Source organism: Saccharopolyspora erythraea NRRL 2338, from assembly GCF_000062885.1.
GTDB lineage: Bacteria > Actinomycetota > Actinomycetes > Mycobacteriales > Pseudonocardiaceae > Saccharopolyspora_D > Saccharopolyspora_D erythraea.
In genome coordinates this window covers 5,207,863-5,263,755 of the sequence record NC_009142.1, presented here as the reverse complement: position 1 = coordinate 5,263,755, position 55,893 = coordinate 5,207,863, and the positions used below count along the sequence as shown (strand labels likewise).

The 55,893-nt window shown below is 70.8% G+C and carries 50 protein-coding genes and 4 pseudogenes (2 of these 54 cut by a window edge); 25 read left to right on the top strand and 29 right to left on the bottom strand.

Annotated features, from left to right (window positions below; all coding sequences use genetic code 11):
* Together SACE_RS22835 and SACE_RS22830 are read right to left on the bottom strand one after the other, a co-directional pair.
* On the bottom strand, positions 1 to 717 hold the 5' portion of the coding sequence (locus SACE_RS22835; protein ID WP_009948408.1) for an alpha/beta fold hydrolase. 60 nt of this gene lie to the left of the window's left edge; the window shows 717 of its 777 coding nt (coding positions 1-717); it begins with the start codon at positions 715 to 717; its stop codon lies off the left edge, out of view.
* Between the two features lie 88 nt (positions 718 to 805).
* Positions 806 to 1,648 carry a helix-turn-helix transcriptional regulator gene (locus SACE_RS22830; RefSeq protein ID WP_011874427.1) on the bottom strand — a complete coding sequence of 281 codons (843 nt, stop codon included), beginning with the start codon at positions 1,646 to 1,648 and terminating at the stop codon, positions 806 to 808.
* A gap of 130 nt (positions 1,649 to 1,778) precedes the next feature.
* Between SACE_RS22830 and SACE_RS22825 the strand changes: the two genes are divergently transcribed.
* Positions 1,779 to 2,534, top strand: coding sequence for an SDR family NAD(P)-dependent oxidoreductase (locus SACE_RS22825; protein ID WP_009948410.1), 756 nt, complete (start codon positions 1,779 to 1,781; stop codon positions 2,532 to 2,534).
* Positions 2,535 to 2,550: 16 nt separating this feature from the next.
* On the opposite strand, the gene SACE_RS22820 is transcribed toward SACE_RS22825, so the two are convergent.
* Complete coding sequence (locus SACE_RS22820; RefSeq protein WP_011874426.1) at positions 2,551 to 3,021, bottom strand: Lrp/AsnC family transcriptional regulator; 471 nt, start codon at positions 3,019 to 3,021, stop codon at positions 2,551 to 2,553.
* Positions 3,022 to 3,114: 93 nt separating this feature from the next.
* On the opposite strand from SACE_RS22820, the gene SACE_RS22815 reads away from it, so the two are divergent.
* Positions 3,115 to 4,038 (top strand): PhzF family phenazine biosynthesis protein, encoded by a 924-nt coding sequence (locus SACE_RS22815; RefSeq protein ID WP_011874425.1) that lies wholly within the window; start codon positions 3,115 to 3,117, stop codon positions 4,036 to 4,038.
* Between the two features lie 30 nt (positions 4,039 to 4,068).
* Here SACE_RS22815 and SACE_RS22810 read toward each other — a convergent pair whose 3' ends face one another.
* The 3 genes from SACE_RS22810 to SACE_RS22800 are packed head-to-tail and all read right to left on the bottom strand — an operon-like array spanning position 4,069 to position 7,953.
* Entirely contained in the window at positions 4,069 to 5,322 is a 1,254-nt protein-coding gene (locus tag SACE_RS22810) for an NAD(P)/FAD-dependent oxidoreductase (protein WP_009948413.1), read from the bottom strand.
* A gap of 37 nt (positions 5,323 to 5,359) precedes the next feature.
* Positions 5,360 to 6,688, bottom strand: a complete 1,329-nt coding sequence (locus SACE_RS22805; protein WP_009948414.1) for an MFS transporter — start codon at positions 6,686 to 6,688, stop codon at positions 5,360 to 5,362.
* A complete protein-coding gene (locus tag SACE_RS22800; protein ID WP_009948415.1) occupies positions 6,685 to 7,953 on the bottom strand; it encodes a M24 family metallopeptidase in 1,269 nt (422 codons plus the stop codon). Before SACE_RS22800 ends, SACE_RS22805 begins: the two co-directional genes overlap by 4 nt.
* A 135-nt stretch (positions 7,954 to 8,088) precedes the next feature.
* Here SACE_RS22800 and SACE_RS22795 point away from each other — a divergent pair, with 135 nt between their 5' ends.
* Together SACE_RS22795 and SACE_RS22790 are read left to right on the top strand one after the other, a co-directional pair.
* A complete protein-coding gene (locus tag SACE_RS22795; RefSeq protein ID WP_009948416.1) occupies positions 8,089 to 9,051 on the top strand; it encodes a LysR family transcriptional regulator in 963 nt (320 codons plus the stop codon).
* A gap of 228 nt (positions 9,052 to 9,279) precedes the next feature.
* Positions 9,280 to 10,065, top strand: coding sequence for an SAM-dependent methyltransferase (locus SACE_RS22790; protein ID WP_157355954.1), 786 nt, complete (start codon positions 9,280 to 9,282; stop codon positions 10,063 to 10,065).
* Between the two features lie 248 nt (positions 10,066 to 10,313).
* Here SACE_RS22790 and SACE_RS22785 read toward each other — a convergent pair whose 3' ends face one another.
* Positions 10,314 to 10,712, bottom strand: a complete 399-nt coding sequence (locus tag SACE_RS22785; RefSeq protein ID WP_009948418.1) for a (R)-mandelonitrile lyase — start codon at positions 10,710 to 10,712, stop codon at positions 10,314 to 10,316.
* A gap of 89 nt (positions 10,713 to 10,801) precedes the next feature.
* The gene (locus tag SACE_RS22780) at positions 10,802 to 11,839 is read right to left on the bottom strand and encodes a zinc-dependent alcohol dehydrogenase family protein (RefSeq protein WP_011874422.1); all 1,038 of its coding nucleotides are present in this window, start codon (positions 11,837 to 11,839) and stop codon (positions 10,802 to 10,804) included.
* A 230-nt stretch (positions 11,840 to 12,069) separates the two neighbouring features.
* Between SACE_RS22780 and SACE_RS22775 the strand changes: the two genes are divergently transcribed.
* The gene (locus tag SACE_RS22775) at positions 12,070 to 12,951 is read left to right on the top strand and encodes an aldo/keto reductase (protein ID WP_009948420.1); all 882 of its coding nucleotides are present in this window, start codon (positions 12,070 to 12,072) and stop codon (positions 12,949 to 12,951) included.
* Between the two features lie 183 nt (positions 12,952 to 13,134).
* Positions 13,135 to 14,022, top strand: coding sequence for an MmyB family transcriptional regulator (locus SACE_RS22770; protein ID WP_009948421.1), 888 nt, complete (start codon positions 13,135 to 13,137; stop codon positions 14,020 to 14,022).
* Positions 14,023 to 14,059: 37 nt separating this feature from the next.
* On the opposite strand, the gene SACE_RS22765 is transcribed toward SACE_RS22770, so the two are convergent.
* Positions 14,060 to 14,779 (bottom strand): helix-turn-helix transcriptional regulator, encoded by a 720-nt coding sequence (locus SACE_RS22765; protein WP_009948422.1) that lies wholly within the window; start codon positions 14,777 to 14,779, stop codon positions 14,060 to 14,062.
* Positions 14,780 to 15,320: 541 nt separating this feature from the next.
* Here SACE_RS22765 and folE point away from each other — a divergent pair.
* The 3 genes and pseudogenes from folE to SACE_RS40240 form a co-directional block, all read left to right on the top strand.
* Positions 15,321 to 15,917: a GTP cyclohydrolase I FolE gene (gene folE, locus SACE_RS22760; protein ID WP_009948423.1), complete on the top strand. Its 597-nt coding sequence runs from the start codon at positions 15,321 to 15,323 to the stop codon at positions 15,915 to 15,917.
* Between the two features lie 386 nt (positions 15,918 to 16,303).
* Positions 16,304 to 17,896: a S8 family peptidase gene (locus SACE_RS22755; RefSeq protein WP_029621844.1), complete on the top strand. Its 1,593-nt coding sequence runs from the start codon at positions 16,304 to 16,306 to the stop codon at positions 17,894 to 17,896.
* A gap of 259 nt (positions 17,897 to 18,155) precedes the next feature.
* A pseudogene (locus SACE_RS40240) lies at positions 18,156 to 18,665 on the top strand (acyl-CoA dehydrogenase family protein); the annotation flags it as partial.
* A gap of 198 nt (positions 18,666 to 18,863) precedes the next feature.
* Here SACE_RS40240 and SACE_RS40235 read toward each other — a convergent pair.
* The 3 genes and pseudogenes from SACE_RS40235 to SACE_RS36715 form a co-directional block, all read right to left on the bottom strand.
* Positions 18,864 to 19,382, bottom strand: a pseudogene (locus SACE_RS40235) (CoA transferase); the annotation flags it as partial.
* 68 nt (positions 19,383 to 19,450) lie between these two features.
* Positions 19,451 to 20,155, bottom strand: a pseudogene (locus SACE_RS38575) (LysR family transcriptional regulator); the annotation flags it as partial.
* Between the two features lie 355 nt (positions 20,156 to 20,510).
* Positions 20,511 to 20,702, bottom strand: a complete 192-nt coding sequence (locus SACE_RS36715) for a hypothetical protein (protein ID WP_011874420.1) — start codon at positions 20,700 to 20,702, stop codon at positions 20,511 to 20,513.
* A 514-nt stretch (positions 20,703 to 21,216) separates the two neighbouring features.
* On the opposite strand from SACE_RS36715, the gene SACE_RS22735 reads away from it, so the two are divergent.
* Positions 21,217 to 21,564, top strand: coding sequence for an FAD-dependent oxidoreductase (locus SACE_RS22735; protein WP_231849732.1), 348 nt, complete (start codon positions 21,217 to 21,219; stop codon positions 21,562 to 21,564).
* Here the strand turns inward: SACE_RS22735 and SACE_RS22730 are convergent.
* The 4 genes from SACE_RS22730 to bioB all read right to left on the bottom strand — a co-directional run bounded on the left by SACE_RS22730 (position 21,561) and on the right by bioB (position 25,984).
* Positions 21,561 to 22,358: a hypothetical protein gene (locus SACE_RS22730; protein WP_009948429.1), complete on the bottom strand. Its 798-nt coding sequence runs from the start codon at positions 22,356 to 22,358 to the stop codon at positions 21,561 to 21,563. The genes SACE_RS22735 and SACE_RS22730 overlap by 4 nt on opposite strands.
* A 114-nt stretch (positions 22,359 to 22,472) precedes the next feature.
* On the bottom strand, positions 22,473 to 23,657 hold the full coding sequence (locus SACE_RS22725; RefSeq protein WP_009948431.1) for an 8-amino-7-oxononanoate synthase: 1,185 nt from the start codon (positions 23,655 to 23,657) through the stop codon (positions 22,473 to 22,475).
* Positions 23,654 to 24,913: an adenosylmethionine--8-amino-7-oxononanoate transaminase gene (locus SACE_RS22720; RefSeq protein ID WP_009948432.1), complete on the bottom strand. Its 1,260-nt coding sequence runs from the start codon at positions 24,911 to 24,913 to the stop codon at positions 23,654 to 23,656. The genes SACE_RS22725 and SACE_RS22720 overlap by 4 nt, the downstream gene beginning before the upstream one ends.
* Positions 24,914 to 24,916: 3 nt before the next feature.
* Positions 24,917 to 25,984, bottom strand: a complete 1,068-nt coding sequence (gene bioB / locus SACE_RS22715; protein ID WP_009948433.1) for a biotin synthase BioB — start codon at positions 25,982 to 25,984, stop codon at positions 24,917 to 24,919.
* A gap of 104 nt (positions 25,985 to 26,088) precedes the next feature.
* Here bioB and SACE_RS22710 point away from each other — a divergent pair, with 104 nt between their 5' ends.
* Both SACE_RS22710 and SACE_RS22705 read left to right on the top strand, forming a co-directional pair.
* Positions 26,089 to 26,643, top strand: coding sequence for a TetR/AcrR family transcriptional regulator C-terminal domain-containing protein (locus SACE_RS22710; protein ID WP_009948434.1), 555 nt, complete (start codon positions 26,089 to 26,091; stop codon positions 26,641 to 26,643).
* Between the two features lie 148 nt (positions 26,644 to 26,791).
* Positions 26,792 to 27,694 (top strand): NADP-dependent oxidoreductase, encoded by a 903-nt coding sequence (locus SACE_RS22705; RefSeq protein ID WP_009948435.1) that lies wholly within the window; start codon positions 26,792 to 26,794, stop codon positions 27,692 to 27,694.
* 27 nt (positions 27,695 to 27,721) lie between these two features.
* On the opposite strand, the pseudogene SACE_RS38405 reads toward SACE_RS22705, so the two are convergent.
* Positions 27,722 to 28,587, bottom strand: a pseudogene (locus tag SACE_RS38405) (LysR substrate-binding domain-containing protein).
* 89 nt (positions 28,588 to 28,676) lie between these two features.
* Here SACE_RS38405 and SACE_RS22690 point away from each other — a divergent pair.
* From SACE_RS22690 to SACE_RS22675, 4 genes are all read left to right on the top strand, one after another.
* Positions 28,677 to 29,249, top strand: coding sequence for an MFS transporter (locus SACE_RS22690; RefSeq protein ID WP_143538187.1), 573 nt, complete (start codon positions 28,677 to 28,679; stop codon positions 29,247 to 29,249).
* Between the two features lie 164 nt (positions 29,250 to 29,413).
* Positions 29,414 to 30,229, top strand: a complete 816-nt coding sequence (locus SACE_RS22685; RefSeq protein WP_231849731.1) for an IclR family transcriptional regulator — start codon at positions 29,414 to 29,416, stop codon at positions 30,227 to 30,229.
* Between the two features lie 92 nt (positions 30,230 to 30,321).
* Positions 30,322 to 31,215 (top strand): IS982 family transposase, encoded by an 894-nt coding sequence (locus SACE_RS22680; protein WP_011874418.1) that lies wholly within the window; start codon positions 30,322 to 30,324, stop codon positions 31,213 to 31,215.
* A gap of 58 nt (positions 31,216 to 31,273) precedes the next feature.
* Entirely contained in the window at positions 31,274 to 32,368 is a 1,095-nt protein-coding gene (locus SACE_RS22675) for an IS630 family transposase (protein WP_011873748.1), read from the top strand.
* On the opposite strand, the gene SACE_RS22670 is transcribed toward SACE_RS22675, so the two are convergent.
* The 3 genes from SACE_RS22670 to SACE_RS22660 form a co-directional block, all read right to left on the bottom strand.
* Complete coding sequence (locus SACE_RS22670; protein WP_009943431.1) at positions 32,365 to 33,078, bottom strand: TioE family transcriptional regulator; 714 nt, start codon at positions 33,076 to 33,078, stop codon at positions 32,365 to 32,367. The two genes, SACE_RS22675 and SACE_RS22670, sit on opposite strands and share 4 nt — an antisense overlap.
* A gap of 170 nt (positions 33,079 to 33,248) precedes the next feature.
* Entirely contained in the window at positions 33,249 to 34,649 is a 1,401-nt protein-coding gene (locus tag SACE_RS22665) for an aspartate aminotransferase family protein (protein ID WP_009943432.1), read from the bottom strand.
* 22 nt (positions 34,650 to 34,671) lie between these two features.
* Complete coding sequence (locus SACE_RS22660; protein WP_009943433.1) at positions 34,672 to 36,189, bottom strand: CoA-acylating methylmalonate-semialdehyde dehydrogenase; 1,518 nt, start codon at positions 36,187 to 36,189, stop codon at positions 34,672 to 34,674.
* 92 nt (positions 36,190 to 36,281) lie between these two features.
* On the opposite strand from SACE_RS22660, the gene SACE_RS22655 reads away from it, so the two are divergent.
* The gene (locus tag SACE_RS22655; protein ID WP_009943434.1) at positions 36,282 to 37,883 is read left to right on the top strand and encodes a PucR family transcriptional regulator; all 1,602 of its coding nucleotides are present in this window, start codon (positions 36,282 to 36,284) and stop codon (positions 37,881 to 37,883) included.
* A 90-nt stretch (positions 37,884 to 37,973) separates the two neighbouring features.
* On the top strand, positions 37,974 to 38,612 hold the full coding sequence (locus SACE_RS22650) for a hypothetical protein (RefSeq protein WP_011874417.1): 639 nt from the start codon (positions 37,974 to 37,976) through the stop codon (positions 38,610 to 38,612).
* Between the two features lie 69 nt (positions 38,613 to 38,681).
* Here SACE_RS22650 and SACE_RS22645 read toward each other — a convergent pair whose 3' ends face one another.
* From SACE_RS22645 to SACE_RS22630, 4 genes are all read right to left on the bottom strand, one after another.
* The gene (locus SACE_RS22645) at positions 38,682 to 39,281 is read right to left on the bottom strand and encodes a short chain dehydrogenase (protein ID WP_009943438.1); all 600 of its coding nucleotides are present in this window, start codon (positions 39,279 to 39,281) and stop codon (positions 38,682 to 38,684) included.
* Positions 39,282 to 39,475: 194 nt separating this feature from the next.
* Positions 39,476 to 41,689 carry a catalase/peroxidase HPI gene (gene katG / locus SACE_RS22640; RefSeq protein ID WP_009943439.1) on the bottom strand — a complete coding sequence of 738 codons (2,214 nt, stop codon included), beginning with the start codon at positions 41,687 to 41,689 and terminating at the stop codon, positions 39,476 to 39,478.
* A complete protein-coding gene (locus SACE_RS22635) occupies positions 41,682 to 42,119 on the bottom strand; it encodes a Fur family transcriptional regulator (RefSeq protein ID WP_009943440.1) in 438 nt (145 codons plus the stop codon). The genes katG and SACE_RS22635 overlap by 8 nt, the downstream gene beginning before the upstream one ends.
* 166 nt (positions 42,120 to 42,285) lie before the next feature.
* Positions 42,286 to 42,711, bottom strand: a complete 426-nt coding sequence (locus SACE_RS22630; RefSeq protein ID WP_009943441.1) for a nuclear transport factor 2 family protein — start codon at positions 42,709 to 42,711, stop codon at positions 42,286 to 42,288.
* A gap of 82 nt (positions 42,712 to 42,793) precedes the next feature.
* Between SACE_RS22630 and SACE_RS22625 the strand changes: the two genes are divergently transcribed.
* From SACE_RS22625 to SACE_RS22615, 3 genes are all read left to right on the top strand, one after another.
* On the top strand, positions 42,794 to 43,363 hold the full coding sequence (locus SACE_RS22625; protein WP_009943442.1) for a PadR family transcriptional regulator: 570 nt from the start codon (positions 42,794 to 42,796) through the stop codon (positions 43,361 to 43,363).
* Positions 43,364 to 43,794: 431 nt separating this feature from the next.
* Positions 43,795 to 44,097: a hypothetical protein gene (locus tag SACE_RS22620; RefSeq protein WP_009943443.1), complete on the top strand. Its 303-nt coding sequence runs from the start codon at positions 43,795 to 43,797 to the stop codon at positions 44,095 to 44,097.
* Positions 44,098 to 44,561: 464 nt separating this feature from the next.
* Positions 44,562 to 45,575, top strand: coding sequence for a LacI family DNA-binding transcriptional regulator (locus tag SACE_RS22615; protein ID WP_011874414.1), 1,014 nt, complete (start codon positions 44,562 to 44,564; stop codon positions 45,573 to 45,575).
* Between the two features lie 79 nt (positions 45,576 to 45,654).
* On the opposite strand, the gene SACE_RS22610 is transcribed toward SACE_RS22615, so the two are convergent.
* The 3 genes from SACE_RS22610 to SACE_RS22600 all read right to left on the bottom strand — a co-directional run bounded on the left by SACE_RS22610 (position 45,655) and on the right by SACE_RS22600 (position 48,201).
* A complete protein-coding gene (locus SACE_RS22610) occupies positions 45,655 to 46,500 on the bottom strand; it encodes an aldo/keto reductase (protein ID WP_009943446.1) in 846 nt (281 codons plus the stop codon).
* A 115-nt stretch (positions 46,501 to 46,615) separates the two neighbouring features.
* Positions 46,616 to 47,023, bottom strand: coding sequence for a tautomerase family protein (locus SACE_RS22605; RefSeq protein ID WP_009943447.1), 408 nt, complete (start codon positions 47,021 to 47,023; stop codon positions 46,616 to 46,618).
* A gap of 128 nt (positions 47,024 to 47,151) precedes the next feature.
* Positions 47,152 to 48,201, bottom strand: coding sequence for a LacI family DNA-binding transcriptional regulator (locus SACE_RS22600; protein WP_009943448.1), 1,050 nt, complete (start codon positions 48,199 to 48,201; stop codon positions 47,152 to 47,154).
* Between the two features lie 146 nt (positions 48,202 to 48,347).
* Here SACE_RS22600 and SACE_RS22595 point away from each other — a divergent pair, with 146 nt between their 5' ends.
* Genes SACE_RS22595 through SACE_RS22580 form a run of 4 tightly spaced genes read left to right on the top strand, consistent with a single transcriptional unit; the run spans position 48,348 to position 52,690 of the window.
* Positions 48,348 to 49,301, top strand: coding sequence for a TIM barrel protein (locus tag SACE_RS22595; protein ID WP_009943449.1), 954 nt, complete (start codon positions 48,348 to 48,350; stop codon positions 49,299 to 49,301).
* A gap of 48 nt (positions 49,302 to 49,349) precedes the next feature.
* On the top strand, positions 49,350 to 50,774 hold the full coding sequence (locus SACE_RS22590) for a sugar porter family MFS transporter (protein WP_009943450.1): 1,425 nt from the start codon (positions 49,350 to 49,352) through the stop codon (positions 50,772 to 50,774).
* A 36-nt stretch (positions 50,775 to 50,810) separates the two neighbouring features.
* Positions 50,811 to 51,827: a Gfo/Idh/MocA family oxidoreductase gene (locus SACE_RS22585; RefSeq protein ID WP_009943452.1), complete on the top strand. Its 1,017-nt coding sequence runs from the start codon at positions 50,811 to 50,813 to the stop codon at positions 51,825 to 51,827.
* A complete protein-coding gene (locus tag SACE_RS22580; RefSeq protein ID WP_009943453.1) occupies positions 51,824 to 52,690 on the top strand; it encodes a sugar phosphate isomerase/epimerase family protein in 867 nt (288 codons plus the stop codon). The genes SACE_RS22585 and SACE_RS22580 overlap by 4 nt, the downstream gene beginning before the upstream one ends.
* A gap of 129 nt (positions 52,691 to 52,819) precedes the next feature.
* Here SACE_RS22580 and SACE_RS22575 read toward each other — a convergent pair whose 3' ends face one another.
* Together SACE_RS22575 and SACE_RS22570 are read right to left on the bottom strand one after the other, a co-directional pair.
* Entirely contained in the window at positions 52,820 to 53,584 is a 765-nt protein-coding gene (locus SACE_RS22575) for a hypothetical protein (RefSeq protein ID WP_009943454.1), read from the bottom strand.
* A 409-nt stretch (positions 53,585 to 53,993) separates the two neighbouring features.
* Positions 53,994 to 55,893, bottom strand: partial view of an ATP-binding protein gene (locus SACE_RS22570; protein ID WP_044547963.1) — the 3' portion only. It continues 215 nt past the right edge of the window; the window shows 1,900 of its 2,115 coding nt (coding positions 216-2,115); its start codon lies beyond the right edge, outside the window — the gene reads right to left on this strand; it ends in the stop codon at positions 53,994 to 53,996.

Sequence of the window (55,893 nt, the reverse complement as noted above, 5' to 3'; positions counted from 1 at the left end):
GTCCGCTGACATGGCTCCGAGGTGGTCCTCACCGGGGATCACCTCGACCGACCAGCCCAGGGCTTCGAGCTCGGCCTGGTGGCGGGTGACGATGGCGCCGAGGTCGGCGATCGGCTCGGTTCCCGCGGTGATGCGGTCCTCACCGCCGACGAAGCACAGCCTCGGGCAGCTGATGCGCTGTTGCGCGGCGCGGTCGTCGAAACCGGCCAAGTGCTCGTAGTAGGTGACGAACCGGGTCAGCTGGGCTCGTTGCTCCTCGGGGATCTGCTGGCCGAACGCGTCCAGCTCCACGTCGGCCAGTGCGCGGCTGTAGTGCAGCATCTCCCGGTACGGGCCGCCCAGGGGCGGGAAGCCGGTCATCGCCAGTGCCGTCAGGCGGTCGGTGCGCAGTGCCAGCTGGAGGCCGGCCACGCCGCCCCACGAGTAGCCCCACCAGGCGAAGTCGCCGGCTCCGGCGGCGTCGGCGATGCGGAGCATGTCGTCGCTGACGCCGTCCGGGGTGAGCGCGCTGGTGGTCGCGGGGCCCGGGTAGCTCATCACGACCACGCGGTAGCGGTCGCGCAGCCCGCCGATCATCGTCTCGGTGAAACGCAGGACGTGGTCGCGCAGCGGGTGCTGGGGCGGACGGGGATCGGCGTTGAAGAGCAGCACGGCAGGCCCCTCGCCATGGGCCTCGTAATAGATCTCGCTGCCGTCGTGCGCGGCCACCGTCGGCACGACACCACCCCGTCAACACATGAGCCTGCTCCGACGCGGGGACGCTACCGGCTCCGATGTTCGCTCGCCGTCAAGCCGAGGGGAGCAGTCAGGAACGTTCGGGTTGGTGTTGGTGTGTGGTGGCGTGCAGGGTGCTCAGCAGCGCGAGGGCGTCGGCACTGGGGCTCGCCGGTTCCGCGTGGTAGATGACCAGTTGCTGCCCTGGGGCGCTGCGCACGTCGAAAGCCTGGTAGGTCAGCGTCAAGGGCCCGACATCGGGGTGGACCAGGTGCTTGGGTTCGTGGGTCTTGCCGCGTACCTCGTGGGAGTTCCACAGGGCGCGGAACTCCTCGCTGCCGTCGCTGAGCTCGGCCACCAGGCGCAGCAGACCGGGGTCGTTCGGGTCGACGCCGAAGCCCCTGCGGAGGTTGGCCGCGGTGGCCTGCGCGGTCCAGTGCCAGCGCGCGTGGAAGTGGCGGCCCGAGGGATCGAGGAAGGTCATGCGGGCGAGGTTGTCCGCGCGGTGGAACGGTGCGAACAGCGCGTCGGCCAAGGCGTTGGTGGCCAGCACGTCCAGGATCCGGTTGAGCACGAACGCCGGGGTGCTGGAGTAGCCGTCCATCAGCTGCCGCAGCTCCGGGCTCGCGGTCTGCGGTACCGGTGCGGGCGCGGTCGCCGGTGCGGTGCCCGCCAGCCGGTACAGGTGCTCGCGCGCGTCGGGGCCGAGGTCCAGTGCGCGGCTCAGCGCGTCGAGGACCTGCGGAGAGGGACTGGATTCGCGGCCCTGTTCCAGGCGGGTGTAGTAGTCGGCGTTCACGCCGGCGAGCACGGCGACCTCCTCGCGGCGCAGTCCGGCCACCTTGCGCCGGCCTGAATGGAGCACGGCCGCGTCCTCAGGTGACCGTTGCGCGCGCCGTGCCCGCAGGAACTCGCCCAACCCTCCACCGCTCATGCGGCCACCGTAGGCCGGTTCCCGTGCGGCTGGGTGGGTGCGGCGCACCCAGCCACCGCACGTCCTGCCGCTCACCGCACCGACTTCCGAGACTCGGTGGCACAAGACCGCGGCAGAGGAGGAACGAAGCATGGCTGCGAGGCTCGGAGGTAAGGTCGCGCTGATCACCGGCGCGACCGGCGGCATCGGAGAGGCCACCGCGGAGCTGTTCGCCCGCGAGGGAGCCCGCCTGGTCCTCACCGACATCGCCGACGACCGCCTGCGGGCGCTGGCGGATCGGCTCCGGGGGCACGGTGCGCAGGTGCTGACGACACCGCAGGACGTCTCCTCGGCCGAGCACTGGGACGAGGTCGCAGACCTGGTCCGCGGACGTTTCGGCCGGCTGGACGTCCTGGTCAACCTCGCCGGGATCGTGGACTGGCCGGGCATCGAGGACACCGCGCGGGACGCCTGGGAGCGGGTGATCGCGGTGAACCAGACCGGCACCTGGCTCGGGATGAAGGCCGCCATGCCGCTGTTGCGCGCGTCCGGCGGCGGATCGGTCATCAACACTTCGTCGGTCCTCGGTCTCGTCGGCAGCGGGGCGGCCGCCGCCTACCAGGCATCCAAGGGAGCCGTGCGGCTGCTGACCAAAACCGCCGCGGTCGAGTACGCCACGCAGGGAGTCCGGGTCAACTCGGTGCATCCCGGCGTCATCCGGACCCCGATGATCCAGGACTTGCTCGACGAGCAGGGCGACCAGCAGCCCGACGTCGTGCGCACCCCGATGCGCCGCGCGGGACGTGCCGACGAGGTCGCGCCCACGATGCTGTTCCTGGCCTCCGACGAGTCGTCGTTCGTCACCGGAGCCGAGTTCGTCGTCGACGGCGGACTGACCGCCCACTGAGCCCGGCAGCGCAAGCTCAGCCGCCCGGCCCGTCCACGGGAACGGGCCGGTCGGCGACGATGTCGTAGACGAGGTCGGTGGTGACCGAGCCGGTGCGGGCGAGGTCGCTGGTGATGGTGTCGAGGTCGGCCATGTCCGCGGCCAGCACCTCCATGACGTAGCAGGATTCGCCGGTGACCCGCACGCATCGGACGATCTGCGGGTTCTTGGCGAGGTGCGCCTCGACCTTGTCGTAGAGGGCACCGTGCACCTTCATCCGGACCAGTGCGCGCAGCGTGAACCCGAGCGCCGAGGGGTCGACGCGGGCGGTGAAGCCCGTGATGATCCCGTGCTCTTCCAGCCGGCGCAGGCGCACCCGGGTCGCCGAGAGTCCGAGCCGCGCCTGCCGGGCCAGGTCGGTCATCGAGATGCGGCCGTCGCGTTGGAGAGCCTCCAGCAGCACCCGGTCGACCTCGTCGAGCTCCGGTGTCACGTGGCGTGTGGTCATGGGCTGATTCTGCCGCAGATTCTGCGGTGATCCGCTCGGAATCGCGTCATCGTGCGCTGTGATCCGGCGGTGGGGCGTACCTAGTCTCGTGGCATGTCCTCATGGTTGGCAGAGCTCCGCGATCCCGTTCCGTTCGCCCTGGTCGACGTGTTCGGGTCGAGCCCGTTGTCCGGCAACCCGCTGGCGGTGGTCGACGCCTGCGAGCTGGGCGGCGAGGGGCCGCCCCCGCGCTGGATGCGGCAGGTGGCCCGCGAGATGAACCAGGCCGAGACGACGTTCGTGCTGCCTGCCGGGAGCGGGGGAGCGCACCGGCGGCTGCGCTCGTTCACCGCGGGTGGTGTGGAGGTGTTCGGCGCGGGCCACAACGCGCTGGGCGCGTGGTGGTGGCTGCTGGCCACCGGCCGGGTGCCGCGTCCCGACGACGGGGTGATCGTGCAGGAGATCGGGGACCGGCTGCTGGAGGTCCGGGTAGGGGATTCGGGCCGGCTCACGATGGCGCAGACCGCCGCCGCTTTCGGTGCCGAGGCCGAGCCGTCGGCCGTGGCAGCCGCGGTCGGCCTCGCGCCGGAGGACCTTGACCCCGCGGTTCCGCCCCGCGTGGTGGGGACCGGCGCCGACCACCTCATGGTCGGTGTCGCGAGCGACGCGGCGTTGGACGCGGCCGCCGTCGACAAGAAGGCCCTTGTCGACCTCGCCCGGCCTGTCGGAGCACAAGGGGTGTACCTCGCCGTGGTCGGTGACCGGCGGCCGGTGGCCACCACATCCGCCCGGTTCTTCAACCCCGGCTCGGGTCTGGACGAAGATCCCGCCACGGGGAGTGCGGCCGGGCCGTTGGCCGCCTACCTGGCGCACCTCGGGATTCTCGACCCCACGGGGGAACTGCTGGTGCACCAGGGCGAGTCGATGCAACGGCCCAGCACCATCGCCGCGTTCGCGGGTGCCGGCGGCGAGGTCACCGTCAGCGGCTCGGCGGTGCTCAGCGCGCAAGGGCGCCTGTGCGGGCCGAGCCGGGACTGAGCCACTGACCCGTGTCGCGTGTGGAAGCGTTCACCGGCGGGGGTCCAGTTGCCGCAGCCACGCGGGACCCGGTCGTCCCGTGATGGAGTCCGCGAGGAGCTGCCCGGTCAGCGGGCCGAGGACCATGCCCCACATGCCGTGCCCGCCGGCGACGTGCACGCGGGGCGATGCGGTGGGGCCGACGAGGGGGAGGCCGTCGGCGGTGCACGGCCGTGCACCGACCCACTCCTCGCGGCGGGCCTGCCAGTCGACTCCGGTGAACATGGGACGCGCGGAGTCGATGATCGTCCGGATCCGGCGTGGATCGAGCGGAGCGTCGGCGTGGCGGAACTCCATCATCCCGGTCACCCGGAACCGGTCGCCCAGCGGTGTGCAGGCCACCCGTTGCGCGGGCAGGTAGACCGGGTGGGTGGGCATGGTGTCGGGTCGGACGCTGAAGCTGTAGCCCCGTGCGGCCTGGACGATGAGGCGCACGCCGAACCGCCGGGCGAGCCCGGTGAGCCAGGCTCCGCCGGCGAGGACGACGGCGTCGGCGCGCCGGTCCGCACCGGTTGTGGAAACCAGCCGGACCCCGGACGCACCCAGGTCCGCGATGTCGGTTACGTCGAAGCCTTCGACTATTTCCCCGCCCCGCGCGCGGACGGCCCGGGCGAGGGCCTGCATGTAGTCGGGCGGGTTGATGAAGCGCTGGTCGTGCACGCGCACACCGGTGACCACGCGGCTGCTCAGCATCGGTTCCAGGGCACGGAGTTCGTCGCCGTCGACGAGGTCGTAACGGGCCTCGCCGCCGTGGTCGCGGACCGTGTCGAGCTCGCGGGTCAGGTGGTCGCGGCCGTGGACGTCGGCGCAGGCGGCCAGCAGCGGCTTGCCCTGCTGGGTGGGCGCGGTGACGCCGCCGGCGGCGAGTTCGTCGTAGGCCTGCAGACTGACCCGGTTGAGCTGGGTGAACACCGCCATGGCCCGGCGCCACCGCGACGGTGTGCAGTGCGCGGCGAACTGGGCGAGGAAGAGCCACAACCGGCGGTCGGCGGTCGGCGTCACGGCCAGTGGTGTGCGAGGCCGCAGCGCCGCGGACAGGCCGTAGCGCAGGGTTCCGGGTTCGGGCAGGGGCACGGTGAACGCCGGGTTGAGCATGCCCGCGTTGCCCCACGAGGCACCGGCGGCGACTCCGGTGCGATCGACGACCGTGACGCCGACGCCCCGCTGCTGGAGGAACCAGGCAGCGGCCAGCCCGGCCATGCCTGCTCCGACGATCGCGACGTGTTCGGGACGGGTGGGTGGCACGCGGGCTCCTCCTTCGCTCACGACAGGTTCTGCGCGGTCAGGCCCGACTGGGTGTTGCCGCAGGTGACGGGTTCAGCGGCTTTCGCGCGGTTTCCGGGCTCGCCAGGATCGGCACCAGCGCCACCAGCGAGACGAGGGCGAGGTAGAACGCGGGCATGTACAGGTTTCCGGTGGCGTTGACCAGGATGGTCATGAGCAGCGGTGCCGTCCCGCCGAACACCGCGAACGACAGGTTGTAGCCGACGGCGACGCCGGTGCCGCGGACCCGTGCGGGGAACAGCGCGGGCAGGGTCGCGGTCGTGGTGCCGAGCACGGGGATGTGGCACAGCGTCAGCATCAGCAGTCCGGCCAGGGTGTGGCCCCACGTGGCGTGACCGATCAGCCAGAACGCGGGCAGGGCGAGCACGGGGTAGCCGATGGCCGCGGCGGCGAGCATGGTCCGGCGGCCGAGCCGGTCCGACAGCGCTCCGGCGACGGGGATGCACGCGGTCAGCACGGCACCGACGACGAAGGTCTGCGCCTGCGCGGCCGCCGCGGACATGCCCAGGTTCTGCTCGAGGTAGGTGGGCATGTAGGTGAGCAGGACGTAGGTGCCGATGCTGGAGTAGATGACGATGCCGCCGCAGATGAGCACGCGGGTGCGGTGCCGGGTGAACGCCTCCCGCACCGGGGCCTGGGATTCCGCCGCCTGCTCGGCGAGTGCGTTGAAGGCGGGGGTGTCGGTGAGCCGCAACCGCAGGTACAGGCCGATGGTGCCCAGCGGGAGTGCGACGAGGAACGGGATGCGCCAGCCCCAGGAGTGCAGGTCCGCCTCGGGCAGGGCGTAGGTGAGGTAGGTGGTGATGCCAGAGGCGAGCAGGAAGCCGCCGATCGCCCCGAACTCCAGCCAGCTCGCCCACAGACCGCGGCGGGCGTCGGGTGCGTACTCGACGACGAAGGTGGCGGCACCGCCGTACTCGCCGCCGACCGCGAACCCCTGCACGAGCCGGGCCAGGATCAGCGCGATCGGCGCGAACGCGCCGATGGTGCCGTACCCGGGCAGCAGGCCGATCGCGAAGGTCGCGAGGGCCATGGTGAGGATGGTGATCGACAGGGTGCGCTTCCTGCCGATGCGGTCGTTGAGCGGACCGAGCAGGAACGCCCCGAGCGGGCGGATCAGGAACGCCACCGCGAAGGTCGCGAACGAAGCCAGCAGCGCCAGCGTCGGATCGCCCGGTGGGAAGAACACCGCGCCGAGGACGGCTGCCAGGTAGCCGTAGGTCGCGTAGTCGTACCACTCGGTGGCGTTGCCGATCATCGCGGCTGTGACGGCACGCCGGCGCAGCGCCGGGTCCACCGCGGCGGCGGGGTCGACGGGTGTGTTCATGACGTGTGCTCCCCGAGTTCGACGATGTCGGCGGGGCCGTGCGTCAGAACCCGCGCCCCGTCGCGTTCGACCACGAAGGTCTGGCTCAACCCCACGCACCGCCGCCCGAACGAGCGGAACGAACCGGGTATGTGGAACACCATTCCTTCTTGCAGCGGCTCGTGGTTGTCGCCGGTGATGTGGAAGGGCACCCCGTCCATCCAGTGCGGCTTGTGCGCCAGTCCCACGGGATAGCCGAACAGGTGGTGGAACACCACGTCTTCGGGCAGCGGCCCGAGCGACTCGCTCGCGTGCGCGGCGACCTGGGAGCACGGCACGCCCGGCTTGGCGTGGGCGAGCACCGCCGCGACCGCGTTCCGCGACAGTTCGGCCAGCACCCGGTCCACGGCATCCGGCCGGCCCCGCAGCACGGTGCGCATCACGGGTGCGTGGTAGCGGTGGTGCGTTCCGGCGAACTCCAGGAAGGTCGGCCCGGTGCTCAACGGCTGCCCGCGCCAGCTCGAGTGCGGGATGCCCGCCCGGGCGCCGGTGACCACGACCGGGCCCCACGCGGAGACCGAGTTGGCGTTCTCGATCAGGGCCGCCGCGATCGCGGCGGCGACCGAGGAATCCGTCGCACCGGACTCGCAAGCCGCCACGACGGCGGCGCGCTCGCCCGTGCGGGTCGCCACGGCGGCCTGCTCCACGCAGCGGATCTCGGCGGGCGAAAGCACAAGCCGCTCCCGCTCGACGAGGTGGTCGGCATCGACGACGGTCACCTCGCACCCGGCCAGCGCCTCCACCGCACGCGGAGGCGTGGAGGTGTGCGCCGTCTCGATGCCCACCCTTTCGGTGCGGGGCAGGCCTCCCACCGCGTCGTCGAGGAACATGCGCAATCCCTGCAACGCGTCGGAGTACGCGCAGTAGCGGAGGTGGTCGACCCGGGCGCTGGCCAGGGCTCGCCCGACTTCCAGGTCGGGCACGTAGAGCGTCGTGGCTGTGTCGGTCACCACCAACGGCTGCGGTGCTGTTTCCGCGGTGTGGTAACCGCAGACGTACTCGATGCTCGAAGGGCGGAAGACCATCAGCACGTCCAGCCCGAGCCGTGACATCCGCCGCCGGATGCGGTCCAGGCGCGCTTCGTACTCGGCATCGGTGAAAGGCCGTGGCTCCGCAGTGGCGACGCTGTCCATCGCGGCCGAGGTCAGCCACTTCGGCGCGGCGCCGCGGTCCAGTCCCGTGACCGTCGGCGGGGATACCGTTCGCTGCTGTTCACCCACGAGCATCTCCCTGATCGCTGGCGGTGGCAGGAGTCGCGCCGGAACGCGGGTTCCGCGGCGCGTGCGGTACGGGGAAGTCTGCGCGCGTCTTCGCTTCACGTCCATTCTTGAAATCTGCGCTGGAAGTTTTAGCGTTCCTTCATGGAACTGTCCTTGCGGCGGTTGCGGATCCTGCACGAGTTCGCCCGGCGCGGAACGGTCACCGCGACCGCGCGGGCGCTGCACTACACGCCGTCCGCGGTTTCCCAGCAGCTCGCCGAGCTCGAACGGGAGGTCGGCCACGTCCTCCTGGAGCCGGTCGGGCGGCGCCGTCAGCTCACCGACACCGGGCGGACGCTGGCGATGCACGCCGAACAGATCCTGGCCGCCGAGGAACGCGCCCGGATCGCGCTCGAGCAGCAGCACGACGTGGTCACCGGCACCCTGACCGTCGGTGTGCTGGCCACGGTCGCGGCGTCGCTGGTGCCACCGGCGCTGGCCATCCTGTCCCGGCGGCATCCCGGACTCGCCGTGCGGACGCGGGAAGTGAGCCCGGAAGCCGCGTTGACCGCTGTTCGCGACGGCGATCTGGACATGTCGTTCGTCCTCGACTACCCGCCCGACGCCTCCACGTCGTGGGAGCTGAAACTGGAGGCCACCGTCGTGGCGGTCGAGCAACTGCACCTCGTCGCTCCCGCCGGGATGTTCCAGTACGGCTCCCCGGTCGAGCTGGCCGATCTGGCCGAGCGCTCGTGGGTCGCATCGGGCCGGGACACCGACTTCGGGCGCGCTCTGCTGGCGGTGTGCCGCCGCGCCGGGTTCGAACCGCGCATCGCGCACCAGGTCGACGAGCAGGCGACCGCCATGGCCATGGTCGCGGGAGAGCTCGGAATCACGCTGGTCGCCGACCTCGGCCTCGCGCTCCGTCCGCAAGGCGTCGAGATCCACCGGCTCCGGCAGCCGATCGCGCGCCGCGTCATCCTGCTGCGCCGCGACGCCACCCGCCGCCGACCGTCCGAGTCGGCGTTCCTCCGTGCGGTCCTGGACGCCGCCATGTCGTTGGAGCTGGGGCCGTCCGGTCAAACCGAGACAAATCCGTGCGTCATCGGACAAAGCCCCGGGTAGGACGAGTTCCGCAGGAATCCGCCCGAAGGAGTTCCGGGCGTCACCATGACGGCGGTTGCGTCTTCGGCCGAACGGAAGCCCGAGAACACCGGAGAAGACTAGTGATCATGCCGGACGTGTGCACTACTCTGCCCGGCAAGGTGACGCAGCGCTTGCTCCGATGGCGCGCGCCGCGCAGCGAAGTCGCGCACGGAAGGGGCGATGCGGCCGATGCCGACGCAGGACGGCGTGCGAGTTCCATCGGGAGTCGACGGGTCCGTGCCGAGCGCGGCGCGGATCTACGACTGGCTGCTCGGTGGATCGCACAACTTCGAGGCGGACCGCCGGTTCGGGCAGCAGCTGCTCGCCCAGCACCCCTACACCCGCCACATGGCGATGCTCAACCGGAACTTCCTCCGCGTCGCCGTGGAGATGATGCTGGAAGCGGGCATCCGGCAGTTCCTGGACCTCGGTTCCGGAATCCCCACCGTGGGCAACGTCCACGAGATCGCGCACCGGCACCATCCCGAGAGCCGCGTGCTCTACGTCGACAACGAGGCCGTCGCCGTGGCGCACACCGAAATCCTGTTGAAGGACACCGAGAACGCGACCATGGTGCAGTCCGACGCCTGCGACGTCGATGCCGTGCTCGGGGACGAACGCACGCGGGAGATGCTGGACCTGTCGCAGCCCCTCGGACTCCTGGCCGTCACCCTGTTCCACTACGTCGCCGAGGAGAGCGATCCGGCGCGGGTGATGGCCCGGTACCGCGACGTTCTCGCGCCCGGCAGCGTCCTGGCGATGACGCATCTGTTCACAGATCGCGCGACGGAGGAGATCGTCGAGCTGATGCGCCGGACCCAGAACAACGTGTTCCCCCGCACCAGGGAGGAGATCGCCGGGTTCTTCGGCGACCTCGACGTCGAGGAGCCCGGCCTCGCACCGGTCTCGTCGTGGCTCGCGCACCAGGGCATCGACGTCGACCAGGACGCCGGTGCGGGACGTCTCCTCGCCGGCGTGGCGCGAAAGCGCTAGGCCGGGTTCCGGATGCATCTCCGACTGACGTATGTCTGTACGCGGCGTCGAAACCGTCCTCGCGAGAAGACGGCTGAGAACCCGCGGGGTGGTCCAGCTGAGTCCCACACCGCAAGCCGCTTCGCTCTTGTAAAACAGAGCCCAGCGTCTCGTGCGGATTCGACTCGACGATACACCCACGACGCGGATGCGGGCAGGAACGCGATCACGCGGTTGCCCGGCTGGGGGCCACGTGATCGCGTTTTTCCTTACCGCGCGCCGTACGCGTCGTCGCTGACGTGCTCGCCCCAGTCGGTTTCGGGGCGGTCGTCGCCGGGCGCTTCCCACATCGCGAGGTGGGTCATGAAGTGGCCGGGGGCCGCGCCGTGCCAGTGCCACTCACCGGGCGGTGTGTACACGGTGTCGCCCGGGCGCATCTCCACGATCTCCCCGCCGCGCGACTGCACCAGCCCGACGCCTTCGGTCACGTGCAGCGTCTGGCCGACTGCGTGGGTGTGCCAGGCCGTACGAGCGCACGGCGCGAACCGGACGACGTTGACGCGCATGCGCGACGGCGCCTCGCCCTTGGCGATGACGTCGAAGTACACGTCGCCGGTGAACAGCTCCGCCGGTCCCTTGGTCGACGGTTGCTTCGGTAGCAGTTCCATTGCCTGTTCCTCCAGTGCGGATTCAGCGCGGAAGTCGCGGTGTCGCTGACGAATCGGTGCGCGCGCCCCACGCGCGCACCGCATGCGGCTCAGGGACGCACCATCACCTTCAGCGCCTCGCGGTCGGCCATGGCGCGGTAGCCGTCCGGGACCTCGTCGAGCCCGACGGTGCGGTCGAACACCTTGCCCGGCTCGATCTTCCCGTCGAGCACGTCCGGCAGCAGCTCGTCGATGTAGGCGCGGGCGGGGGCGACCCCGCCGGTGAGGGTGATGTTGCGGAAGAACATCGTCTCGAACCCCATCGGGCCCTCCTCGTACTGAGGCACCCCGACCCGGCTGATCACGCCGCCCTCGCGGGCGACACCGAACGCGGTCTCCAGCGCGGGCTTGGTGCCGACGCATTCCAGCACCCGGTGCGTGCCGTCGCCGCCGCTGAGGTCCCGGACCTTCGCGACGCCTTCCTCGCCGCGCTCGGCGACCACCTCGGTGGCGCCGAACTCGCGGCCGAGGTCGGTGCGGCTGGTGTGGCGGCCCATGAGGATGATCCGCTCCGCGCCGAGGCGCCTGGCCGCCAGCACGGCCGACAGGCCCACGGCGCCGTCGCCGATCACGGTCACGCTCGTGCGCTCGTCCACCCCCGCGGTCACCGCGCAGTGGTGGCCGGTCGGGAACACGTCCGACAGCGTCAGCAGCGACGGCAGCAGCGCCGTGTCCTCGCCCACCGGGAGCTTCACCAGCGTCCCGGCCGCCTGCGGCACCCGCACGGCCTCGCCCTGGCCGCCGTCGACGTCGCCGGCACCCCACCTGCCGCCGTGCCGGCACGAGGGCTGCAGCCCTTCGGTGCAGAAGTCGCAGGTGTTGTCCGACCACAGGAACGGCGCCACCACGACATCACCGGGAGCGAGTCCGGACACCTCCGAGCCGGTCTCCTCCACGACGCCGAGGAACTCGTGCCCGATCCGGTCGCCGTGGTCCGAGCTCGGCTTCGAGGCGTAGGGCCACAGGTCGCTGCCGCAGATGCACGCGCGCAGCACGCGCACGATCGCGTCGGTCGGCAGCTTCAGCTTCGGGTCCGGCACGTCCTCCACGCGCACGTCGCCGGCCCCGTAGAGCAAAGTCGCTCGCATCAGAACTCGCTTCTCGATCTTGGAACTCAGAGACCGCGTGTTCCGCGGTTCTCCTGGGTCTGCTGGGTCGGCTGCGGTTCGCCGGTGCGCTCGTCGACGGGCACTGCCGCAGAGGTCCCGGCTGCCGACACCTCCCAGCCAACACGGGGTCCCGGCCGCGCGGGAGGGACTGTCGTGCCAGGTAATGGCAGACCCTCCCTCGTGCGCCGAGCCGTTCCTAGCGTGGAAGCATGACCACGAGCCTGACCTTGAACAACGGCGTCGAGATGCCGGCGCTGGGATTCGGCGTGTTCCAGACCGCGCCCGAGGAGACGGTCGCGGCGGTCGAGACCGCGCTGCACACCGGGTACCGCCACATCGACACCGCTGCCGCCTACGGCAACGAGCGCGAGGTCGGCGAGGGCGTGCGCCGCTCCGGCCTCGACCGCTCGGAAGTCTTCATCGAGACCAAGGTCTGGATCAGCGACTACGGCTACGACGAGACCCTGCACGCCTTCGACAAGAGCGCGGGCAAGCTCGGCGTCGAGCAGATCGACCTGCTGATCCTGCACCAGGCGCTGCCGTCGCGGTTCGACCTGACCCTCGACGCCTACCGCGCGCTTGAGGCGTTGCGCGCCGACGGGCGCGTGCGCGCGATCGGCGTCAGCAACTTCATGCGCGACCACCTGGACCGACTGCTGAAGACGGCGTCGGTCGTTCCCGCGGTCAACCAGATCGAGGTGCACCCGTACTTCCGCCAGTCCGACGTGCTCGCGGCCGACGCGGAGCACGGGATCGTGTCGCAGGCGTGGTCCCCGATCGGCGGCATCACCTTCTACCGCGACAGCGGGCACACCAGCACGCTGGAGGACCCGGCCATCGCGCGCATCGCCGAGGCGCACGGCAGGACGCCGGCCCAGGTGATGCTGCGGTGGGGACTGCAGCAGGGCCGCTCCGTCATCCCGAAGTCCACCCGCCCCGAACGCATCGCCGAGAACTTCGCGGTGTTCGACTTCGACCTCACCGCCGACGAGCTCGCGGCGATCGACGCGCTCGACACCGGCATCCGCGGCGGACCCGCCCCCGAAGACGTCACCCTGGAGACCTTCGGCCGGGACATCCCCGAAGCCTGACCACGGCACCCGCGGACGGCTCGAGGCTCGACGGCTCGAGCCGTCCGCGGGCACTCGAGACCGGCGGCGCCGGTCTCGGCGGTGACGCCGCGTGCGGGGATCGTGCCTGGTCAACGAGTCACGGCCCTCCCGGGTACTGCCAGGACCTCCCTGGCGTGCGGCCGGCCGCTTACCGTGGGGTGCATGGGCCGGATCGACCACCGCGCGGAGGTCCGCGAGTTCCTCAGCTCGCGGCGGGCGCGCATCACCCCCGAGCAGGCAGGGCTACCCGCCTACGGCGGCACGCGCCGGGTCGAGGGACTGCGCCGGGAAGAGGTCGCGATGCTGGCCGGCGTCTCCGTCGACTACTACGTCCGCATGGAGCGGGGCAACCTCTCCGGCGCCTCCGAGGCCGTGCTCGACGCGCTGGCCGCGGCCCTGCAACTGGACGAGGCCGAGCGCGACCACCTGTTCTCCCTCGCCCGCGCCACGGGTCCGGGACGAGGTCGGCGCCCAACGCCCCCGACCAGCGTGCGCCCGGCGGTCCAGCAGGTTCTCAACGCCATCACCGACGCACCGGCCTGGGTGCGCAACGCCCGCCACGACATCGTGGCCATGAACAGCCTCGCTCGCGCTCTCTACGCGCCCGTCCTCGCCGACCCCCGCCGACCGGCGAACACCACGCGGTTCGTCTACCTCGACCCGGCCGCGCGCGACTTCTTCGTCGACTGGGACCGCGTCGCCAACGACGCCGCCGCGATGCTGCGCCTCGAAGCCGGCCGCAACCCCCACGACAAGGCGCTGATCGAGCTCGTCGGCGAGCTCTCGACCCGCAGCGAGGTCTTCCGGCAGCGCTGGGCCTCCCACGACGTCCAGTTCCACCGCAGCGGCCGGAAACGCCTCCACCACCCCGTCGTCGGCCGGCTCGACCTCAACTACGAGTCGATGGAACTGCCCTCCGAGCCGGGGCTGGTCCTCAACGTCTACACCGCGGCGCCGGACAGCCCGGCCGCCGACGGCCTCAAGATGCTCGCCAGTTGGGCCGCGACCCAGGAACTCACCGAAGACCCGCGCACGTCCGACCGCACCTGAGCCGCCCGCAGCCGATCCGCGGCCCGACCCGGACGCTCTACGGCTCGGGCGGGGTGCGCAGGGTGACGCAGCACTCCCCGGGGCGCGGTTCGAGGACGGCCTCCACGGAACGCGCCTGAAGACCGGCCAGGAACCCGCGCAGGAACGCGTGGTTGAGCCCGCACACCAGCTCCGGCGACTTCGCGGTCAGCGGGTGGAACGGGCAGTTGCGCAGCCGGACGCAGGTCGGCGTCTCCCGGTCCGGTTCGAAGCCGTAGCCGGCGAGCGTGTCCTCGGCCTTGGTCAGCGTGCGCTCGGCGCCGAGGCGGCCGGGGCGGCTGCGGTCGCGCTCCTCGGTGCCGAGGCGGTGCCCGCGTTCGCGGGCCGTGCGCATCGCCGCCTCGGCCGCGGTCTCCTGCTCGCCCTCGGTGAGCACGGCGTCGAGCAGGACGTCGGCCAGCAGGTCGGGCCTGCGCGGCGGGATGCTCACCCCGATGTGGGTGTCGGCGGGTTCGTAGACCTTCGGCGTGCGGCCGACCTTGCGGATGCCGCCCACCGGCTCGAACCGCGCGCACAGCAGCCCCGCGTCGACGAGCTTGTCCAGGTGGAAGGCTGCGAGCTTGCGGGAGATGCCGACCGCGGCGGCCGCCTCGTCGCGGCCCACCGGCCGCCGGGCGCGGCGGATGAACTCGTACATCCCGCGCCGCAGGTCGTCGGCCAGCACGGCCACCGCCGCCACCGCCGAACCAGTCCGCTCGCCGCCCTCGGGCAACTCCATGGGGCAACCCTAGCGCGTTCTCGGTCCATCGCGGTGTCCGAAACTCCACGGCCAACCGTTCTGCCTGCGGCGTTGACCTCGGGGCGGCAATAAGACTAACGTTTCTTGGTGAAAAGTGGGGTGGGGAGGGGCAGGTGTGAGATGGCTGATCCACTGCGGCAGGTCGGCGCGAACGCCGCGAAACGCATCGCGCGTCGTGGACCCACTTCGCAACGGGAGGACGGCATGGCCATCGCAGCGCTGAGCACCGGGTTGCCGGGCGTCGCGGGCAGCTCCGCCATGCTGGGCACCCGGCTGGCCGAGGGCGGTGCGCGTCGTCACGGAGGTCGCCCTCGGATTCGCGAGCTTCGCGTGCCGGCTGCCCGTTCGCCGGGGCCGCGCCGCGACCAGCGGGCCCGGACCTGCCCGAGCAGAACCGGCCGAACGTCGTTCCCGGTAGCCGCGCTCGGGCAGCCCAGGGGGCGTTCGCCGTGGTGACCGTGGTGCCGGCCCTGCCGGACGCACTCGAGTACTGACCGCAACCGATCACGAGGAACCCTTGATGTCCGCACCCGCCCTGCACGTCGTCCACCAGCCAGAAGCCGAGATCGACCTCGCCGCCGCCGAGAAGGCGGCCGCGGACATGTTGCGGGCACTGGGGATCTCCACCGACTCCGAGAGCCTGCGCGGCACACCGGGGCGGATGGCCCGCGCGTACGCGGAACTGTTCTCCCCGCGTCCGTTCGACCTGACGACCTTCCCGAACGAGGAGGGCTACGACGAGCTGGTGCTGGCGCGGTCGATCCCGGTGCGCTCGGTCTGCGAGCACCACCTGCTGCCGTTCGTCGGCACCGCGCACGTCGGCTACCTGCCGGGGGAGCGGATCCTGGGGCTGTCGAAGCTCGCCAGGGTCGTCGAGCACTTCGCCTGCCGCCCGCAGGTCCAGGAGCGGCTGACCAAGCAGGTCGCCGACTGGCTCTCCGAGCAGCTGGAGCCCAAGGGCGTCGGGGTCGTCATCGAAGCCGAGCACACCTGCATGACCCTGCGCGGTGTGCAGGCGACCGGCTCCAACACCGTCACCTCGACGATGCTGGGCACGCTCAGGCAGGACGCGCGTTCCAGGCAGGAGTTCTTCGCTCTCACCGGGGTCAACGCCTGAGCGCCGGCTCGACCCCGTCGTGCGCGCGACCGGCCGGGCCGGAACCGCGAGTTTTCGCGCCTTCCGGCCGCCGTCGCGGTCCCGGAGGTCCAATTCCGCGCTGTGGCAAGAGAAAGCCGGGTGCGCGGGGCCGCTGCCGGAAGCGGGAACGGCAGCGGCCGGTCAAGTTCGGGTGGACGGCCCGTTTCTTTTCGGTTCCGAACCGGCGAGGCTGAAACGTAGAAGATGAAAAACGGGAAAGATTAGCTGCGAAGAACGCTGTCGCAACTGAATCGGCGGTTGTTCCCCGGCCCTGCCGGTGTCATATTTCTCCTGCTCAATCGAGTGGTCTTCATGTTTCTTGGCTGTCCGGTCCCACCGGGCACCTCTGCATGAGGGGAACATCCATGAATCGAGTTCGAGCTGGTTGGCGCCGACGGTCGGTCGGCATCGCCCTGTCCGCGGTGACCGGCGTGGTGCTGGCCGCGGCGACCTCCCTCCCGGCGCAGGCCGAAGGCGAGATCCGCAACTCCGACACCGGGGAGATCATCCCCAACAGCTACCTCGTCGTTCTCTCCGACACCCCGCAGATCCAGGCCGCCGACGTTTCGGCGGTCACCGCGAATCTGCTCTCCCGCTACACCGGGGAGCTCGAACACACCTTCCGCACCGCCGTGCGCGGATTCTCGGCCACGATGACCGACCAGCAAGCCCGGCGGCTGGCAGCCGACCCGGCGGTGGCCCTGGTCGAACCGAACAAGCGGGTGCACGCCGTCGACACCCAGCAGAACCCGCCGTCCTGGGGCCTGGATCGCATCGACCAGCGCAACCTGCCCCTGGACAACGCCTACAGCTACAGCACGGGGGCCGACAACGTCGCGGCCTACGTCATCGACACCGGTGTGCGCACCACCCACCAGACCTTCGGCGGCCGCGCCAAGCACGGCTTCGACGCGGTCGACAACGACAACGACGCCACCGACTGCAACGGCCACGGCACCCACGTCGCGGGCACCATCGGCGGTGCCGAGTACGGCGTGGCCAAGGGCGTCGACATCTACGGCGTCCGCGTCCTGGACTGCCAGGGCAGCGGCAGCATCGCCGGCGTCATCGCGGGCATCGACTGGGTCACCGAGAACGCCCAGAAGCCCGCGGTGGCCAACATGAGCCTCGGCGGCGGTGCCAGCAGCACCCTCGACCAGGCGGTGCGCAACTCCGTCGTCTCCGGCGTGACCTACGCGGTCGCCGCGGGCAACGGCGACATGTTCGGCAACCCGCAGGACGCCTGCTCCTCGTCGCCCGCCCGCACACCGGAGGCGATCACCGTCGGTGCCACCGACAACACCGACACCCGGGCGAGCTGGTCGAACTACGGCACCTGCCTGGACATCTTCGCGCCGGGCGTGGGCATCACCTCGTCGTGGCACTCCGGCGACACCGCCACCAACACCATCAGCGGCACCTCGATGGCCACCCCGCACGTCGCGGGCGCGGCGGCGCTGTACCTGGCGGCCAACCCGTCGGCCACACCGGCGCAGGTCGGTACCGCCCTGGTTGCGGCCTCGACGCCGAACGCGGTCAAGGACCCCAGGACCGGCTCGCCCAACAGGCTGCTGTTCACGGGCACGGGCGACACCCCGCCGCCCACGGGCTGCGAGCCGGTGAGCAGTTCCGCTGCGGTGGCGATCCCCGACGCGGGCGCGGCCGTGACCTCCTCGGTCAACGTCACCGGCTGCACCGGCAACGCCCGTGCGGATCTGGCCGTCGAGGTCAACATCACCCACACCTACCGGGGCGACCTGGTCATCGACCTGATCTCGCCCAGCGGCCGGACCTGGAACCTCAAGCAGGCCGACGTGTGGGACTCCGCCGACAACGTGCGCGCGACCTTCACCGTGGACGCCTCCTCCGAGGTGGCCAACGGCACCTGGAAGCTGCGGGTGCGCGACGTCTACTCCCAGGACACGGGACGGCTCGACGGCTGGACCCTGCGCGCCTGATCGATCGTTGAGCGGCGCACCGGCGTTGCGTTGAAGCCCTGCGGGCCGTGGTGGCCCGCAGGGCTTCGGCGCGTTCGGCCGCCGATGACGGCCGGGGCCGCCCCACACGCCCGACGTAAGGTGGCAGCGAGGACGGACGGAGAAGCAGGGGAGATCGTGGTGGCGACTGGTTCGGCTGGTTCAGCACCCCAAGCCACCGCCGGCGACGTGTTGGCGGAACCGGATCGACCGGCTCAAGGACAAGCTGGGGTCGCGGTCGATGGCCAGCGGCGAGGTCACCCTCGACGACGCGTTCGCCGTCCCCGTCGGGGAACTGACCAACGGGTTCCGGCAGATGGCAGAGATGCTCAACGTGTCCCGGTTGTCCAACGCGATGCGCGCGGCAGCGCTCATGCGGCGCGCGGTGCTGGAGTCCGTCGAGCACACCCGCAGGCGCCCCGCGTTCGGCAAGGCGCTGTTCGACCAGCCGTTGATGCGGGCGACCCTGCTGCCGATGATCACCGACGCGGAGGCCGCACTCGGGCTCGTCCTGGAGTCGGCCGCGCGGTTGGACGACTCCGACGCCGGTGACCAGGCGGCGCGGAGCCTGATCCGGGTGCTGACCCCGCTCGCCAAGTACAAGGTGTGCAAGCAGGCACGCGGCATCACCGGCGAGGCCATGGAGATCCGCGGCGGCAACGGATACATCGAGGACTGGGTCAACCCGCGCCTGCTGCGCGACGCCCACCTCGGGTCCATATGGGAAGGATCGTCCAACGTCATCGCCCTCGACGTCCTGCGCTGCATGCGCCGCGAGTCGGCGCACCAGGCCGTGGCCGAGACCTACGCGAGCCGGCTCCACGACATCGCCGACCCCGACGTCCTGGATCTGCTGGTCGCTGTATCCGAGTTCGCTGAGGATCTCGTGGTTGTGCTGGCCGAGCGTGGGTGGCGCGGTGCGGACCCGAGGGCGGTTTCCGCTGTAGTTGACCGGAAAACCCACCTGCTCGAGCTGGCCGACCGCGGGGTGGTCGACTTCCTGGACGATGCCGAGCGCGTCGGTGTGCGGGCTGGCGTACACCTCGTCCAGGGTGCGGATCGGGGTGACGGGGATGCCTCCCGCCTTCAGCGTCGTGCACCAGTGCCCGACGGTGCCGCCGCGCAGGGTCGTTTCGAGCTCGGTTTTGAGCTCGTCGCGGTGGACCACCCGGTCCTGGTTGGTGCGGAAGCGCAGGTCGTCGGCCAGTTCGTGCCTGCCGAGGAGTGCGCAGAGTCGTTGCCACAGGCCGTCGTTCCCGATGGCGATGACGAAGTGTCCGTCGGCCGCCGGGTACGCCTGGTACGGCACGAGGCTCGGGTGCCCCGAACCGAGCCGTTGCGGAGTCCGCCCGGTCGCGAAGAACCCCGTGGCCCAGTTGATGTGCAGGGCGAGCTGCGACTCGTACAGGGAGGTGGTGACGGTCTGGCCCCGGCCGGTGCGGGCGCGTTCGACGAGTGCGGAAAGCACTCCGATGATGCAGCGGCCGACGGGTTGTCCGTGCGCCACGCGAGGGCGATCAGCAACGCCGGCACGTCCTCGGCGATCGGCCGGTACACGACGTGTTCGGAGTGGACGTTCTGCGCCGAGTCCACCACGATCGCGACACCGACGCCGGCGCTGACCAGGGTCAGCAGGTTGTAGGCGTCGGGCGCTTCCTGGGCGATCAACGGCGTGAACCCGGCCTGGAGGCACGCCTGCATCGCCGCGTCCCGCACGGCGGAGCCGCGCGAGGCCGGGAAGGCGACGAACCGCTCACCGGCGAGGTCGGCCAGCGACACGCTGTCGGTCTCGGCCAGGGCATGGGTGTCGGGCAGCGCCACCACCAGGCGCTCGATCCGGACCACGCGCGTGGACACGCCCTCGCGGGCGGGCAGCGCGACGAACCCGAGGTCGAGCGTGCCGTCGACGACCCGGGTGAGCGCTTCGCCCGAGTAGGTCTGGCCGCGCAGCGAGAGCTCGATCCCCGGCAGCTCGGAGGCGACCGCGCGGGTGAGGCGAGGGAGCACGTAGTAGCTGCTCGCACCGGCGAACCCGACCGCGACGCGGCCGATCTCCCCGAGGCTCGCGGCCCGCACCGCGTGCCGGGCCACAGCCGCCTCGGCCAGCACCCGGCGAGCGGGCTCCAGCAGCGACTCGCCGGCAGCCGTGAGCCGGACTCCCCGGGTGTTGCGCTCGAAGAGCGCCACCCCGAGATCGCGTTCGAGCAACCGGACCTGCCGGCTCAGCGGCGACTGCGCCATGTGCAGCCGCGCGGCCGCGCGGCCGAAGTGCAGTTCTTCCGCGACAGCAACGAAACACCCAGATGACGGAGCTCCACGTGCCGCATTCTCGGCTATCGGTCCGGCGGAGCGAGACCAACCCTCGGGTTCGGCGAGTTCCGAGGGGAGTCACTCCTGGATCTGGGTCCGGTGCGGCTGCTCCTCCAGCCGCACCTGGCCGGGGTCCGGCCTGTGGCCGTGCGCCCGTGCAGGACGCCGGCCGGGAAATCCCGTTGAACATGGGCGTAGCTCCCACTCGACGAGTGGAAGCTACGCAGGTGCCAGCAACTAAGGCCGGCAGGGTTGCATCGGAGTGCTTGGGCTGTTCAGGGGGTTGTCAGTCCCAGCCGCCCCAACCCCAGCCGCCCCAGCCGTGGCCCCAGCCCCAGCCGTGGCCCCAGCCCCAGCCGCCGCCGCGGCCGCCCCAGCCGTGACCCCAGCCCCAGCCGTGGCCCCAGCCCCAGCCGTGACCCCAACCCCAGCCGCCGCCGCGGCCGGTGCTGGCCTTGAAAACGTTCGAGATGCGCATGGTGGTTCTTCCTTCGGCCTGATCTGAACGGGGGAGTGATGTCCGCCTGTTTCGCTGATCTGCTCAATCGAGGTCGTCGCGGGACGAATCGACCTCCGGAGTCGGCATGGTGACTCAGCCGGGACACGTGTGCGGGCGCTTGCGCGCGTTCCTAACCTGTCCGCGCCCCACGCTAGGGGTCTGCATGTGAGCCAGTAGGGCAATTCGGCCCGAACACGAAGAGTGCGCACGGCCGTGCCACATGGTCCGGCGGGGCGGCGCTTCGGCTCGTGCAGGTTGTTGATGTCTTCTCACCGGAGGGCCGCGAGGCTTCGAGGGCTTCGGCCTCACCGACCGGTTTCTTGATCGACCGGCGGATGCTGCACCGGATCCTTCTCGCCGGGCTCGATGAATTCGTACGTTCGGGCGTTGTTGCGTCGGATACGAGAGCGATGGCGATGCGATCACGGCACGGTTCGCCGATGGCAGCACCGCGCGCGGTTCGTTGCCGGCGGCCGCTGACGGCGTCGGGTCGGTGATCCGCGCGCAGCGTCTGCCGCACCCGCGGGTCGTGTACTCCCAGGTGCGCCTGGTCCACGGCCGGGTCCCGCTGACGCTGCTCGGCAACGCGGTCCACGCCATGAGTCCGGCTGCCGGCGCGGGTGCGAACGTCGCTTCGCGGGATGCCGCCTCGCTGACCGGAGTAGCCGACGGCCGCCCGCTCCTGACTGCGCTGCGCGACTACGAGCGGGAGATGATCGGGCACGGCTTCGGCAAGGTGCGGCTCTCGGCGGCGAACGTTCGGAGACGACCCACTGCCCGACTGACCGGGACGTCCTCAGCGGATGGCTCGGTCGGGAACGTCCGGCCGCATCGCCCCTAGGCGGGAGGGGCCGGACGTTCGTCCTGGCGTTGCCAGGTCCAGGGCACGCAGGGGTCCGTCTCGCCGGAGAGGGCGAGGGTGATCAGGCAGCGGCGCAGCTCGCTGAGGGGGATCACGTCGTCGGACGGGAACGTGGCGTTGTGCTCCCGGTTCGCGGTGATGGCGGGCCGGTCGCCGCCGCCGGAGCCGCGCGCAGTGAAGCACAGCGCGGGCGTGTGGTCGGTTTCGGGGAACTCGGCCATGACCGCGCCCCATCCCTCGCGGTAGCCGAAGGTGACGAAGATGTACTGGTCGACCGCGGCTTCGCCCGGGACGACGCGCCACGCTTCCGGCGGTTCGACGAGCATGTAGACCTGGTCGTCGTCGGGAACCGACAGAATCGTGTCGATGGCCTCGAGCTTCTGCTCCTCTGTGGCCACGACGACGTAGTCGTCCTCGGCTGCGTTCGAGCGGTCCACGCGCATGCGACCGGTGGTCTGGCCGGAGCCCGTGCCCAAGAGGTCGTGGACGCAGGGCAGCCCGGTGGGCACCGGGACCACGGTCAGCGCGGCGTCGTCGACCACTGCCGTGATGACCACCCCGTCCCCGGCATCGGCCACCCACCGTGCGTGGTCGGACGACAGGTCGGTGCCGTCGTCGAGCACCTTCCCGATGAGGGTGGCCAGCCAGTCGGCGGCTTCCTCCGGGGTGACCAGAACCCTGTCCGGTACAAGGGTTTTGACCCTGTCCTCATCGGACAGCGCCGTGTTCGCTTCGGCGTCTTCGATGTAGCCGTGAAAGTGCTGGCCGGGCATCGGGTCGGGGCCCCTTCCTGTTGATCTTCCGCGGAGGTTAGTGCAAGTGCGGGCCGCACGTGACCGTTGTCCGCGGATGATCTGGCGGTCAGGAAAGGTGATCCTCCTGTCAGCTCAGCGCACAGCGCCATGGGCCCGGGCCACCGGATGCACCGCCCGGCCCGTGCTCACTCCGAGGTCGTCGACGACGCGGGCCAGCACCTCGACCGCATGCTCCCAGCGTTCGTCGTCGAGGCCGGTGTGGGTGGTGATCCGGAGCCGGGAGATCCCGTCGGGCACCGACGGTGGCCGGAAGCACCCCACCCGCACACCCGCCGCCAGCGCCGCGGCCTGGGCGGCGACGGCGGCCCGCGGGGACGGCATCGGCACCGAGAGCACCGCACCCGCCGACCGCCGCACGCCGAGCCGGTCGGCCAGCTCAGCGCCGCGCTGGTGGATCCGCGACGGCAAGCCGGGTCGCCCGCGCAGCAGGCGCAGGGCGGCCATCGCACCGGCGGTGGGTGCCGGTGCCAGCCCGGTGTCGAAGATGAACGGGCGGGCCCGGTTGGTGAGGTGGTCGATCAGCGCGGCGGAGCCGAGCACCGCACCGCCCATCGCGCCGAGCGACTTCGACAGCGTCGCGGTCGTCACCACGTGCGGGTGGCCTGCCATGCCGTGGGCGTGCACCAGACCGCGGCCGCCGTCACCGACCACACCGAGCCCGTGCGCCTCGTCGACGACGAGGAGCGCGTCGTGGTCGGCGCAGGCCGCGGCCAGGCCGGTGAGCGGGGCGGCGTCGCCGAGCACCGAGAAGACCGACTCGGTCAGCACGATCGCTCGCCGGTCACCGGCCGCGGCCAACGCGGCCCGGACCGCGGCGACGTCGTTGTGGGGCACCACCTCGATCGCCGCCCGGGACAGCCGCGCGGCGTCGATCAGCGAGGCGTGCACGTGCGCGTCGGAGACGATCAGCGTCTGCTTGTCCGCCAGCGCGGTCACCGCGGACAGGTTGGCGTGGTACCCGGTCGAGAAGACCAGCGCCGCCTCGCGGCCGGTGAAGCCGGCGAGTTCGCGCTCCAGGTCGGCGTGCAGCGTCGTCGTCCCGGTCACCAGCCGGGAGGCGCCCGCTCCGGCACCCCAGGTGAGGGCGGCGTCGGCGGCCGCTCGGCGCACCTCGGGGTGGCCGCTCAGACCGAGGTAGTCGTTGTTGGCGAGGTCGATGACGTCGTCGTCGGCGGCCCGCGGCCGGAGCGTGCGCTGCAGACCGGCGTCCTCGCGCGCGGCCCGCTGCCCGGCGAACCACGCTTCCCAGCCGCTCATCCGGCCTCCGCTGCCGCCGCGATCCCGGCGCAGATGGCGGCGATGTCGTCGTCGGTGCACACGTAGGGCGGCATGGTGTAGATCAGGTCGCGGAACGGGCGCAGCCACACGCCCTGTGCCAGTGCCGCTTCGGCTGCCTCGGGCACGTCGACCGGGTGGTCGAGCTGGACCACGCCGACCGCGCCGAGGACGCGCACGTCGACGGCGTCGATCTCGTGCAGCGCCTGCAGGCCGGTGTTGATGCGCCGTACGTCGGCCGCCCAGTCTCCGGTGGTGAGCAGGTCCAGGCTGGCCGAGGCGACCGCGCAGGCCAACGGGTTTCCCATGAAGGTGGGACCGTGCATCAGGACGCCGGAGTCGCTGGCGGACAGGCCGCGGGCCACCTCGGTCGTGCACAGGGCGGCGGCCAGCGACAGGTAGCCGCCCGTGAGCGCCTTGCCGACGCACAGCACGTCCGGGGCCACGTCGGCGGCCTCGGCGGCGAAGAGGGTGCCGGTGCGGCCGAAGCCGGTGGCGATCTCGTCGAAGACCAGCACCAGCCCGTGCTCGTCGGCGACCTCGCGGAACACCGCCAGGCACTCGGCGGGGTAGGGGTGCATGCCGCCGGCGCCCTGGAGGAGCGGCTCCACGACCAGCCCGGCGAGCCGGTCCGCGTGCTCGGCCGCGAGCGCGCGGAAACCAGCGGCCCAGGCGTCGACGTCACCGCCGAGCGGGGGCGGACGTTCGCCGAACACCTGCTCCGGCAGCACGCCGGACCACATCGCGTGCATGCCGCCGTCGGGGTCGCACACGCTCATGCAGTCGAAGGTGTCGCCGTGGTAGCCGCCGCGGACGGTGAGGAACCGGGTCCGCTCCGGCCGGCCGGTGCCGCGCTGGTACTGCAGCGCCATCTTCATCGCCACCTCGACGCTCACCGACCCGGAGTCGGCGAGGAAGACGCGGTCGAGGCCGGCGGGCGCGAGGTCGATCAGGCGGCGGGCCAGCTCGACCGCCGGCTCGTGGGTGAGCCCGCCGAACATCACGTGCGACATCGAGTCGAGCTGGCGGCGCACCGCCTCGTCGAGGATGGGATGCCGGTAGCCGTGGATGGCCGACCACCACGACGCCATGCCGTCGACGACCTCACCGACGCCGTCGAGGGTGATCCGGCTGCCCGAGGCGCCGGTGACCAGACGGGTCGGCGTCGGGTCGGTCATCGACGTGTACGGGTGCCACAGGTGTTCGCGGTCGAACGCGAGCAGTGCTTCCGGAGTCATCGGTCAGGCGTTCGGGACGACGTCGGTGCCCGCGCCGCGCTGCCGGATCGCCGGGTCGATCGGTTCCCGCGCCTGCTGCGCGAGGTCTTCTTCGGAGCCCAGGACCACGAAGCCGTTGTCCCGGATCATCTCGAGGTCGGCCTTGGCGTCCTGGCCCTCCGAGGTGAGGTAGTCGCCGAGGAAGACCGAGTTGGCGACCTGCAGCGCGATCGACTGCAGCGAGCGCAGGTGCATCTCGCGTCCGCCGGCGATCCGGATCTCCTTGTCCGGGCAGACGAAACGAGCCATCGCCAGGATCTTCACGCAGCGGGTCGGGGAGAGCTCCCAGGTGTTCTCGAACGGGGTGCCGTCGAACGGCATCAGGAAGTTGACCGGGATCGAGTCCGAGCCCAGCTCCCTGAGCGCGAACAGCGCCTCGACCAGTTGCTCGTCGGTCTCACCCAGGCCCGCGATCAGGCCGGAGCAGGGGGAAAGACCCCCGCCTTTCGCCTTCTCCACGGTGTCGACCCGGTCGGCGTAGGTGTGGGTCTGCACGATGTTGTCGTGGTTGCTCTCGGCGGTGTTGATGTTGTGGTTGTAGGCGTCGACACCGGCGTCCTTGAGGCGCTGCGCCTGACCGTCCTTGAGCAGGCCCAGGCAGGCGCAGACCTCGACGCCGGGGTATTCCTCCTTGAGCGCCACCACCATCTCGGTGACCTTGTCGATGTCGCGTGTGGACGGTCCGCGCCCGGAGGAGACCAGGCACACCCGGCTGGCGCCGCCCCGCAGTCCCGCGCCGGTCTGCTTGAGGGTTTCGTCCTTGGACAGCCACGAGTACTTGAGGATGGGGGCGTCCGAGCCGAGCGCCTGCGAGCAGTAGTTGCAGTTCTCCGGGCAGAGACCCGACTTGAGGTTCACCAGGTAGTTCACCTTCACCGTGTTGCCGAAGTGCGCGCGGCGCAGCCGGCCCGCGGCGGCCACGACGGACATCAGCTCGGCGTCGTCGGCGCGCAGCACGGCGAGGGCGTCCTCGGGCGTGGCGGGTGTGCCCGCGAGGATCGCGTCGGCGAGCTGGTGGAAGGGGGCGTTCATCGCTTCTCCCGGTCTTCGGCTGGTGCAACGACCTGAACAGCGTTCACCTGAACGCCGTTCAGGCTAGACTGGGAGGGTCGAGTAGGTCAACGGGAGGGATCCGCGTGCGCTACCACCGCAGCGACGTCGTGCGTCGCGCGATCACGGTCCTCGACGAGTACGGACTGGAGTCGCTGACGATGCGCAGGCTGGCGGCCGAGCTCGGCGTGCAGCCGAGCGCGCTCTACCACCACGTGCCGAACAAGCAGACGCTGCTGGCCGCGGTCGCCGACGAGATCCTGGGCCGGGGTCGGCGCCCCCGCCGGGCTCGGCAGTGGGACCGGCGCGTCGTCGAGGTCTGCCGCGAGCTGCGGGACGCGATGCTCGCCTACCGCGACGGTGCCGAGGTGGTCGTCACGGCCTACACCTTCGGCCTCGGCGCCGGTGAGCCCGCGACCCAGCTCCGGGAGGCGTTGCGCGACGGAGGCCTGCCCGACGACCTGGTCGACGTCGGCACCCGTGCCCTGCTGCACCTCGTCTTCGGTCACACCGTGGAGGAGCAGACGGCGTTGCAGGCCGCGAGCGCCGGGGCGATCGACCGGGCGCCCGGAGGACCCGCCGACTTCGAGCGGGGGCTCGAGCTGGTGCTGGACGGCCTCCGGTCCAGGGTCAACCGGTGACCACCGTGAGGCGCCGGGCTGCCGAAGGCGTGTCTTGACGCCCCTCTTTGGGCTCACGTTGGGTGGCAGGCGTGGGCCAAGCGGCTGCGCCGCTTCGGAGATCGAAGGGGCTCTTGGCATTCCGGTAGCGACGGCGAAGGGAAGTGGCATGCGGGCGTACGGATTCACCGAGGTGGGCGGGCCGGAGAAGGAGGGTTTCCTCGACGTCCCGGTGCCCGATCCCGGTCCCGGTGAGCTGCTCGTGCGAGTTCGTGCCGCGGGAGTGAACCCGGGCGACTGGAGGCTGCGAGAAGGGTCTTACGGCGTGCTCGGCCCGGCGGTGCTGGGCCGCGAGGTCGCGGGGACGGTCACCGCCGTTGGGTCGGACGTGGACGGGTTCTCGGTCGGCGACGAGGTGTTCGGTGGCTGCCCCGGAATGGTAGGCGGCTGGGCGGAGCAGGCGTTGGTCACCGCGTCGTTCGCCGCGCACCGGTCTGACGCGGTGCCGCCCGAGATGGCCGCTGTGCTGCCCGTCGCGGCCGGCACCGCACACGATGCCTTGCGGAACCTCGGTCTGCGCGCTGGTGCGACGCTGCTGGTCAACGGCGCCGGTGGCGGTGTCGGGATTCCGGTGGTGCAGCTCGCGCGGGCCTGGGGGATCACCGTCGTGGGGGTGGCGAGCCCGGCCAAGCATGATCTCGTCGCCGGATTCGGGGCGATTCCAGTGGCTTACGGCGACGGTCTTCTCGACCGGGTGCGTGCCGCGGCACCGGGTGGGGTCGACGCCGTCTTCGATCTCGTCGGTGGCGAGGCGCTGCGCACCGTCGCGGGTTTGGTCGCAGACCGGTCGAAACTCCTGTCCGTGGCGGACAAGCCGCTGGTTCGGGAACTCGGCGGGCGGGACGTCGAACGGGACCGGAGCACGGCTGTCCTCACCGGACTCGCCGAACTGGTCGCCTCCAAGGCCTTGGACCCGCGTGTCACGCGAGTCCGGCCGCTCGACGAGGCCGGCGAGGCGCTCGCCGAGGTCGAGAACGGGCACGTGGTGGGCAAAGTCGTCCTTGTCCCCTGACTGAGCTGCGACCTCTGCACCGTCCATTCAGGACCTGTTGCGCGGCGGTTTCTCCTTCGCCCCATCGGTTTCCCGCGGCGAGGGGAGCAGGGCCGCGGCGGTGGTGCTGATCGTCGACAGTGAAGCCGCGATCATCGGGTGGTCGCGGCGGCCGAGCCGGGTGGCGGCCAGGATGCGGCGGGCGGGAGCCGGCTCGCCGTGCAGCCGGATGCGGACAACGGGCCAGTCGTCGTGCAGCCGGGCGAGCCGGGGCACCAGGATGATGCCGAAGTGGTGGGCGACCAACGCCGTCCCGGTGTCCCATTCATCCGCGTAGTGCGCGATGTTGGGCGTGAACCCGGCGGTCATGCAAGCTGTGCGCACCAGGTCGTGGTAGGTGCTTCCGGGGCGGCCGACGATCCACGGTTCGTCGGCGGCATCGGCCAGGGTCGCGGTGCGGAGGCCGGTCAGCCGGTGCCCGCGGGCACCACCAGGTCCAGGGGGTCGTCGAGCAGCGGTTGCTGGTCGAAGCGTTCGTCGGCGGTCGGAGGTGTGCCCGCGGTGTTGATCACCAGCGCGAGGTCGGCGTCCCCGGCGAGCAGCAGGTCGAAGCAGCGGTCCGGTTCGGCTTCGATGACCCGCACGCGCACGTGCGGATAGCGTTCCCGCAGGGCAGCGGCGGCCGGCGGCAGCAGGTGGGTTGCGGCGGTGGAGAAACCGCACAGGGTGAAGGACCCGCTGGGCTCCTCCGAGATCGAGGCGAGTTGGGCGTGGGCGCGCTCGGCTTGCGCGTGCAGCGCCTCGGCGTGGCGCAACACCGTTCGGGCGGCGGCGGTCAGCTGGATGCCGCGACCGTGCTGGGTCAGCAGCTCGGCGCCGAGCTCATCGGCGAGCTGGCGCAGCCGGTACGACACCGCCGACGGGTGTAGTGCAGCGCGGCAGCGGCGGCGGTGACCGTGCCGTGGTGGGCCACCAGCTGGAGCACCTTCAGCCTCGGACAATCATGCGGCAACCGGCGACCGGTTTTCTCGCGTGGACGGTGGCCGGGCTGTTCCTGGCGGTGATCCCCACCCTGCTCAACGGAGCCGCCCGGACCGGTCAGGCGATGATCGGCGGCATCCTGGGCGCGGTCCTGCTCTGCTCCGTGCTGGCCCAGCCGCTCGTGGCCCGTCTCGGCGCGCAGCACGCACAGCTCGCCGGACTGGGGGCTCTCCTGATCAGCCTGGCTCTGCTGGCCCTGACCGCCGGGGGCTCGACCTCGGTCACCCCGGTCGCGGCCGTCGTGGCCGGTGCCGGGCACGGCTTGGCCTACGGGGGTGCCGCCGCCGCCATCGACGGGAGCGCGCCCGCTGCCGAGCGCGGTGCCATCACCGGCGCGCTGTACCTCGTCTTCTACCTCGGGGCCGGGGCACCGGCCGTCGCCGTCGGTCTCGTGACGCTCGAGCACCTGTTGGCGACCGCGACCTCCTGGGGCACCGCGGTGGCCGCCGGCTTCGTCCCTGTCGTCGGTGCGGCCGTCGCGGTAGCCGGCCGCGCGAAGGGCACATCCGTCTTGGCCGGGCCGCCGGCCCGTTGATCACGCGCCGCGGCCGGCGCCTCGGCACGCGAATCCGCCACCCGGCACGCGGCGCTCCGGGGCCGGTGGGCGGCTGCCCGAGGCGCACAAGGCTGGGGGTGTCCGGTTCCCTACTATGGGGGCGGATCGGACATGTCCGCTGGTGTGCGCGGCGGGTGGGATGCGTGAGGAGTGAGATCGGGATGGGCCGCCCGAGCGAGCCGGTGGATTTGACCAACAAGTCGGTGGTCAAGGCCGCACGGCTGCTCCGGGGGCTGGCGCATCACGGCGGCGGCGCGTCGGTGACCGTGCTGGCGGCCGAGTCCGGCATCGCGCGGCCGACGGCGTTCCGGTTGCTGTCCACCCTCGAACGTGAAGGGCTGGTCCACCGCGTCGACAACAACTACTCGCTCGGCTGGGAGCTCGCGCGCCTGGGCAGGCACGCGGATCCGCACGCGGGACTGGTGTCCCGCGTCCAGCCCGCGCTGGACGAGCTGGCGGCCGAGCTGAGCGAGACGGTGACGCTGGCGGTGCCGACCCCCCGCCACGACTTCGACATCGTCGCCGAGGCGACCGGTCCGCACGTGGTCGGTGTCGCGGTGCACAAGGTCGTGGGAAAGCGCTTCCCGCTGCACGCGACCTCGACGGGCAAGACCCTGCTGGCGGAGATGTCGCCCGAGCAGGTCCGCGACCTCCTGCCGGAGGAGCTGGAGGCGTTCGCCTCCCGCACCATCGTGGATCGCGAGGCCCTGTTGCGAGAGCTCAAGGAGGTCCACGAGCAGGGTTACGCCGTCATCGACAACGAGCTTGAGGAGGAGCTGCTGTCGGTGTCGCGCCCCGTGCGCGACTCGGCGGGCGCGGTGGCCGCGGTGCTGACGGTGGAAGGACCGCGCTACCGCTTCGGCCGGGCTCGGATTCCCAGCGCGTTGCAGAGCATGCAGGCGACCGCCGCACGGGTCGCTGCGCTGCTCTGGCACGGCGAGGACGGCACGCCCTCGTGACCCGGCGCGGCTTACGCGGGACGCTCCTAGACGAGTAAGTCTTAAGTCTGGGTGGTGTCTGGAGACGGGTGAAGGGTGTTCAAGATCGGTTTGTGAGGACCGACTTGAACACCCTTCTGACCACACTCTACGTCAAGATCGATGACCATTTGGGCAGGCCGCCGCGGATCGGGCGGCCACCGCGATTGACCGACGCCGAACTGGTGACGCTGGCGGTCGCGCAGGTGCTGCTCGGCGTGCGTTCGGAGGCACGCTGGCTGCGGTTCGTACCCCGTCATCTGCCTGGAGCGTTCCGGTATCTGCCCCAGCAGGCCGGGTACAACAAGCGGCTGCGGACCGCGGTCCCGCTGCTCAAGCGAGTGATCCGGATGCTGGCGGTCGACACAGACCTGTGGGCCGACGATGTGTGGGTTGTGGACTCCACCCCGATCGAGTGCGCCCGTTCCCGGCCTACCGTGAAGCGCTCGAACCTGGCCGGATGGGCGCACTACGGCTACTGCTCCAGCCACTCCCGGTTCTTCTGGGGACTGCGGCTGCACCTGGTCTGCACCCCAGCCGGCTTGCCGATCACATGGGCCTTGGCCGATCCCAAGCTCGACGAACGCCAGGTGCTGATGGCCGTCCTCGACCATGACCCACAGCTACTCGCCCAGCGTCCAGGCCTGCTGATCGTGGCCGACAAGGGCTACGTGTCCGCCGAACTGGACCGCTACCTCGCCGAACGCGACGTGCGCCTACTGCGACCGTCCTACCGCAACCGCGCCCCGCACCCGGCCCAGCACCTGCTCAAACCGATCCGGCAACTGATCGAGTCGGTCAACGACACCCTGAAGGGCCAACTTGACCTGGAACTGCACGGCGGCCGCAGCATCGACGGTGTCACCGCCCGCATCGCCCAACGCATCCTCGCGATGACCTGCGCGATCTGGCACAACCGCGCCACCGGCCAGCCCACCACCCGATCCCTGATCGCCTACGACCACTGAGCGATTAGGAATTACTCGTCTAGTGTCCTGAGTTGGAAGTTTGTTGTATGTTTTGGTGATGGGTCGTAGAGGTCCGCGTTTGCCCGATTTGGCGTTGACGGACGCTGAACGGGAGACGCTTCAGAGGTGGGCGCGTCGCCCGAAAACCGCGCAGGCGTTGGCGTTGCGGGCACGGATCGTGCTCGCCTGCGCCGAGGGAGTGTCCAACATGGACGTCTCGCGGCAGTTGCAGATTTCCCCTCCGACGGTGACGAAGTGGCGCCGCCGCTTTGTCGCTGATCGCCTGGAGGGATTGTCGGACGAGCCCCGGCCGGGTGCCCCGCGCACGATCACTGACCAACAGGTCGAAACCGTGATCGCCAAGACACTGGAGGAGGCGCCGCCGAACGAGGACTCGCATTGGTCGACTCGTTCGATGGCGAACGCGGTCGGGATGTCGCAGACGGCGATTTCCCGGATCTGGCGGGCTTTTGAGCTCAAGCCGCACCTGGTGCAGACCTGGAAGCTCAGCACCGATCCGCTGTTCGTGGAAAAGGTCCGAGACGTCGTCGGCCTCTACCTGGACCCACCGGAAAACGCCCTGGTCCTCTGCGTCGATGAGAAATCCCAGATACAGGCTCTGGATCGCACCGCGCCGATCCTGCCGGTCATGCCCACCACCCCGGCGCGCATGACCCACGACTATGTCCGGCACGGCACCACCAGCCTGTTCGCCGCCCTGGACGTGGCCACCGGATCCATCATCAGCCAGCACTACCGGCGGCACCGCCATCAGGAGTTCCTGAAATTCCTGAAGACCATCGACAAGAACACTCCCGCCGAACTGGACTTGCACCTGATCTGTGATAACTACGCGACGCACAAGACACCCGTGATCAAGAAATGGTTGTTGCGCCACCCGCGCTTCCACGTGCACTTCACCCCCACGAGCGCCTCCTGGCTCAACCTCGTCGAACGGTGGTTCGCCGAGCTGACCAACCGCAAACTCCGCCGATCCGCCCACCGCAGCGTCACCGAACTCGAAGCAGACGTCCGCGCCTGGATCGAATCCTGGAACGCCGACCCCACACCCTTCGTCTGGACCAAGACCGCCGACGAAATCTTCCAAACCCTCGCAGCCTACTGCCAACGAATTAACGACTCACGACACTAGTTGTCGCGCAGGCTCAGGTAGTGGTCGAGCTGCGAGGCCGCTTTGAGCATGGCGCGGCCTCGCGCCGTGAGCCTTCGCCGCCAGTCGTCGAGGGCGGTGGCCAGCGCGTCCGTGCCGCCGGCCGTCCGGACCTGCTGGACCACGGTGGAGATGTGGTCCAGTGAATACCCGCCGCGCCTGAGCAGGTGGGCGAGCTCGGCGTCGCGGGTGTCGCTCGCGCGGTAGAGGCGGTATCCGGTCGCCGGGTCGCGCGCGGGGGCGAGGATGCCGACGGCTTCCCAGTTGCGGATGGTCGCAGCGGTGACGCCGAGGTGGTGCGCGAGTTCGCCGACGGTCCGGGGTCCGGCGGCGGACGTCTGCTCCGCAGCGGCGTCGGGTTCGGCCGTCAGGTGGTCCACGGCCTGCTTGACCGCGGCGAGGGTCTCGCGGTCGCGCAGCAGCTGCCGGTGACCGCGGTCGATGATCAGCAGTGCGTCGTCGAGTTCGCCCTCGTTGAGGGCGTTCATGATCTGCCCGCCGGCTGAGTGGCCGTGCGCTGGTATGAGCGCCAGGAAGGCCCGCAGAGCCGCCGCGTGCACCTCGGTGTAGATCCGGTAGCCGGTAGGTGTCCGCTCAGCGGGCGGGATGAACCCGTCCCGTTCGTAGTTGCGGACGGCCTGGGTCGAAATGCCGTGCTCGCGCGCGAGGTCGGTTGGCCGCAAGGTGATCACCGGTTTGAGACTTTACAGGGTGGCTTGGTCGCCGGCGTCGCAGAAGTCTCAACAAATTTTTCAACGACCACCTCGACGAAGCCCCTCACGCGCGCGGGGCGTGATCGCCGGCTCTCAGGTGGTCCGCCCGCTCGGGCGGCGGCGGACCACCTGCGGCGAGCTGTCCCGGGTCAGAGGGCGGACGTGGCTTCGAGCAGCGTGTGCCGGAGGATGCCCTCGATCTCGTCGAACTCGGCCTGCCCGGCGATCAGCGGCGGGGCGAGCTGGACGACGACGTCGCCGCGGTCGTCGGGGCGGCAGTACAGCCCGTTGTCGAACAGGGCCCCGGGCAGGAAGCCGCGGACCAGACGCTCCCGCTCGTCGGCGTCGAAGGTCTCGCGGGTGGCCTTGTCCTTGACCAGCTCGACGGCCCAGAAGTACCCGTCGCCGCGGACGTCGCCGACGATCGGCAGGTCCAGCAGCTTGCCGAGCGTCTCGCCGAACGCCCGCTCGTTGTCCAGAACCCGCTGGTGCAGTCCTTCCTCCGCCATCAGCTCGAGATTGGCGAGCGCGACGGCCGCCGAGACGGGGTGGCCGCCCCAGGTGTAGCCGTGGGGGAAGGTGACGCCGGGCCGCAGGAACGGTTCCATCACGCGGTCGGAGGCGATCAGCGCTCCGAGCGGGCCGTAGCCGGAGGTCATGCCCTTCGCGCAGGTGATCAGGTCGGGCACGTAGCCGAACTTGTCGCAGGCGAAGGTGTGGCCGTGCCTGCCGAACGCGCAGATGACCTCGTCGGAGACCAGCAGCACGTCGTGGCGGTCGCAGATCTCGCGGACCCGCGCGAAGTAGCTCGGGGGCGCGGTCAGGCATCCGCCGGAGTTCTGCACCGGCTCGAGCACGACGGCGGCCACCGTGTCGGGACCCTCGAAGAGGATGGCCTCCTCGACGCGGTCGGCGGCCCAGCGGCCGAACGCCTCCGGGTCGCCGGCGAACTCGGGGTTCCGGTAGATGTTGGTGTTGGGCACCCGGAAACCGCCCGGGGCCAGCGGCTCGAAGTCCTGCTTCATCTTCGGCAGCCCGGTGATGGCCATCGCGCCGTGCGGTGTGCCGTGGTAGGCCACGGACCGGCTGATCACCTTGTGCTTCAGCGGTTTTCCGACGAGCTTGAAGTACTGCTTGGCGACCTTCCAGGCCGACTCGACGGCTTCGCCTCCGCCGGAGGTGAAGAAGACGCGGTTGAGGTCGCCCGGGGCGAGGTGGGCCAGGCGCTCGGCGAGCTCGGCCGCCGGCGGAGTGGCGTAGCCCCACACCGGGAAGTAGGCGAGCTCGCAGGCCTGGCGGGCGGCCACCTCGGCCAGCTCGCGGCGGCCGTGGCCGGCCTGCACCACGAACAGCCCGGCCAGGCCGTCGAGGACGCGTCGGCCGCGGTCGTCCCAGAGGTGCACGCCCTCGCCGCGGGTGATGACCGGGACGGGGTTCTCCGGTCCTCGGCCGCCCATGCGGGCGAAGTGCATCCAGAGGTGGCGCGCGGCGGACTCGGCGGCCGGGGTTTGCGATGTGGACGGTGCGGTGGCGTTGTCGAGCGTGGTCATCGAGATCCCCTCGTGAGGTCTGTCAGTCGTTCTGCGGGAAGCCGAGGTTGATGCCGCCGTGGGAGGGGTCGAGCCAGCGGGTGGTGACGACCTTGCCGCGGGTGAAGAAGTGCACGCCCTCGGTCCCGTGCGCGTGGGTGTCGCCGAACAGCGAGTTCTTCCAGCCGCCGAAGGAGTAGTAGGCCATCGGGACCGGGACGGGGACGTTGATGCCGACCATCCCGACCTCGACCTCGTTCTGGAACCGCCGCGCCGCGCCGCCGTCGTTGGTGAAGATCGCGGTGCCGTTGCCGTACGGGTTGGCGTTGATCAGCTCGATGGCCTCTTCGTAGGTGTCGGCCCGCACGACCGACAGCAGCGGTCCGAAGATCTCGTCGGTGTAGATCGACATGTCGGGGGTGACGTGGTCGAACAGGGTCGGTCCGACGAAGAAACCGGAGCCTTCGGCGTCGAACTCGCCGTTGCGCCCGTCGACGACCAGCGTGGAGCCCGCGGCCTCGCCGGCGTCGATGTAGCCGGAGACCCGTTGCTGGGCCTCCTTGGTCACCAGTGGGCCCATGTCGCAGCCGCGGCGTCCGTCGCCGGTGCGCAGCGCCTTGGCCCGGTCGGCGATCTTGCCGACGAGGACGTCGGCGATGTCGCCGACCGCGACCAGCGCGGAGATCGCCATGCACCGCTCACCCGCCGACCCGAACCCGGCGTTGACGGCCTGGTCCGCGGCCAGGTCCAGGTCCGCGTCGGGCAGCACGACCATGTGGTTCTTCGCGCCGCCCAGCGCCTGCACCCGCTTGCCGTGCGCGGTGCCGGTCTCGTAGACGTAGCGGGCGATCGGAGTCGACCCGACGAACGAGAGAGCCTTGACGTCGGGGTGGGTGAGCAGGGCGTCGACGGCGGTCTTGTCGCCGTTGACGACGTTGAAAACCCCGTCGGGCAAGCCTGCTTCCTTCCACAGCTCGGCCAGCCACAGGGCGGCGCTCGGCACCTTCTCCGACGGCTTGAGCACCACGGTGTTCCCGGCGGCGATGGCGATGGGGAAGAACCACATCGGCACCATGGCGGGGAAGTTGAACGGCGAGATGATCCCGACCACACCCAGCGGCTGGCGGATCGAGGTGACGTCGACCCTGGTCGAGGCGTTCTCGGTCATCGAGCCCTTGAGCAGGTGGGGGATGCCGCACGCGAACTCGACGACCTCCTGGCCGCGGGCGACCTCCCCGGCGGCGTCGGAGAGCACCTTGCCGTGCTCGGCGGTGATCAGCTCGGCCAGCTCGCCCGCGCGTTCGTTGAGCAGCTCGCGGAACCTGAAGACGATCTGGGCGCGCTTGGCGAGGCTGGTGTCGCGCCAGGCGGGGAACGCCGCCTTCGCCGCCGCGACGACCTCGGCCGCCTCCTCCTCCGATGCCAGCGGGAGGCGCGCGGTCACCTCACCGGTCGCCGGGTTGGTGACCTCGGAGAAGCGGTCGTGCCTGCCGTCCTTCGGGCCGCCTGCCCAGTGGTGCAGCGTGGGAACGGCCTCGTCGGCCTGTGTAGTAGCCACCATGGGAGGGAGTGTGGCCGGAGACCGGGTGCGCGGGGAAGCAACAGAACGTCGGCCGCGGACGGCTCTCCCTTACGAAGTGTAAAGTCCGCCCGGTGTTCCCGACGGTGGCCGACGTCCTCGCGCTGCCGGCTCTGCGGGCGGGCACGCCGACCGTCCGAGCCGGCCGGTCCGCCCTGCTCAACCGCGTGCGCTGGGTGCACGTCAGCGAGCAGCGCCAGCCCGCGGGCACCCTGAGCGGCGGCGAGCTCATCCTCTCGATCGGAGCGGCGGTGGCCGACCCCGCCACCGACCACCTGGAGTACCTGACGGCGCTGCGCGACGCCGGTGCGGTGGGCCTGGTCATCGAGCTGGGGCAGCACCTGCGGTCGCTTCCCGAGACCTTGGTGCAGGCGGCCCGCGCGCTGCGCTTCCCCCTGGTGGAGCTGCGCGCCGCAGTGCGGTTCGTCGAGGTGACCGAGGTCGTGCACGCGTGGATCCTCAACGAGCAGTACGCGCACATGCAGTTCTCGCAGCGGGTCACCGAGACCTTCCGGACGCTGATGGTCGACAGCGCGGGGGTCAGCACGGTGGTCGGCGAAGCCGCGGCGCTGCTGGAGCTTCCGGTCGTGCTCGAAGATCTCGGGCACCGCGCGCTGGCTTTCGCCGGAGACGTCGCGGAAGACCTGCTGCGGGACTGGACGGTCCGCTCCCGGCAGGCACTGCCTGCCGGTCCGGCGGAGCCGTCCGGCCCCGAGGGGTGGTTCAGCGCCGCGGTCGGCCCGCGCGTCGAGCGCTGGGGCCGGCTCGTGGTTCCGCGCCGCGCCGCCGACGCCGAGCGCGTCCGCCTCGTCCTCACTCAGGCCGCCGAGGCCATCGCGGTGCTCGTGCGCATCGACGCGAGCTCCCCGGGCATCGAACTCGAGGCGCAGGGGGGTCTTCTCGCCGACATCCTCGGAGCGTCCGAGGCGTCCGAAAGCGCCCTGCGCGTCCGGGCCAGGGCGCTCGGGCTGCCCACCGGCGGACCGTTCGCGGTGTTGGTCGTGGTGGCCCCCGCGGCCGCGGGGGAGGGGGACCGGGAAGCCCTCGAGGTCGTCGCGTCGGCAGTGCGCCACACGCGCCGGCCTGCCCTGGTCGGCCCGCTGCGACCGGGGCGGATCGCCGTCGTCGTCTCCTGCGCGTCCCTCGACGACGAGCCGGACGTGGTCTGCGCGCTGGCGCCTGGTCTCCCGGCGGACCGGGTCCGCGCGGTCGCGGCTTCGGATCCGGCCGCGGCCTTCGCGGACCTTCCCGATGCGCTGCACCACGCGTTGCAGACCGCCGACGTGGCTGACGCTTCTCCGGACCCGGCGGCCCGTGCGGTGTGGCGGCCCCGCCACCTCGGTGTCCGCGGTCTCGTCTGGCGGCTGCGCGACGACCGCCGCCTGTTGTCCTATGTGGAGGAACAGCTCGGCCCGCTGCTGCGGCTGCCGGAAGCGCGCCGGAACGAGTTGCTGAAGACGTTGCGGGCTTACGTCGAGACCGACGGCGTCGTCACCGCGTTCGCCTCGCGAATCGGCACCAGCCGGCCGGCGGCCTACGCCCGCCTGCGGCGGCTGTCGGAACTCCTCGACCGCGATCTCGACGACCCGCCCACCCGCCTTTCGGTGTACCTCGCGCTCCTGGTGCTCGACCAGGGCTCCACCGGTCGGGACGCGGCCCTCGCTCCCGGCCGCTGAGGCCGTTTTCCCGCCGGTCGGACGAGATCCGAGCGCATCCAGGCCACACGTTTCGCGCCACGCGTCTTGACCGGCCCGCGCCTTCCCGCCGTGGGTTTCTGGGCGCCCGTCGGCTACGTGGCCGGGTTGTTCATCGTGTACGCGACCGGGTTCAGCTCGCTGGTCCAGCTCCTCGTCATCACCTTCGCCGGTCTGGCGGTCTACGGCTCCTACACCGCGGTGCGGGCGGGCTGGATCCACCGCAACGCCGGTTGGGGTCTCTCCGCGGCGTTCCTCGTCGCTTGGGTCGTCGTCAACGCGCACGGCGGTTGGTTCATGAACACCAGCGAGACCCAGCGCCCCGGCAGCTGGGACTTCCCCTGGTACTTCGCCGCCATGGCGACCACCCTCGCGCTCTACCTCGCCGCGCTGCGAGTGGCGAGCACCGCCGAGGGCCGCACGCACCTCGACGCCGGAGCCTGGTTGATCACCACGCTGCTCGCGGTGCTGGCACTGTCCTACTACGGCGAGTTCGGTCCACTGGCGACAGCGCCGCTACCGGAGCCCTTCGACCTGCTGGCGGTGGTCGTGGTCGCGGGGGCGAGCTACTGGTGGGCGGTTCGCAGCGGCTTCCACACCGCGCAACTCCAGGACGCTCTCGATGGACCCGCCGAGGAGCCGGAAACACCATCAGGGCAGGAAATCACCGGCGCACCAGCAGCCGAGCCCACCGCGTCCAGCGGTACGTAGGCCGCCAGCCCGGAACGAAGAGGGGTCTCGTCGCACGGCGACGAGCCCCCTCGGTGCTGAACCGGCGTGCTAGCTGAGCTCGTAGATCCGGCCGGTGTGGGCGCCTTCGATGGAACGGACGTAGGCCTGCGCGACCTGGGCGAGGTCGACCGGGGGAACCCCGGGGAAGAAGTCGCCGTACTTCGCGAGGCTCTCGGTGAAGACGGTCGGGCTGATCGCGTTGATGCGCTGCGGCGCGATCTCGATCGCCGCGGCGCGCACGAACGCCTCGACCGCGCCGTTGGCCATCGCCGCGGCACTGCTCGTCGGGATGGGGTCGCGGCACAGCACGCCGGTGATCAACGTGAACGAGCCGCGCTCGGCGATGCGGGAGACGCCCTGGCGGACCAGCTCGATCTGGCTGAGCACCTTCCCGCGGAACGCGGCCTCGTAGTTCTCCGGAGCCATGTCCACGACGGGCTTGTACGGCACGTCGCCCGCCGCGCTGGCCACCGCGTCCACGGGCCCCACCCGGTCGTACAGAGCGGAGGTCTGCGCCGGGTCGGCGATGTCGTAGCGCAGGTCCCCGCTCGAACGCCCTGCCGCGAGCACCTCGTGGCCGCGAGCGGTCAGCGCCGCGTTGACCGCGGTGCCGAGCTTCCCGGCGGCACCGATCAGCAGAATCTTCATGCCGCCGACGCTATGGCCGCTCGCCCTCGCGAGGGAAATGCCGATCGCGGCGCATCCATGACGGGCGGTTATGGATGTGGAGCCGCGCCAGCCCCAACGCGCGGCAAGCCCCCGCCCAGGCGGGCGGGGGCTTGCGCGTCACTTCGGTCCCACGGCGTGTGGTTCACCCCGCCGGGGTGAACCACACGCCGGGATCAGGCGAGGTCGAACCGGTCGAGGTTCATCACCTTGTCCCACGCCGCCACGAAGTCGCGCACGAACTTCTCCTTGGCGTCGTCGGACGCGTAGACCTCGGCCACGGCCCGCAGCTCGGAGTTCGAGCCGAAGACCAGGTCGAACCGGGTGCCGGTCCACTTCACCTGGCCGGAGGCGTCGGTGGCCTCGAAGGTCTCCGAGGTCTCGTCGGTCGCCTTCCACGTGTTGCCCATCTGGAGCAGGTTCACGAAGAAGTCGTTGGTGAGCGTGCCGGGCTTCTCGGTGAACACGCCCTGCTCCGACTGCTGGTAGTTCGCACCCAGCACACGCAGGCCACCGACCAGGACCGTCATCTCCGGCGCGCTCAGGGTGAGCAGGTTCGCCTTGTCGACGAGCTGGTACTCGGCGGGCAGCGGGTGCCCCTTGCCGAGGTAGTTGCGGAACCCGTCGGAGGACGGCTCGAGGTGCGAGAAGGACTCGACGTCGGTCTGCTCCGCGGTGGCGTCGCCGCGACCCGGGGTGAACGGGACCTCGACGTCGAACCCGGCGGCCTGGGCGGCCTGCTCGACACCGACGCCGCCGGCGAGCACGACCAGGTCGGCGAACGAGACCTTCTTGGCGCCGGACCCGGCGTTGAAGGACTCCTGGATGCCCTCCAGCGTGCTGATCACGGTCGCGAGCTGGTCGGGCTCGTTGACCTCCCAGCTGCGCTGCGGCTCGAGGCGGATGCGGCCGCCGTTGGCGCCGCCGCGCTTGTCGCTGCCCCGGAAGGTCGAGGCCGCGGCCCACGCGGTGGAGACCAGCTGCCGCACGGTCAGGCCGGACTCGGCGATCCTGCCCTTGAGCTCCGCGATCTCGGCGGGGCCGACCAGCTCGTGGTCGGGCTTGGGGATCGGGTCCTGCCAGATCAGCTCCTCGGAGGGGACCTCGGGGCCGAGGTAGCGGTCGGCCGGGCCCATGTCGCGGTGGGTCAGCTTGAACCACGCACGCGCGAAGGCGTCGGCGAACTCCTGCGGGTTCTCCCAGAACCGCCGCGAGATCGGCTCGTAGATCGGGTCGACCTTGAGCGAGAGGTCCGTGGTGAGCATGTTCGGCGCGATCTTCTTGGACGGGTCGTGGGCGTCCGGGACCGTGCCCTCCCCCGCGCCGTCCTTCGGCCGCCACTGCCAGCCGCCGCCCGGGCCCTGGTACAGCTCGTACTCGTAGCCGAACAGGTTCTCGAAGAAGCCGTTGCTCCACTGGGTCGGCGTGGAGGTCCAGGTGACCTCCAGACCGCTGGTGATGGTGTCCGCGCCCTTGCCGGTGCCGTGGCTGTTGTGCCAGCCCAGGCCCTGCGCCTCGAGCGGGGCGGCCTCGGAGTCGGGGCCGAGGTTGGAGTCCGGGGCCGCGCCGTGGGTCTTGCCGAAGGTGTGACCACCGGCGATGAGGGCGACGGTCTCCTCGTCGTTCATCGCCATCCGGCCGAACGTCTCGCGGATGTCGCGCGCGGCGGCCACCGGGTCCGGCTTGCCCTCCGGGCCCTCCGGGTTGACGTAGATGAGGCCCATGTGGGTCGCGCCCAGCGGCTTCTCCAGCTCGCGCTGCTCGCCGCCGGAGATGCGCTGGTCGCTGCCGAGCCAGGTGGTCTCGGCACCCCAGTAGACGTCGTCCTCGGGCTCCCAGGCGTCAACCCTGCCACCGGCGAAGCCGAAGGTCTCGAAGCCCATCGACTCCAGGGCCACGTTGCCGGCCAGGATCATCAGGTCGGCCCAGGAGAGCTTGCGGCCGTACTTCTGCTTGACCGGCCACAGCAGACGGCGGGCCTTGTCCAGGCTGACGTTGTCCGGCCAGCTGTTCAGCGGCGCGAACCGCTGCTGGCCGGTGCCGGCGCCGCCGCGGCCGTCGCTGACGCGGTAGGTGCCCGCGCTGTGCCAGGCCATGCGGATCATCAGCGGGCCGTAGTGCCCGAAGTCGGCGGGCCACCAGTCCTGGGAGGTGGTCAGGACCTCCTGGATGTCGGCCTTGACGGCGGGCAGGTCCAGGGTCTTGAACTCCGCGGCGTAGTCGAACTCCTCGCCCATCGGGTCGGCCACGGCGGGGTTCTTGGCCAGCAGCTTCAGGTTGAGCCGGTTCGGCCACCAGTGGGTGTTGGCGCCTCCCTGGGTCGGGTGGGGGAGCCGGTCGCCGTGCGCGACCGGGCAGCCGCCGGTGGTGGCGTCAGGGCTGTCAGTCACCGGAATTCCTTTCGGGCTCAGGTTTGTCGGGATCCGAGTCGGGGGCGCAGTCGGGGCACAGTCCCCAGTAGATGACCTCGGCCTCGTCGATCGAGAAGCCGTGGGCATCGGACGCGGTCAGGCAGGGAGGTGTGCCCACGGCGCAGTCGACGTCGTAGATGGTTTCGCACGACCGGCACACGATGTGGTGGTGGTTGTCCCCGACCCGTGCCTCGTAGCGAGCCACGGAGCCCATCGGCTGGATGCGACGCAGCAGCCCCACCGAGGTCAGCGCGCGCAGCACGTCGTAGACGGCCTGGTGCGACACCTTGGGGAGTGCTCCGCGCACGGCACCGATGATGGTCTCCGTGTCGGCGTGCGGATGATCGTGCACCGCGGACAGCACCGCCACCCGAGGGCGCGTCACACGCAGCTCCGCCTCGCGCAACATGCGCTCGAAGTCCGCAGTCGTCGTTGGCACGCTGCGCAGTCTGGCTGATTTTCTGGAATGAATCAAGAGTTGACGGGTGATTCACGTCACGGCCCTGGGCGTTGGTTCACCTCGTCGAGTGGCGGAGGTGGGGCCGCGGAGCCACTGGCTCGCGAACGGAGTTCCGTCACGTTCCGCTCGGCAGCAGCGCCTCGGCGACGAGGCCGGCGTGCACCGCCTCGCCGATCGCGGTCACGGCGCTCAGCGGCCGGACCATGACCGTGAACTCCGCGATCAGGCCGTCGTCGTCGAGCTGGATCAGGTCGATGCCGTGGATCCGCTTGCCGCCGACCACCGCCCGGAAGATCAGCAGGTGCGAGTCGGCCGCCGCTCCCGCCTCGGTCTCCGCCGTGCCGTGCAGCTCGCCGACGTACCGGAAGTCGTCGAAGACGCGCCGCAGGAGAACCCTGAACACGCCGAGAACCATGGCCCTGCCCTCGAACGGGGCGAACTTCACCGGGCTGAAGAACCGCGGCTCGGGCGCGAACAGCGGCCCCAGCGCGTCGGCGTCGCGCCCTTCGACGGCGGTGCGGAAGCGGTCGACGGTCTCCATGTGCACTCCTTGGTCAAGTATGTGATTAGTCAGAAAATTGACTATAGTGACCAGAGTTGATCCGGGCCAGGGAGGACGCGGGATGGCCTTGCGGCATGCGGTGCTGGCGGCGCTGCTGGACGGTGAGTGCAGCGGCTACCAGTTGGCCAAGGCTTTCGACGTCGGCATGGCCAACTTCTGGCACGCGCTGCCGCAGCAGCTCTACTCGGAGCTGGCGAAGCTGGAGCGGGAGGGCCTGGTCTCAGGCCGCGAGGTGGTGCAGGAGACCCGGCCGAACAAGCGGATGTTCACGCTGACCGGCGCGGGGCTCACCGAACTGCGCCGGTTCGCGGCCGCGCCGTCCAGTCCCTCGTCCATCCGCGACGACCTCATGGTCAAGGTCGTGGCCGCCGACTCGGTCGACGCCGCGGAGCTGATCGGCCAGCTCGAGGAACGCGCGGCGATCGCCGGCGCGAAGATCGAGCTGTTCGACAAGCTCCTCGGCAGGATGCGCGGTGACCTCGACGAAGCGGACTTCCTGGCGCGCGCTGCCCAAGTCGGCCCCTACCTGACGTGCTTGCGGGGTCGCGAGTTCGAGCGCGGGAACCGGGACTGGTGCGACCGGGCCGCTTCGGTTCTGCGGGCCAGGGAAGGTGCCGATGTCCGGCGATGACCGGGCGGAGGAAGCGCGCCCGATGTCCAGAGTGGACTGAAAACTCGTCGGCCTCATAGACCGCTCGGGCACCGGCGGGGCGGACCATCGATGCTCGGGGTCCACCACGCTCGGTCACTGAGGAAGCCGACATCGTCGCCGCGTCGCATGTGCGTTGGTAGGGCAACAAGTCCCTGGCTTTCGCCTTCACAACTGCGCCTGGCGCGTCGTCGGGTGGAACGCGTGAATCCGTGCGGGCGCCGCCGGTGTACATCCTGGTGGCACCCGCCTACGATGACGGAGAGAAACTGGAATGGCCCTGCGTGGTGACGTGGCCTGGGGGTTCTCCCCCCGGTGCAGCCGAAAACGAACACCCGCCGAAGTGGGTCGCAAGGCAATTGGGATTTCCTGCGCGGCCCGGCATTCGGCTCATCCGCAAAGGGAGAAAAACGGTGTCTGGCGAACTGAGCATTTCCGAGCTGGAGAACGAGCGGGTCGAGTACCTCCCGGCACGTACCTTGCTGACGGCGTTCGCGTTCGGGGGCGGCGGTGGGACCCACAACGCCGCCGCCGGCGATGGCGGCAACGGCGGTGGTACGGGCGGCGGTACCGGCGGCGGTGAAGGTGGCGCCGGCGGTGCCGGGAGCACGGTCGGCGACGGCGGTCCCGGTGGTCCCGGTGGCAGCGGTATCGGTGCTTCCGGCATCGGCGGTGACGGCGTCGGTGGAGCCGGTGGCAACGCGGACGCCGGCTGAGACGGGAGGGGATGAGCGCCCCGCCCTCTTCCTGAAAACGACGTGCGCCAACGAGCGCTGAAATACCGGCCGCACGCAGTACGAGCATTTTCGCGCCATGGGGGTGCCGTACCCGCGGGAACTTTCAACTGGGGGCACGGCGCCGGTGTTCCTCTCATGCGTGCATTCAGTGCGGGCACAGGTGCGAAGTCCGGGTCACGAGCTTTTCGCGGGCCTGCGGCCGAACGTCGTCCCGGAAATGGAACGGGACGGCGTTCGGACTGCGATGGCCGATTACGGACCCGCTGTGACGCACTTTTGATCGTCTCCGCGTCGAGGCCTTCGGATCGGTTACCGGAACGTTCCGGTAACCTGTGGTGGCAGGCGCCCGGAGCCATGGTGCCTGCGTCAACACATCATCCGGAGTGCTTTCCCGCGCCGGCGCGCCGGCCGCGGGCACTCGGTGTGTCGGAAGGCGGGTGCACGTGGCGGGGAAGGCCGGGAAGACCACGATCGTCGACGTGGCGCGGGAAGCCGGTACGTCGGTCTCTTCGGCGTCGGTGGCGCTGCGTGGTGAGCCGGGCGTTTCGGATCGGACGCGGGCGCGCATCCTCGATGCCGCGCAGCGCCTCGGCTACCGGCCCGACCAGCGTGCGCGGTTGCTGCGCCAGCAGCGGTCGCGGCTGCTCGGCGTGACGTTCTCGGTCGACCAGAGCTTCCACGCCGACGTCATCGAGAACCTGTACCGCGCGGCGGAGGGGACCGGCTACGGCCTGCTGCTCAGCGCCACCGCCCCGAACCGGCCGGCGCGGGAGGCCATCGCGGACCTGCTGCGCGACCGGTGCGAGACGTTGATCCTCGTCAGCCCCGATCTGAGCGCGGAGCAGCTCGCGGAGGTGGGTGCCCTCGCGTCGGTCGTCAGCGTCGGCGCCGGTGTGCGAGCCGACGGGGTGGACTCGGTGCGCTCCGACGACCACCAGGGCGTCGTCGACGCCGTCGCCCACCTCGTCGGGCTCGGGCACCGGTCCATCACCTACGTCGATGGCGGGTGCGCGGTCATGAGCGCCATCCGGCGCGACGCCTACGTCGAGGCGATGGGCGCGCACGGTCTCGGCGATCAGGTCCGCGTGCTGCACGGCAGTCCCACCGAGGAGTCGGGCGTGGAGGTCGCCGGGCGGCTCCTCGACGGCGCAGAGCCGCTGCCCACCGCGATTCTCGCGCACAACGACATGATCGCCTTCGGGCTGCTGCTCACCCTGTGGTCCAGAAGTGTCGCGGTGCCGGGGGAGATTTCGGTCGTGGGCTACGACAACACCAGGATGGCGGCGCTGGCCACGGTGCGGCTCACCTCGGTGAGCCAGGACGCCGCACAGCTCGCGCGGGCGGCGGTCGAGCGCGCCATCGCGCGGACGGAGAATGCCGTGGTGGCAACGGAAACCGTCACGCCGGCCCGGTTGGTCGTCCGGGAGACTTCCGGGCCGCCGCGCGGCGGTGCATAGCAGGCGGCGGCCCTCCGCCGGTCGACGAGTGCCGCCCGCTTCATCCCAGGCCGGTGCCTGAAGTTCCCGCTCGGGTCGGTCACGCTCCGAGGACGTCGGGGTCCGGGCCGATGCGGGCGCCCAGCTCGAGGCCGGCCAGGGCCTCCATGTCCTCGGCGGACAGCTCGAAGTCGAAGATGTCGATGTTCTCCTGGATCCGGGACGGTGTCCGGGATCGCGGGATGGTGATGTTGCCGAGCTGCATGTGCCAGCGCAGGACGATCTGCGCCGGGCTGCGGCCGTGCCGGGCGGCCGGCTCGATGATCGCCGAACTGTCCAGGAGACCCTGCGCGCGTCCCAGGGGACTCCACGCCTCGGTGGCGATGCCGTGCTCGGCGTGGAACGCCCGCAGTCCGTGCTGCTGGAGCCTGGGATGCAGCTCGATCTGGTTGACCGCGGGTACGACTCCGGACTCGTCGAACAACCGCCGCAGGTGCGCGACGTGGAAGTTCGACACGCCGATGCTGCGGACCAGGCCGTCCGCGTGGAGCTTCTCGAACGCCTTCCACGTCCGCGCGTAGAGGTCCCGGCCGGGCATGGGCCAGTGGATCAGGTAGAGGTCGACGTAGTCGAGGCCGAGCTCGCTCAGGCTGGCGTCGAACGCCCGCAGCGTGGAGTCGTAGCCCTGGTGGGTGTTCCACAGCTTCGTGGTGACGAACAGGTCCTCGCGCGGGATGCCGGACTCGGCGATCGCCCGGCCGACCGCTGCCTCGTTGCGGTAGGCGGTCGCGGTGTCGATGCTGCGGAACCCGGCCCGGAGCGCGGTGCCGACGGCCTCGGTCGCCTCGTCCGCCGCGAGCTGGTACACGCCGAACCCGAGCTGGGGCATCCGCGCACCGCTGTTCAGGGTGACGGTGGGGCTCGGCGTGGACGGGGCGCATGTCATCTGCGTGGAACCTCCGGAGTGGTCGCGCCAGAGGCGGGCGGGCGCGGCGGCAGGGGAGCGGGCCCAGGGAGCGGGCACCAGGGGAGAAGGTCGGCGGGGAGCGGGTCGGCTGCGGTCAGGGACGCGCGGGTACCGGGAGATCGCCCACGACGTACTGCGCGCGTCCGAAGCCGAAGGACCAGTCCGCGGCGGTGTTCTCGACGATCCCGACGAACACGTCGTGGCCCCCGACGCCGAGCGCGCCCAGGCGCGACGCGATGGCCTCGAACACCTGCTGCTTGGTGGACGTGTCCCGGCCAACCTGGGTGAACACCTGGATCATGACCAGCGCGTCGCTGCGCTGGAAGCCGAGACCGGCGTCCTGTGCGATGACGCGCCCCGGCTCGTGCTCGCTGATCACCTGGAAGCGGTCGTCCTCGGGGATCCCGAGGACGTCGACCAGCGCCGCGTGCACGGCGTCGGCGACGGCGCGCACGTCCGCTTCGCTGCGACCTCGCACGAGGTCGATCCGGACCAGAGGCATGGCAACTCCTAGCGGTGCGGAACGGGCACGAGAGGTGACCCGGTCCGGCGGTGGCTTCCGGTCCATGTCTAGCCAACGCACTAACGCCTGTCAACAATATGTCCGTACATTAGGACACTTGGCTGGGGTCAGGGCGCCGTTCTTCCGTCCCGTGGCGGAGCGCTGGTGTTGCGCACGACGAGCTTCGGTTCGAGGACGATCTCCTCCGGGTCGAGCGAGTCGTCGTCGAGTCGCCTGACCACCGAGCGGACCGCGTGCTCCCCCATGCGCAGCGCGTCCTGGCTGACGGTCGTCAGGTCGTGGACCAGGTGGGAGATGTGGCTGTCGTCGTAACCGACGACGGAGACCTCTCCCGGCACGTCCACGCCGGCGCGCAGGAATGTGCCGATCAGCCCGATGGCGCACCGGTCGTTCCCGGCGAGCACGGCGGTGGGTAGCGCGCCTCGGGTCAGGAGGGTGTGGCCTGCTTCGATCCCGGCGTCCTCGGTGTGGTTGCCGCGGAGCACGTCGACGTGCTCGGCCAGGTCGTGCGCGCGCATGGCGGCGCGGTAGGCGCGGCGCCGGTCGGCGGCCGCGGGGGCCTGTCCGCCGTCGATGTGCGTGATCGCGCGATGTCCGAGTTCCACGAGGTGGTCGACCGCCTGCCTGATGCCGAGCGCGTCGGCCGTGTGCACGCTGTCGACGTGCGTGCCGGGCAGGCGCCGGCCGACGACGGTCGTGGCGGTGCGCCGCCCGAGCTCGTCCAGCCAGCGGGCGTCGGCCTGCGAGCCGAGCAGGATCAGGCCCTCGCAGCGGTGGCTGAGCAGCGCCTCCACGGCCTTGGTCTCGTCGCGCACCGGTGCGCTCGCCGACAGCAGCACCTCGTAGCCGACCTGTTCCGCCGCCGGGTAGATGGCCTCGACGAGGTCGGCGTGGAACGGCTGGTGGACGGTCAGCATCACGCCGAGCGTGCGGCTGCGGCCGCGCGCGAGCAGCCGCGCCGCGGTGTCCGGGCGGTAGCCGAGGTCGTCCGCGGCGCTGAACACCCGCTCGCGGGTGGCGGCGCTGGCGCCCGGCCGGCCCCGGAAGACCAGCGAGACGAGCGCGCGGGACACACCCGCCCGCGCGGCGACGTCGGCCATCGTGGGCTTGCGTTCCCGTGCGCCGTCGCGGCGGCGTTCGGTCGGGTGATCGTCCATCGCTCCATGTTGCCTTGCGGCTACTTTGACAGAACGTATTGACATTTGCGTGTGACCGGCAGCATAGTACCGGGCCTAGAGCGCGATAGTAGCGCGCTCTAGTCGCCCGATCCCCGAGCTTGAGCTCGTCGTGAGGAGGTCCGTCGATGACGACGGCGTCACAGCCCACCATCGCCCGCACCGTGGCGGGCAATCTCTGCCTCGGCTCCGCACCGGACTCGTGGGGGGTGTGGTTCCCGCAGGACGACCACCAGGTCCCCTACACCCGCTTCCTGGACGAACTGGCCGAGGCCGGTTACAAGTGGCTGGAGCTCGGCCCGCCCGGCTACCTGCCGGCCGACCCGCAGCGGCTGGCCGAGGAAGTCGGTGCGCGCGGGCTGAAGGTCTCCGGCGGCACCACGTTCGGTGCGCTGCACCGGCCGCGCGAGTGGGACGAGATGCTGGCGGCCGTCCGCCAGGTGGCCGAGCTGACCGCGGCCGCGGGTGCCCACCACCTGGTGTTCATCCCGCCGATGTACCGGGACGAGAAGACCGGCGCCTACACCGAGGAGCCGGTCCTGAGCGCCGAGCAGTGGAGCGCGCTGGGCAAGGCCGCCAACGAGCTCGGCAAGATCCTGCTGGAGGACTACGACGTGCGGCTGTGCCTGCACTCGCACGCCGACAGCCACATCCAGACCCAACCGGAGATCGAGCGCTTCCTCGACGAGACCGACTCGCGGTACGCCAACCTGTGCCTGGACACCGGCCACGTCGCCTACGGCGGCGGCGACAACCTCGACCTGATCCGCCGCTTCAGCGAGCGCATCCGGTACGTGCACATCAAGCAGATGGACCCGGGGGTGCTGGAGCAGGTCTTCGCCGAGGGGCTGTCCTTCGGCGAGGCCGTCAAGCGGGGCGTGTGCGTGGAGCCGCCCGCCGGTGTGCCCAACCCCGCGGAGGTCACCGAGGCCCTGGCCGGTCTGGACGACGAGCTGTTCGTGATCGTCGAGCAGGACCTCTACCCCTGCGAGCCCGACGTCCCGCTGCCCATCGCCGTCCGCACCCGTGAGTACCTCGCCCGGTGCGGCCTCAGCGGTACCCGGCGTCCCGAGACCCGGTGACCCCCGCATCCACCCGCGAACCCCTCCGACGACGAAGAAGAGAATGAGATGTCCGAAGTGCACAGTGACGTGCCCCCGGCCCCCTCGGCGCCGCTGGAGACCAAGGGGCCGCACTCGCGCCGGCTGAAGGTCATCACCGTTGTCTCCACCTTCGGTGGCCTGCTGTTCGGCTACGACACCGGCGTGATCAACGGGGCCCTTCCGTACATGCAGGGGGACCTCGGGCTCACGCCGTTCACCGAGGGTCTGGTGACGAGCTCGCTGCTGCTGGGCGCCGCCCTGGGCGCGTTCTTCGGCGGCAGGCTCTCCGACGCGCGGGGACGCCGGCGCAACCTGCTGATGCTCGCGGCGATCTTCGTGCTGGGCACGCTCGCGTGCACCTTCGCTCCCAACACCGAGGTGATGGTGGCCGCCCGGTTCGTGCTCGGCCTGGCGGTCGGCGGCGCGTCGGTCACGGTCCCGACCTACCTGGCCGAGATCGCACCCGCCGAGCGCCGGGGGCGGCTGGTCACCCAGAACGAGCTGATGATCGTCACCGGCCAGCTGCTGGCGTTCAGCTTCAACGCGGGCATCGCGGGAGTGTTCGGCGACTCCGCGCACGTGTGGCGCTACATGCTCGTCGTGGCCACCCTGCCCGCGGTGGTGCTGTGGCTGGGGATGCTCGTAATGCCCGAAAGCCCGCGGTGGCTGGCGTCGAAGGGCCGGTTCTCCGACGCCCTGCAGGTGCTGCGCCAGGTGCGCTCGGCGCAGCGCGCCGAGGACGAGCTCACCGAGGTGCGGAGGCTCGCGCAGGAGGACCAGAAGTCGCAGACCGGCGGCTGGTCGGACTTGGCGGTCCCGTGGATCCGCAAGCTCGTGCTGGTCGGCATCGGGATCGCGATCGTCCAGCAGGTCAGCGGTGTCAACACGATCATGTACTACGGCACGCAGATCCTGAAGAACTCCGGGTTCTCGGCCGACGGCGCCCTCATCGCCAACATCGCCAACGGCGTGATCTCGGTGCTGGCCACCTTCGTCGGGATCTACCTGCTGGGCAGGGTGAACCGGCGTCCGATGCTGCTGGTCGGCATCGCGGGCACGTCCACGGCCCTGCTGGCGGTCGCGATCGTGTCTATGGTGATGCCGGAAGGCCTCGGCCGCGGGCTGGTCGTGCTCGCGCTGACCGTGACGTTCCTGGCCTTCCAGCAGGGGGCGACCTCGCCGGTGACCTGGCTGATGCTCGCCGAGATCTTCCCGCTGAAGATGCGGGGCTTCGCCTTCGGCATCGCGAGCCTGACGCTGTGGTCCACCAACTTCGTCATCGGGCTGACCTACCCGGTCATGGTCGACGCGTTCACCATTTCCTACACGTTCCTCATCTTCGTCGCCGTCGGCGTGCTCGCCCTCGGCTTCGTCGCCAGGTTCGTGCCGGAAACCCGTGGCCGCTCCCTGGAAACGCTGGAAACCGAGCTGCACGCGCGCTTCAGCGCCTGACGTGGCGCCGAGCGGATCGCCGAGAGGAGAAGGAAGATGACCGTGCGGGTGGGAGTGATCGGGACCGGCATGATCGGCCAGGACCACATCCGCCGGCTGACCCGAGTGGTCACCGGGGCCGAGATCGTCGCCGTCACCGACATCGACGCTGACCGCGCCGCGAGCGTGGCGGGTGGTGTCGGGGCGAGGACGATGCCCTCCGGCGCCGACGTGATCGGGTCGGCCGACGTGGACGCCGTGCTGGTCACCTCGTGGGGGCCGACGCACGCCGAGCACGTGTTGGCCGCGATCGAGGCGGGCAAAGCGGTGTTCTGCGAGAAGCCCCTGGCCACCGAGGTCGAGGACTGCCTTCGCATCGTCGAGGCCGAAAGCGCCCGTGGGAAGCGCCTGGTGCAGGTGGGCTTCATGCGCCGCTACGACGCCGGGTACCGGGAGATGAAGGAGCTCGTCGACGCGGGCGGCATCGGCACTCCGCTGATGGCGCACTGCGTGCACCGGAACCCGACCGTGCCCGAGACCTACCACTCGGCGATGGCGGCGCAGGACACGGCGGTGCACGAGATCGACACGCTGCGCTGGCTGCTCGACGACGAGATCGTCTCGGCGCAGGTGATCAGGCCGCGGCGCACCAGCAAGCGGTTCGAGCACCTCCAGGACCCGCAGATCATGCTGTTCGAGACCGAGTCGGGCGCTCGGATCGACGTCGAGGTGTTCGTCAACTGCCAGTACGGCTACGACATCCAGTGCGAGGTGGTGGGCGAGAGCGGGACGGTCCGCCTGCCCGACCCCGCACGGACGGGTCTGCCGTCGGCGGGCTCGGTGCGGGCGGCGATCACGCAGGACTGGAAGCAGCGCTTCGCCGACGCCTTCGACGCGGAGCTGCAGAGCTGGGTCGACTCGGTGGCGCACGGCGCCGCCGGTGGGCCCTCCGCCTGGGACGGGTACGCGGCCACCGCGATCTGCGGCGCCACGGTGGAGGCGCTGCACAGCGGGCAGGTCGTACCCGTGGCACTGAAAGACCGTCCCGGCCTGTACGGAGGAAACAACCAGTGAAGATCGCGCTCGACCCGTTCATGCTGCGCAAGCTCCCGATCCGGGAGATGGTGCGCACGGTGGCCGACATCGGCTACGAGTACATCGAACTGTCCCCGCGCGAGGAGTTCATGCCGTTCTTCCTGCACCCGCGCGCCGACGACGACAGGGTCGCCGAGTTCAGGAGCGCGTTGCGGGAGACCGGCGTGCAGGTGGCGAGCGTGCTGCCGCTGTACCGGTGGTCCGGTCCCGACGAGACCGAACGCCAGGCCGCGGTCCGGTACTGGCGGCGGATGATCGAGGTGACCGCCGAGCTGGGCTGCCGGCAGATGAACTCCGAGTTCAACGGCAGGCCGGAGCGCGCCACCGAGAGCGAGGCGGCGTTCTGGCGCTCGATGGAGGAACTGCTCCCGGTCTTCGAGCGCGAGGGCATCGCGCTGAACCTGGAGGCGCACCCCGACGACTTCTGCGAGGTCAACACCCCGGCGGTGGACCTGGTGCGGGCGATCAACAAGCCGTGGGTGAACTACCTGTACTGCGCCCCGCACACGTTCCACCTGTCCGGTGACGACACGGGCGCCGACATCCCCGCCATGCTGCGCTACTCCGGGGACAAGCTCCAGCACGTGCACATCGCCGACAGCTTCAACCACAAGGGTTCGTCCGGGTTGCGCTACATCCTCAACCCGCCCGGAACTCCCGCGCGCATCCACCAGCACCTCGACATCGGACAGGGCGAGGTGGACTGGGACGCGTTCTTCGGCACGCTGCGGGAGATGAACTTCGACGGCATCGCCACCGCGTGCGTGTTCGCGTGGGAGGAACGCGCAGTCGACTCCTCGAAGTTCATGCTCGAGCGGATCACGAAGGAACTCGCGCGCTGACGGGCGTTCTGCCGGCTCGACTCCGGTAGCTCCTGCCCGCCCCCACGCGCCGACCGCACGTGGGGGCGGGCAGTTCTCCATTTGCTGCTATGGAGCCAGGTCCGGCCGGAAAGCTCAGCCTCCCCGCTGCTAGCGGTCGGTGGGTACGGCGATTTCACCGTCCTCCCGGATCAGCCGGTCCAGGACCTCGTCCGGCATCCACACGCGGTGGGGGTAGTTGGTGCCCCACGAGTTCAGCACGGGTACGGCGCCCAGCTCGTCGGCTTTCGCGTTGCCGAGCACCGAATGCACCTCGTCCACCGAAACCGCCCAGCGGAACACCTTGATGCCGTCGCCCGCGTCGGGGGCGTAGCCGCCGCGCCTCGTGTGGTTGTGACCGGCGAAGGAGTCGTCCCAGTCGACGTGCCCGGCCGAGGCCAGGACCTCGGCCGCGGCCCGGCACGACGTGCCGTTGTCGTCGCCGGGGTTGGTCTCTGCCCACTGGTCGCGCTCCTTGGCCCGGTCCCACAGCCACCGGGCGGTGTAGAACTCCTTGTTGAGGATGGTCATGCACCGCGACCAGGCGAACCCGACGCAGGCGCCCTCGCTGCCCTGGTCGTAGAACTCCCACCACTGGTCCTGGTCGGGTTCCCCGCCGGGTTCCAGGCACACCGCGTGGCCGCCCCGGATCGAGGTGAGCGAACCCGGTCCGCCCCGGGCCACGAACTCCAGACCCCGGCGGTCGGACTGCGGCTCGTCGAACTCGGCGTACCAGTTGACGCCGATCACGACCGGCACGTGCACCGGCCGGGCCTGCGCGGTCAGCGGGTAGCTTTCCACGTGGTGCCAGTCGTCCGGGATGAACCGTCCCAGCCGCTGGTCGTCCGGATCTCTGTCAATGGGTCTGTAACGCATGGTCCCCTCCACTCATCGCTCGCACCGGCCGCTCCGGTGTGGGGGACGGTTCTTCGCCTGTCCGCGTTGGATCCCGTTCGTGCGCAAGCACTTCGGTGAGGAGGAGGCCAGACCGCCGGGCGCTCGTGGGCGCTGCGGGAGACGATGGCCAGGCCCCCGGGCAGAACCTGGTCGCGGCGATGCTGATGAGCTCGATCACGGTGACCCACCCCTGGCACCACGTGTTCCGCGAACTCGTTCCACCTTGGTGTGGTGCTGTTTGCCGATCGCCGGCCGTCCTCAGCGGACTCGGGTCCGACGCTAGCAACCGCGATGCGGTCGCGGTACGGCAAATGGTCCTCGATCCGCAGCCACGGGCGAGGTGCCGCGCTCGGTGAGCCGTCCCGGCAGCCCACCGCGGGCGCTCAGGTCACACTTCCTCGGTCTCGTGGAGGGCGTAGGACGTCGCCTCGGGCACGGTGAGCTTCCTGCCGTCTTCGAACGCGTCCTCGAAAGCCTGCGGGCCGAGGGCCTTGCGCGCCTGCTCCTCGCTGACGTGGTGCCGGGTCAAATAAGGCGCGAACCCGAACAGCGGCGTGCCGATCTCGCTCCACAGGGTGTGGCTGACGCCCAGCAGCCGGGCGGTGCGGCCGGCGTCCTGCTCCGTGGCGGCCCAGGCGAGCAACTCGACGGACAGGGCCACGCCGACCAGGTCGTTGAGATGTTGTTTGATCCGCAGGCATTCCCGGGCGTAGGAGCAGGCCTGCCGGGTGTCGCCGTCGGTCCAGGCGGCGACGCCCAGCACCCACATCGCCCACGAGCGCGACCAGGGAACGCTGTACGGGGCGCGCATCGCCAGGCATTCCTCGCAGAGTGCGCGCGCCCGCTCGGTGTCGCCGAGCAGCAGCACGGTGCTGGCCAGGATGGGACGGCTCACCGCGGTCACGGCGCTGGGCACGCCGACGGTCCTCTCCTGCTCCAGGGCCTGTTCCAGGTACTCCACCGCGATGTGCTGGTTGTCGCGCATGTGCTCGGCATAGCCGGACACGCACAGGGCGGAGGTGAGCTCGGCGACGTCTCCGGTCCGGCGTGCGAGGTCGCGGGCCTCGTCGAGCATCGGCAGCGCAGTGCCGACATCGCCCTGCAGGGTCGTGATCCAGGCGTTGGCCCACAACGCCTTGGCCCGTTCACCGCACGGTTCGGTCGCGAGCGCGAGGAGGTGGTCCAGCCAGTGGCGCCCCTCGGCGAGCCAGCCGCCGCCCACCCAGCAGAACCACAGCGCCCCGGCCAGCCTCAGCCCCTCGCGCTCCTCGCCGGGCGTGGTGAGGCAGAACTCCAGCGCCGCCCGCAGGTCGGCGTGTTCGCAGCGCATGCGCTCGTGCCAGTCCTCCTGCCGGGGGCCGAACCACTGCGCTTCCGCCCGCTCGGACAGCCACCGGTAGTGGTCGCGATGGCGGCGGCGCAGGCGGTCGGTGTCACCGGACTCGGCAAGCCGCCGCGCACCGTACCGGCGGGTCGGGTCGAGCAGCCGGTAGCGCGTCCACCCGGCCCGGTCCCTCCGGCTCAGGACCGACTTGTCCAGGAGGCTGACCACCAGTTCGAGCACGTCCTCCTGCGGCACCGCGTCGTCGGAGCAGACCGCTTCGGCGGACTCCAGGTCGAAGTCCGCCGCGAAAACCGAAGCCCGCGCCCACAGCGTCCGCTCGGCCGGGGAGCACAGCTCGAAGCTCCAGTCGAAGCTCGCCCGCAACGTCTCGTGGTACCGCGCCACCCGGGCACCCTGGTCCGGTACCTCGTCCTGCTCGGGCCAGTTCCGCAGGCCCGTGAGGATCTGCTCCACCGACATCGTGCGGAGCCACTTCGCCGCCAGCTCCAGCGCGAGCGGAAGTCCCTCCAGCCGGCGGCAGATCGCGGCGACCGCGTGGCAGTTCGCGGCGTCGACGGTGAAGCCGGGGACCAGGACCTTGGCGCGCGCGGTGAACAGCTCCACCGATGCGCTGGCCAGCACCGCCTCCAGTGGCAGCGCGCCGGTGTCGTCGGGCACCGGCAGCGGGGGCACGGTCACCACGTGCTCGCCCTCGGCGCCCAGCAGATGGCGGCTGGTGATCAGGATCCGCAGCCCGGGGGCGGTCTTGAGCAGGGCGGTCGCCAGCGTCGCGCACTCGTGCACCAGGTGCTCGCAGTTGTCGAGCACCAGCAGCAGCCGCCGATACGCCAGGTACTCGGCCAGCGAGTCGATCGGCCGCCGCAGGGAGTAGTCGCCGACTCCGAGGGTCTCCAGCACGGTGTGCGGCAGGAGTGCGGGGTCATCCAGCCCGGCCAGCCCCACC

Excerpts from the sequence above, each read along its gene's own strand:
- SACE_RS22605 (WP_009943447.1), bottom strand. The coding sequence starts at position 47,023 with ATGCCTCTGGTCCGGATCGACCTCGTGCGAGGTCGCAGCGAAGCGGAC.
- SACE_RS22830 (WP_011874427.1), bottom strand. The coding sequence starts at position 1,648 with ATGAGCGGTGGAGGGTTGGGCGAGTTCCTGCGGGCACGGCGCGCGCAA.
- SACE_RS22630 (WP_009943441.1), bottom strand. The coding sequence starts at position 42,711 with ATGGAGACCGTCGACCGCTTCCGCACCGCCGTCGAAGGGCGCGACGCC.
- SACE_RS22675 (WP_011873748.1), top strand. The coding sequence starts at position 31,274 with ATGGGTCGTAGAGGTCCGCGTTTGCCCGATTTGGCGTTGACGGACGCT.
- SACE_RS22730 (WP_009948429.1), bottom strand. The coding sequence starts at position 22,358 with ATGCCCGGCCAGCACTTTCACGGCTACATCGAAGACGCCGAAGCGAAC.
- SACE_RS22595 (WP_009943449.1), top strand. The coding sequence starts at position 48,348 with ATGACGACGGCGTCACAGCCCACCATCGCCCGCACCGTGGCGGGCAAT.
- SACE_RS22645 (WP_009943438.1), bottom strand. The coding sequence starts at position 39,281 with ATGAAGATTCTGCTGATCGGTGCCGCCGGGAAGCTCGGCACCGCGGTC.
- folE (WP_009948423.1), top strand. The coding sequence starts at position 15,321 with ATGTCCGCACCCGCCCTGCACGTCGTCCACCAGCCAGAAGCCGAGATC.
- SACE_RS22660 (WP_009943433.1), bottom strand. The coding sequence starts at position 36,189 with ATGGTGGCTACTACACAGGCCGACGAGGCCGTTCCCACGCTGCACCAC.
- SACE_RS36715 (WP_011874420.1), bottom strand. The coding sequence starts at position 20,702 with ATGCGCATCTCGAACGTTTTCAAGGCCAGCACCGGCCGCGGCGGCGGC.
- bioB (WP_009948433.1), bottom strand. The coding sequence starts at position 25,984 with ATGAACGCCCCCTTCCACCAGCTCGCCGACGCGATCCTCGCGGGCACA.
- SACE_RS22820 (WP_011874426.1), bottom strand. The coding sequence starts at position 3,021 with ATGACCACACGCCACGTGACACCGGAGCTCGACGAGGTCGACCGGGTG.
- SACE_RS22825 (WP_009948410.1), top strand. The coding sequence starts at position 1,779 with ATGGCTGCGAGGCTCGGAGGTAAGGTCGCGCTGATCACCGGCGCGACC.
- SACE_RS22610 (WP_009943446.1), bottom strand. The coding sequence starts at position 46,500 with ATGACATGCGCCCCGTCCACGCCGAGCCCCACCGTCACCCTGAACAGC.
- SACE_RS22765 (WP_009948422.1), bottom strand. The coding sequence starts at position 14,779 with ATGGAGTTGCCCGAGGGCGGCGAGCGGACTGGTTCGGCGGTGGCGGCG.
- SACE_RS22585 (WP_009943452.1), top strand. The coding sequence starts at position 50,811 with ATGACCGTGCGGGTGGGAGTGATCGGGACCGGCATGATCGGCCAGGAC.
- SACE_RS22590 (WP_009943450.1), top strand. The coding sequence starts at position 49,350 with ATGTCCGAAGTGCACAGTGACGTGCCCCCGGCCCCCTCGGCGCCGCTG.
- SACE_RS22775 (WP_009948420.1), top strand. The coding sequence starts at position 12,070 with ATGACCACGAGCCTGACCTTGAACAACGGCGTCGAGATGCCGGCGCTG.
- SACE_RS22690 (WP_143538187.1), top strand. The coding sequence starts at position 28,677 with ATGCGGCAACCGGCGACCGGTTTTCTCGCGTGGACGGTGGCCGGGCTG.
- SACE_RS22705 (WP_009948435.1), top strand. The coding sequence starts at position 26,792 with ATGCGGGCGTACGGATTCACCGAGGTGGGCGGGCCGGAGAAGGAGGGT.
- SACE_RS22575 (WP_009943454.1), bottom strand. The coding sequence starts at position 53,584 with ATGCGTTACAGACCCATTGACAGAGATCCGGACGACCAGCGGCTGGGA.
- SACE_RS22770 (WP_009948421.1), top strand. The coding sequence starts at position 13,135 with ATGGGCCGGATCGACCACCGCGCGGAGGTCCGCGAGTTCCTCAGCTCG.
- SACE_RS22725 (WP_009948431.1), bottom strand. The coding sequence starts at position 23,657 with ATGAGCGGCTGGGAAGCGTGGTTCGCCGGGCAGCGGGCCGCGCGCGAG.
- SACE_RS22625 (WP_009943442.1), top strand. The coding sequence starts at position 42,794 with ATGGCCTTGCGGCATGCGGTGCTGGCGGCGCTGCTGGACGGTGAGTGC.
- SACE_RS22795 (WP_009948416.1), top strand. The coding sequence starts at position 8,089 with ATGGAACTGTCCTTGCGGCGGTTGCGGATCCTGCACGAGTTCGCCCGG.
- SACE_RS22800 (WP_009948415.1), bottom strand. The coding sequence starts at position 7,953 with ATGCTCGTGGGTGAACAGCAGCGAACGGTATCCCCGCCGACGGTCACG.
- SACE_RS22665 (WP_009943432.1), bottom strand. The coding sequence starts at position 34,649 with ATGACCACGCTCGACAACGCCACCGCACCGTCCACATCGCAAACCCCG.
- SACE_RS22600 (WP_009943448.1), bottom strand. The coding sequence starts at position 48,201 with ATGGACGATCACCCGACCGAACGCCGCCGCGACGGCGCACGGGAACGC.
- SACE_RS22780 (WP_011874422.1), bottom strand. The coding sequence starts at position 11,839 with ATGCGAGCGACTTTGCTCTACGGGGCCGGCGACGTGCGCGTGGAGGAC.
- SACE_RS22815 (WP_011874425.1), top strand. The coding sequence starts at position 3,115 with ATGTCCTCATGGTTGGCAGAGCTCCGCGATCCCGTTCCGTTCGCCCTG.
- SACE_RS22720 (WP_009948432.1), bottom strand. The coding sequence starts at position 24,913 with ATGACTCCGGAAGCACTGCTCGCGTTCGACCGCGAACACCTGTGGCAC.
- SACE_RS22635 (WP_009943440.1), bottom strand. The coding sequence starts at position 42,119 with ATGTTGCGCGAGGCGGAGCTGCGTGTGACGCGCCCTCGGGTGGCGGTG.
- SACE_RS22805 (WP_009948414.1), bottom strand. The coding sequence starts at position 6,688 with ATGAACACACCCGTCGACCCCGCCGCCGCGGTGGACCCGGCGCTGCGC.
- SACE_RS22755 (WP_029621844.1), top strand. The coding sequence starts at position 16,304 with ATGAATCGAGTTCGAGCTGGTTGGCGCCGACGGTCGGTCGGCATCGCC.
- SACE_RS22785 (WP_009948418.1), bottom strand. The coding sequence starts at position 10,712 with ATGGAACTGCTACCGAAGCAACCGTCGACCAAGGGACCGGCGGAGCTG.